The sequence below is a fragment of the Amycolatopsis cynarae genome (genome assembly GCF_026802195.1).
Taxonomy (GTDB): domain Bacteria; phylum Actinomycetota; class Actinomycetes; order Mycobacteriales; family Pseudonocardiaceae; genus Amycolatopsis_E; species Amycolatopsis_E rhizosphaerae.
The window spans coordinates 57,672-112,657 of record NZ_CP113836.1; the positions used below are offsets into that span (position 1 = coordinate 57,672).

57 protein-coding genes and 1 pseudogene (2 of these 58 cut by a window edge) are annotated in these 54,986 nt (G+C 70.1%); 28 read left to right on the forward strand and 30 right to left on the reverse strand.

What is annotated here, in order from left to right; all coding sequences use genetic code 11:
- Positions 1–529, reverse strand: partial view of a glutaminyl-peptide cyclotransferase gene (locus tag ORV05_RS00300; protein WP_268756433.1) — the 5' portion only. The gene continues 251 nt to the left of window position 1, outside the view; only the first 529 of its 780 coding nucleotides appear in the window; it begins with the start codon at positions 527–529; its stop codon lies beyond the left edge, outside the window.
- A gap of 114 nt (positions 530–643) precedes the next feature.
- Between ORV05_RS00300 and ORV05_RS00305 the strand changes: the two genes are divergently transcribed.
- Both ORV05_RS00305 and ORV05_RS00310 read left to right on the forward strand, forming a co-directional pair.
- Entirely contained in the window at positions 644–1,561 is a 918-nt protein-coding gene (locus ORV05_RS00305) for a DUF3027 domain-containing protein (protein ID WP_268756434.1), read from the forward strand.
- The gene (locus ORV05_RS00310) at positions 1,558–4,305 is read left to right on the forward strand and encodes a sacsin N-terminal ATP-binding-like domain-containing protein (RefSeq protein ID WP_268756435.1); all 2,748 of its coding nucleotides are present in this window, start codon (positions 1,558–1,560) and stop codon (positions 4,303–4,305) included. The genes ORV05_RS00305 and ORV05_RS00310 overlap by 4 nt, the downstream gene beginning before the upstream one ends.
- Positions 4,306–4,368: 63 nt before the next feature.
- On the opposite strand, the gene ORV05_RS00315 is transcribed toward ORV05_RS00310, so the two are convergent.
- Positions 4,369–4,656, reverse strand: coding sequence for a DUF2530 domain-containing protein (locus ORV05_RS00315; protein ID WP_246127589.1), 288 nt, complete (start codon positions 4,654–4,656; stop codon positions 4,369–4,371).
- Between the two features lie 50 nt (positions 4,657–4,706).
- Between ORV05_RS00315 and ORV05_RS00320 the strand changes: the two genes are divergently transcribed.
- The 3 genes from ORV05_RS00320 to ORV05_RS00330 all read left to right on the forward strand — a co-directional run bounded on the left by ORV05_RS00320 (position 4,707) and on the right by ORV05_RS00330 (position 8,152).
- Positions 4,707–6,164, forward strand: coding sequence for an NCS2 family permease (locus ORV05_RS00320; RefSeq protein ID WP_268756436.1), 1,458 nt, complete (start codon positions 4,707–4,709; stop codon positions 6,162–6,164).
- 114 nt (positions 6,165–6,278) lie between these two features.
- Positions 6,279–6,701 (forward strand): MarR family winged helix-turn-helix transcriptional regulator, encoded by a 423-nt coding sequence (locus ORV05_RS00325; RefSeq protein WP_268760061.1) that lies wholly within the window; start codon positions 6,279–6,281, stop codon positions 6,699–6,701.
- A gap of 101 nt (positions 6,702–6,802) precedes the next feature.
- The gene (locus ORV05_RS00330; RefSeq protein ID WP_268756437.1) at positions 6,803–8,152 is read left to right on the forward strand and encodes an MFS transporter; all 1,350 of its coding nucleotides are present in this window, start codon (positions 6,803–6,805) and stop codon (positions 8,150–8,152) included.
- Here the strand turns inward: ORV05_RS00330 and ORV05_RS00335 are convergent.
- From ORV05_RS00335 to ORV05_RS00350, 4 genes are all read right to left on the reverse strand, one after another.
- Positions 8,106–9,110 (reverse strand): hypothetical protein, encoded by a 1,005-nt coding sequence (locus ORV05_RS00335; RefSeq protein WP_268756438.1) that lies wholly within the window; start codon positions 9,108–9,110, stop codon positions 8,106–8,108. The genes ORV05_RS00330 and ORV05_RS00335 overlap by 47 nt on opposite strands.
- Positions 9,111–9,218: 108 nt before the next feature.
- Positions 9,219–10,046 (reverse strand): arylamine N-acetyltransferase family protein, encoded by an 828-nt coding sequence (locus ORV05_RS00340; RefSeq protein WP_268756439.1) that lies wholly within the window; start codon positions 10,044–10,046, stop codon positions 9,219–9,221.
- A gap of 101 nt (positions 10,047–10,147) precedes the next feature.
- The gene (locus ORV05_RS00345) at positions 10,148–10,768 is read right to left on the reverse strand and encodes a superoxide dismutase (protein ID WP_144586561.1); all 621 of its coding nucleotides are present in this window, start codon (positions 10,766–10,768) and stop codon (positions 10,148–10,150) included.
- Between the two features lie 209 nt (positions 10,769–10,977).
- Positions 10,978–12,477 carry a glutamate--cysteine ligase family protein gene (locus tag ORV05_RS00350; protein WP_268756440.1) on the reverse strand — a complete coding sequence of 500 codons (1,500 nt, stop codon included), beginning with the start codon at positions 12,475–12,477 and terminating at the stop codon, positions 10,978–10,980.
- A 209-nt stretch (positions 12,478–12,686) separates the two neighbouring features.
- Here ORV05_RS00350 and ORV05_RS00355 point away from each other — a divergent pair, with 209 nt between their 5' ends.
- The gene (locus ORV05_RS00355) at positions 12,687–13,484 is read left to right on the forward strand and encodes a TrmH family RNA methyltransferase (protein WP_268756441.1); all 798 of its coding nucleotides are present in this window, start codon (positions 12,687–12,689) and stop codon (positions 13,482–13,484) included.
- 38 nt (positions 13,485–13,522) lie between these two features.
- Positions 13,523–14,146 carry a DUF2537 domain-containing protein gene (locus ORV05_RS00360; protein WP_268756442.1) on the forward strand — a complete coding sequence of 208 codons (624 nt, stop codon included), beginning with the start codon at positions 13,523–13,525 and terminating at the stop codon, positions 14,144–14,146.
- Between the two features lie 28 nt (positions 14,147–14,174).
- Here the strand turns inward: ORV05_RS00360 and sepH are convergent, their stop codons facing one another.
- From sepH to ORV05_RS00380, 4 genes are all read right to left on the reverse strand, one after another.
- Positions 14,175–15,002 carry a septation protein SepH gene (sepH, locus tag ORV05_RS00365; RefSeq protein WP_268756443.1) on the reverse strand — a complete coding sequence of 276 codons (828 nt, stop codon included), beginning with the start codon at positions 15,000–15,002 and terminating at the stop codon, positions 14,175–14,177.
- 171 nt (positions 15,003–15,173) lie between these two features.
- Positions 15,174–16,298, reverse strand: a complete 1,125-nt coding sequence (gene serC, locus ORV05_RS00370; RefSeq protein ID WP_268756444.1) for a phosphoserine transaminase — start codon at positions 16,296–16,298, stop codon at positions 15,174–15,176.
- Positions 16,299–16,310: 12 nt separating this feature from the next.
- A complete protein-coding gene (locus ORV05_RS00375; protein ID WP_268756445.1) occupies positions 16,311–17,660 on the reverse strand; it encodes a serine hydrolase domain-containing protein in 1,350 nt (449 codons plus the stop codon).
- A gap of 123 nt (positions 17,661–17,783) precedes the next feature.
- Positions 17,784–18,932 carry a citrate synthase 2 gene (locus ORV05_RS00380; protein ID WP_268756446.1) on the reverse strand — a complete coding sequence of 383 codons (1,149 nt, stop codon included), beginning with the start codon at positions 18,930–18,932 and terminating at the stop codon, positions 17,784–17,786.
- Positions 18,933–19,181: 249 nt separating this feature from the next.
- Between ORV05_RS00380 and ORV05_RS00385 the strand changes: the two genes are divergently transcribed.
- From ORV05_RS00385 to ORV05_RS00430, 10 genes are all read left to right on the forward strand, one after another.
- Positions 19,182–19,484 (forward strand): urease subunit gamma, encoded by a 303-nt coding sequence (locus tag ORV05_RS00385; RefSeq protein WP_268756447.1) that lies wholly within the window; start codon positions 19,182–19,184, stop codon positions 19,482–19,484.
- A 33-nt stretch (positions 19,485–19,517) separates the two neighbouring features.
- The gene (locus tag ORV05_RS00390) at positions 19,518–19,817 is read left to right on the forward strand and encodes an urease subunit beta (RefSeq protein ID WP_268756448.1); all 300 of its coding nucleotides are present in this window, start codon (positions 19,518–19,520) and stop codon (positions 19,815–19,817) included.
- Positions 19,814–21,532: an urease subunit alpha gene (locus tag ORV05_RS00395; RefSeq protein WP_268756449.1), complete on the forward strand. Its 1,719-nt coding sequence runs from the start codon at positions 19,814–19,816 to the stop codon at positions 21,530–21,532. The genes ORV05_RS00390 and ORV05_RS00395 overlap by 4 nt, the downstream gene beginning before the upstream one ends.
- A 12-nt stretch (positions 21,533–21,544) precedes the next feature.
- Entirely contained in the window at positions 21,545–22,225 is a 681-nt protein-coding gene (locus tag ORV05_RS00400; protein ID WP_268756450.1) for an urease accessory protein UreF, read from the forward strand.
- Complete coding sequence (gene ureG / locus ORV05_RS00405) at positions 22,215–22,949, forward strand: urease accessory protein UreG (RefSeq protein WP_268756451.1); 735 nt, start codon at positions 22,215–22,217, stop codon at positions 22,947–22,949. Before ORV05_RS00400 ends, ureG begins: the two co-directional genes overlap by 11 nt.
- The gene (locus tag ORV05_RS00410; protein WP_268756452.1) at positions 22,946–23,686 is read left to right on the forward strand and encodes an urease accessory protein UreD; all 741 of its coding nucleotides are present in this window, start codon (positions 22,946–22,948) and stop codon (positions 23,684–23,686) included. The genes ureG and ORV05_RS00410 overlap by 4 nt, the downstream gene beginning before the upstream one ends.
- 154 nt (positions 23,687–23,840) lie before the next feature.
- Positions 23,841–24,512, forward strand: coding sequence for a pyridoxamine 5'-phosphate oxidase (gene pdxH, locus ORV05_RS00415; protein WP_268756453.1), 672 nt, complete (start codon positions 23,841–23,843; stop codon positions 24,510–24,512).
- A 128-nt stretch (positions 24,513–24,640) separates the two neighbouring features.
- Entirely contained in the window at positions 24,641–25,912 is a 1,272-nt protein-coding gene (locus ORV05_RS00420) for an MFS transporter (RefSeq protein WP_268756454.1), read from the forward strand.
- A 46-nt stretch (positions 25,913–25,958) separates the two neighbouring features.
- Complete coding sequence (locus ORV05_RS00425) at positions 25,959–26,279, forward strand: hypothetical protein (RefSeq protein WP_268756455.1); 321 nt, start codon at positions 25,959–25,961, stop codon at positions 26,277–26,279.
- Positions 26,280–26,289: 10 nt separating this feature from the next.
- Complete coding sequence (locus ORV05_RS00430; protein ID WP_268756456.1) at positions 26,290–27,366, forward strand: C40 family peptidase; 1,077 nt, start codon at positions 26,290–26,292, stop codon at positions 27,364–27,366.
- A gap of 189 nt (positions 27,367–27,555) precedes the next feature.
- On the opposite strand, the gene ORV05_RS00435 is transcribed toward ORV05_RS00430, so the two are convergent.
- The 3 genes and pseudogenes from ORV05_RS00435 to ORV05_RS00445 form a co-directional block, all read right to left on the reverse strand.
- The gene (locus ORV05_RS00435; protein ID WP_268756457.1) at positions 27,556–28,053 is read right to left on the reverse strand and encodes an HAD domain-containing protein; all 498 of its coding nucleotides are present in this window, start codon (positions 28,051–28,053) and stop codon (positions 27,556–27,558) included.
- Positions 28,050–28,316, reverse strand: a pseudogene (locus ORV05_RS00440) (IS256 family transposase); the annotation flags it as partial. The pseudogene ORV05_RS00440 and the gene ORV05_RS00435, both read right to left, overlap by 4 nt.
- A 146-nt stretch (positions 28,317–28,462) precedes the next feature.
- Positions 28,463–29,440 (reverse strand): MerR family transcriptional regulator, encoded by a 978-nt coding sequence (locus ORV05_RS00445; RefSeq protein ID WP_268756458.1) that lies wholly within the window; start codon positions 29,438–29,440, stop codon positions 28,463–28,465.
- A 180-nt stretch (positions 29,441–29,620) separates the two neighbouring features.
- Here ORV05_RS00445 and ORV05_RS00450 point away from each other — a divergent pair, with 180 nt between their 5' ends.
- Positions 29,621–29,776, forward strand: coding sequence for a hypothetical protein (locus ORV05_RS00450; RefSeq protein WP_268756459.1), 156 nt, complete (start codon positions 29,621–29,623; stop codon positions 29,774–29,776).
- A gap of 94 nt (positions 29,777–29,870) precedes the next feature.
- Here the strand turns inward: ORV05_RS00450 and ORV05_RS00455 are convergent, their stop codons facing one another.
- From ORV05_RS00455 to ORV05_RS00465, 3 genes are read right to left on the reverse strand one after another with little or no spacing between them, the layout of a single operon-like run.
- The gene (locus tag ORV05_RS00455; protein WP_268756460.1) at positions 29,871–31,031 is read right to left on the reverse strand and encodes an SGNH/GDSL hydrolase family protein; all 1,161 of its coding nucleotides are present in this window, start codon (positions 31,029–31,031) and stop codon (positions 29,871–29,873) included.
- Complete coding sequence (locus tag ORV05_RS00460; RefSeq protein WP_268756461.1) at positions 31,028–31,360, reverse strand: nuclear transport factor 2 family protein; 333 nt, start codon at positions 31,358–31,360, stop codon at positions 31,028–31,030. The genes ORV05_RS00455 and ORV05_RS00460 overlap by 4 nt, the downstream gene beginning before the upstream one ends.
- Positions 31,357–32,742 carry an MFS transporter gene (locus ORV05_RS00465; RefSeq protein ID WP_268756462.1) on the reverse strand — a complete coding sequence of 462 codons (1,386 nt, stop codon included), beginning with the start codon at positions 32,740–32,742 and terminating at the stop codon, positions 31,357–31,359. Before ORV05_RS00465 ends, ORV05_RS00460 begins: the two co-directional genes overlap by 4 nt.
- 89 nt (positions 32,743–32,831) lie before the next feature.
- On the opposite strand from ORV05_RS00465, the gene ORV05_RS00470 reads away from it, so the two are divergent.
- The 3 genes from ORV05_RS00470 to ORV05_RS00480 are packed head-to-tail and all read left to right on the forward strand — an operon-like array spanning position 32,832 to position 34,337.
- Positions 32,832–33,569, forward strand: coding sequence for a TetR/AcrR family transcriptional regulator (locus ORV05_RS00470; RefSeq protein ID WP_268756463.1), 738 nt, complete (start codon positions 32,832–32,834; stop codon positions 33,567–33,569).
- A 10-nt stretch (positions 33,570–33,579) separates the two neighbouring features.
- Positions 33,580–33,915 (forward strand): YbaB/EbfC family nucleoid-associated protein, encoded by a 336-nt coding sequence (locus ORV05_RS00475; RefSeq protein ID WP_268756464.1) that lies wholly within the window; start codon positions 33,580–33,582, stop codon positions 33,913–33,915.
- Positions 33,912–34,337: a YbaB/EbfC family nucleoid-associated protein gene (locus tag ORV05_RS00480; protein WP_268756465.1), complete on the forward strand. Its 426-nt coding sequence runs from the start codon at positions 33,912–33,914 to the stop codon at positions 34,335–34,337. The genes ORV05_RS00475 and ORV05_RS00480 overlap by 4 nt, the downstream gene beginning before the upstream one ends.
- Here ORV05_RS00480 and ORV05_RS00485 read toward each other — a convergent pair.
- Positions 34,318–35,145, reverse strand: coding sequence for an MBL fold metallo-hydrolase (locus ORV05_RS00485; protein ID WP_268756466.1), 828 nt, complete (start codon positions 35,143–35,145; stop codon positions 34,318–34,320). The two genes, ORV05_RS00480 and ORV05_RS00485, sit on opposite strands and share 20 nt — an antisense overlap.
- Positions 35,142–35,723: a TetR/AcrR family transcriptional regulator gene (locus tag ORV05_RS00490; RefSeq protein ID WP_268756467.1), complete on the reverse strand. Its 582-nt coding sequence runs from the start codon at positions 35,721–35,723 to the stop codon at positions 35,142–35,144. Before ORV05_RS00490 ends, ORV05_RS00485 begins: the two co-directional genes overlap by 4 nt.
- A gap of 86 nt (positions 35,724–35,809) precedes the next feature.
- Here ORV05_RS00490 and ORV05_RS00495 point away from each other — a divergent pair, with 86 nt between their 5' ends.
- The 3 genes from ORV05_RS00495 to ORV05_RS00505 are packed head-to-tail and all read left to right on the forward strand — an operon-like array spanning position 35,810 to position 38,422.
- Positions 35,810–36,718 (forward strand): aldose 1-epimerase family protein, encoded by a 909-nt coding sequence (locus ORV05_RS00495; RefSeq protein ID WP_268756468.1) that lies wholly within the window; start codon positions 35,810–35,812, stop codon positions 36,716–36,718.
- Positions 36,711–37,187, forward strand: coding sequence for a GNAT family N-acetyltransferase (locus tag ORV05_RS00500; protein ID WP_268756469.1), 477 nt, complete (start codon positions 36,711–36,713; stop codon positions 37,185–37,187). The genes ORV05_RS00495 and ORV05_RS00500 overlap by 8 nt, the downstream gene beginning before the upstream one ends.
- A 20-nt stretch (positions 37,188–37,207) precedes the next feature.
- On the forward strand, positions 37,208–38,422 hold the full coding sequence (locus ORV05_RS00505; protein ID WP_268756470.1) for an amidohydrolase: 1,215 nt from the start codon (positions 37,208–37,210) through the stop codon (positions 38,420–38,422).
- Positions 38,423–38,707: 285 nt separating this feature from the next.
- Here ORV05_RS00505 and ORV05_RS00510 read toward each other — a convergent pair whose 3' ends face one another.
- A complete protein-coding gene (locus ORV05_RS00510) occupies positions 38,708–39,853 on the reverse strand; it encodes an acyl-CoA dehydrogenase family protein (RefSeq protein ID WP_268756471.1) in 1,146 nt (381 codons plus the stop codon).
- Between the two features lie 70 nt (positions 39,854–39,923).
- Between ORV05_RS00510 and ORV05_RS00515 the strand changes: the two genes are divergently transcribed.
- The 3 genes from ORV05_RS00515 to ORV05_RS00525 all read left to right on the forward strand — a co-directional run bounded on the left by ORV05_RS00515 (position 39,924) and on the right by ORV05_RS00525 (position 42,968).
- Positions 39,924–40,547: a TetR/AcrR family transcriptional regulator gene (locus tag ORV05_RS00515; RefSeq protein ID WP_268756473.1), complete on the forward strand. Its 624-nt coding sequence runs from the start codon at positions 39,924–39,926 to the stop codon at positions 40,545–40,547.
- Positions 40,544–41,464 carry a carbohydrate kinase family protein gene (locus ORV05_RS00520; protein ID WP_268756474.1) on the forward strand — a complete coding sequence of 307 codons (921 nt, stop codon included), beginning with the start codon at positions 40,544–40,546 and terminating at the stop codon, positions 41,462–41,464. The genes ORV05_RS00515 and ORV05_RS00520 overlap by 4 nt, the downstream gene beginning before the upstream one ends.
- 193 nt (positions 41,465–41,657) lie before the next feature.
- The gene (locus ORV05_RS00525; RefSeq protein WP_268756475.1) at positions 41,658–42,968 is read left to right on the forward strand and encodes a citrate synthase; all 1,311 of its coding nucleotides are present in this window, start codon (positions 41,658–41,660) and stop codon (positions 42,966–42,968) included.
- 115 nt (positions 42,969–43,083) lie between these two features.
- Here the strand turns inward: ORV05_RS00525 and ORV05_RS00530 are convergent, their stop codons facing one another.
- Positions 43,084–43,983, reverse strand: a complete 900-nt coding sequence (locus tag ORV05_RS00530) for a S1 family peptidase (protein WP_268756476.1) — start codon at positions 43,981–43,983, stop codon at positions 43,084–43,086.
- A gap of 68 nt (positions 43,984–44,051) precedes the next feature.
- Between ORV05_RS00530 and ORV05_RS00535 the strand changes: the two genes are divergently transcribed.
- Complete coding sequence (locus tag ORV05_RS00535; RefSeq protein WP_268756477.1) at positions 44,052–45,434, forward strand: cryptochrome/photolyase family protein; 1,383 nt, start codon at positions 44,052–44,054, stop codon at positions 45,432–45,434.
- On the opposite strand, the gene ORV05_RS00540 is transcribed toward ORV05_RS00535, so the two are convergent.
- From ORV05_RS00540 to ORV05_RS00585, 10 genes are all read right to left on the reverse strand, one after another.
- Positions 45,412–46,611: an ABC transporter permease gene (locus ORV05_RS00540; RefSeq protein WP_268756478.1), complete on the reverse strand. Its 1,200-nt coding sequence runs from the start codon at positions 46,609–46,611 to the stop codon at positions 45,412–45,414. The genes ORV05_RS00535 and ORV05_RS00540 overlap by 23 nt on opposite strands.
- Positions 46,608–47,510: an ABC transporter ATP-binding protein gene (locus ORV05_RS00545; RefSeq protein ID WP_407652659.1), complete on the reverse strand. Its 903-nt coding sequence runs from the start codon at positions 47,508–47,510 to the stop codon at positions 46,608–46,610. Before ORV05_RS00545 ends, ORV05_RS00540 begins: the two co-directional genes overlap by 4 nt.
- Entirely contained in the window at positions 47,503–48,027 is a 525-nt protein-coding gene (locus ORV05_RS00550; protein ID WP_268756479.1) for a hypothetical protein, read from the reverse strand. Before ORV05_RS00550 ends, ORV05_RS00545 begins: the two co-directional genes overlap by 8 nt.
- A complete protein-coding gene (locus tag ORV05_RS00555) occupies positions 48,024–48,293 on the reverse strand; it encodes a helix-turn-helix transcriptional regulator (protein ID WP_144586430.1) in 270 nt (89 codons plus the stop codon). Before ORV05_RS00555 ends, ORV05_RS00550 begins: the two co-directional genes overlap by 4 nt.
- A 67-nt stretch (positions 48,294–48,360) precedes the next feature.
- Positions 48,361–49,053 carry a TetR/AcrR family transcriptional regulator gene (locus ORV05_RS00560; RefSeq protein WP_407652660.1) on the reverse strand — a complete coding sequence of 231 codons (693 nt, stop codon included), beginning with the start codon at positions 49,051–49,053 and terminating at the stop codon, positions 48,361–48,363.
- Positions 49,054–49,218: 165 nt separating this feature from the next.
- Complete coding sequence (locus ORV05_RS00565) at positions 49,219–50,319, reverse strand: S-(hydroxymethyl)mycothiol dehydrogenase (protein WP_268756480.1); 1,101 nt, start codon at positions 50,317–50,319, stop codon at positions 49,219–49,221.
- Between the two features lie 96 nt (positions 50,320–50,415).
- Positions 50,416–51,690: a C39 family peptidase gene (locus ORV05_RS00570; RefSeq protein WP_268756481.1), complete on the reverse strand. Its 1,275-nt coding sequence runs from the start codon at positions 51,688–51,690 to the stop codon at positions 50,416–50,418.
- 68 nt (positions 51,691–51,758) lie between these two features.
- Entirely contained in the window at positions 51,759–52,166 is a 408-nt protein-coding gene (locus ORV05_RS00575) for a PaaI family thioesterase (RefSeq protein WP_268756482.1), read from the reverse strand.
- Positions 52,167–52,171: 5 nt separating this feature from the next.
- On the reverse strand, positions 52,172–53,875 hold the full coding sequence (locus ORV05_RS00580) for a TIGR03767 family metallophosphoesterase (RefSeq protein ID WP_268756483.1): 1,704 nt from the start codon (positions 53,873–53,875) through the stop codon (positions 52,172–52,174).
- Between the two features lie 199 nt (positions 53,876–54,074).
- A protein-coding gene (locus ORV05_RS00585) for a long-chain fatty acid--CoA ligase (RefSeq protein WP_268756484.1) crosses the window boundary here: on the reverse strand, positions 54,075–54,986 show its 3' portion. 717 nt of this gene lie beyond the right edge of the window; the window shows 912 of its 1,629 coding nt (coding positions 718–1,629); its start codon lies off the right edge, out of view — the gene reads right to left on this strand; its stop codon occupies positions 54,075–54,077.

A 54,986-nucleotide genomic window follows, 5' to 3' on the forward strand; every position in this document is an offset into this window, starting at 1 on the left:
GCTGGTCGTACGTCTCGGCGCCCGCGTGCACGGTGACCTCTCCGAGCGGGGCGAAGGTGACCGGGTCGCGGAAGGTCAGCCGGTCGGAGCCGTTGCTCATCACCAGGCGGCCGCTGTCCTGGTGGCACAGGCCCCAGCCCTCGCCCTGGTAGGTGACGCGCCGCAGTTCGGCGAGCGTGCGCGGGTCACGGGCGATGGCGATGCCGTCGCGCCAGGTCAGTTGCCACAGCACCCCGCCGGTGACGGTGATGCCCTCGCCGAACAGGGGGGCCGGTATCGCCGCTCGCACCGACGGCGGCTGCCCCGCCCAAGCCACCCTGACCTCGGAGTGGCCCTCCAGGCCGGTGCTCTCGTAGAGAAGGTCCCCGGAGAATTCGAGCCCTTCGGTGAACGCGGAGGTGTCGTGCGGGAGGGTTTCCAGCACGTCGACCTTCAACTGCGGGACGCGGGAGGAGGCCTGCGAGGCCCCCGCCGCGCAGCCGGTCAGCGCCAGCCCCAGAGCGAGTGAAATCGTGGCGAGTGTGCGCATCGGCTCACCCTGACACGGACCCGCACCTCCCGCCCAGCGGTCCACTCGGCCGGGTGGCACCCGGCGACCAGCCCCGACTCACCTTTCTTTCGCTCGTCGCGTCACAATGAACTCATGACCCTGCTGCTCACCCTCGATGACGGTTCCGTCCAGCGGGCCCTCGCCGACGCCGTCGAGCTCGCCCGCGCGGCCGCGGTCGACGAGGCCGGGGCTGAGCAGGTCGGCGCCCACGCGGGCGTCCACCGTGAGGACGCGGTATCCGCCAGTCACCTGTTCGAAGCGGCCGTTCCCGGTTACCGGGGCTGGCACTGGTCGGTCACGGTGGCCGCGGCCGGTCCGGACGCCCCGGTCACGGTGAGCGAGGTCGTACTGATGCCGGGGCCGGACGCGCTGACCGCGCCGAAGTGGGTGCCGTGGGAGCATCGGGTGCGCCCCGGCGACCTCGGGGTGGGCGACATCTTCCCCACCGACGCCGAGGATCCGCGGCTGGTGCCCGCGTACCTGCGGTCCGACGATCCGGCGGTCGAGGAGGTCGCCCACGAGGCCGGGCTGGGCCGCGTGCACGTGTTGTCCCGGCTCGGGCGGACCGAGGCGGCGACCCGGTGGCGCAACGGCGAGTTCGGCCCGCGCTCCGACATGGCGCGCAGCGCGCCGGAGGCGTGCGGGACCTGTGGCTTCTACCTGCCGCTGGCGGGATCGCTGCGCGCGGCCTTCGGGGTGTGCGGCAACGAGATCTCCCCGGCCGACGGCCGGGTGGTGAACGTGGAGTACGGCTGCGGGGCGCATTCCGAGATCGAGGTCGAGCTGACCTCCTCGGTGCCGGTGGCCGAGCTGGTCTACGACGATTCCCTGCTCGACACCGAGCCACTGGACACCGAGCCGCCCGCCCCGGAGACGCCCGACAGGGAGACGCCGGACGGAGAGGTGGCCGACGACGGGGAAGTGGCCGACGGGGAAGTGGCCGAGACGAGCGAGACGGTGGAGGCCACCGCGCAGGACGAGGCGGCCGACGGAGACGGCTCCGCCGAGTGAGCACGCCCGAGCGGGATCCGTTCGGCACGGAGGCCCTGCGCGCCTCGGTACTGCGCGCGTGGGCCGATTCGCCGACCCGGTTCACCGAAGACACCAACGCCGAACGCGATCTGCGGGTCGGTGCCTACCGGGATCGCCTGCTGGTGGAGTTGGCGCAGAACGCGGCGGATGCCGCGCTGACCGCTGGTGTGCCGGGCAGGCTTCGCGTGGAGCTCGCCGGAGGCGAGCTGAGGGTCGCCAACACCGGGGCACCGCTGGACGCCGCGGGGGTCGCCTCCCTGGCTTCACTGCGCGCTTCGGCCAAGAGGCACACCCAGGACACCGTGGGGCAGTTCGGGGTGGGCTTCGCCGCCGTCCTCGCCGTCACCAGCGAACCGCGCGTGGTGTCGCGCACCGGTGGGGTCGCCTTCTCGGAAGCGCGGACCCGGGAGGCGGTGGGACACGAGCCGGGACGGGACGGCGAGGTGCCGGTGCTGCGCCTGCCGTGGCCGGTCGAGGAGGCGGTGCCGGAGGGGTTCGACACCGAGGTCCGCCTGCCGTTGCGGGAGGACGTCGATCCCGCCGCACTGTTCGCGAGGCTCACCACCGAGGTCGAGGACCTGCTGCTCGCCCTGCCCTGGCTGGCCCGCGTCGAGGTGGGCGACTCGGTCTGGGAACGGTCGGCCGAGGACGAACAGGTGGTGATCTCCGCGCCGGACGGCACGGTCCGCCGCTGGCTGGTGCAGGACGCGCCCGGCGGGTTGTGGGCGGTGCCCGTGGACTCCGGGCCGGTCCCGCTGGAGAGCGACGTGCTGCACGCGCCGACCCCGACCGACGAACGGTTGTCGCTGCCCGCGCGCCTGATCGCCTCGGTGGCGCTGGAGCCCTCGCGCCGACGCGTCCTGCCCGGTGCCGATTTCACCGCACCCGCCCGCGCCTATCCCGACCTCGTCCGCCGGTTCGAGCCCGGACAGCGGCTCCTTCTGGTGCCCAGGGCCGGTTTCCCATTGTCCGAAGTGGACGCGAAACTGCGGGAAGCGGTGCTCGCCGAGCTCGCGGCCCAGCCGTGGCTGACCGCGAAGACAGGTGAGATCGCGCCCCGGCGGGCGCGCGTGCTCGACGTCGAGTCGCCCGAACTGGTCACCATGCTCGGCGAGGTGGTGCCGAGGCTGGTTTCGGTGTCCGGGCCGGAGGCGGTCCGGGTGCTCGCCGCGGTCGGCGCGGAGCGGCTGGAGATCCCGGAACTCGTCGAACTGCTCACCGGGGCCGAGCACCCTCCGGACTGGTGGCGCTCGCTCTACGACGTGCTGCTGCCGCTGGTCGAAGCCCATTGGGTGAGCGATGAGGACCTGGGCGCACTGCCGGTCCCGCTCGCGGACGGCCGCACCCTGCCCGGGCCGCGTGGCACGCTCCTGTTCGGCGCCTCCGCGGAACTGCTGGACCTGTTGGCCGGCGCCGACGTGGTCGGGCTTCGGCTGGTGCACCCCGAAGCCGCTCATCCCTTGCTGGAGCGGCTGGGTGCGCGGGAGGCCGGGCCCGCGGAGCTGCTCGAAACGCCCGCGCTGCGGGACGCGGTCGAGCGCAGTACCGAGGACGCACTGTCCGGTTTGGACATACGGCCGCTGGTGGAAGCGGTGCTGCGACTGGTTTCCGAGACCGGCGGGGAAGACCTCGGGGCGTTGGCCCTGCCCTCGGAGGAGGGCTGGCGCCGGGCCGACGAACTGGTGCTGCCGACCTCGCCGCTGTTGAGGGTGTTCGATCCCGAAGCGCTGGGCGAAGAGAGCCCGCTTTCGGTGCTGGACGAGGAGTTCGCGCAGCGCTGGCCGTCCAGGGTGCTCACCGCCGTCGGCGTCCAGGACTCCTTCACCGTGACCGCCGAGGGCGTCCGCGATCTCGACCTCGTCGCCGATGACGCGTGGCCGGAGGCGCTGCGGCTGCTGGCCGCGGAGCGGGATACCTGGCAGGAACTCACCACGGGGCCGACCGGGAACTGGCTCGCGCGCAACGCGCTACTCGCCGGGCACGCACCGGACTGGTGGCGGCTTCCGGAGGCGGACGGGCTCGCCGGGCTGTACGACCCGGTGCCGGACGTCGGGGTCCGGGCGGACGTGCTGGCCGCGGCCGGGGTGCGCGCGGAACTCGTCGTCGACGACCTGGAGGACGCCGCCGATCTCCTGGACCGGCTGGGCGATCCGGCGCGGGTGGTGGCCCCGGGCCTGGTCGCGCGCGCCCACACCGAGCTCGCCGGTGCGGATCTGGACTGGGCGGAGCTCGACGCGCCGGAGCGCGTGCGGGCGCTCGATGGCACGGTGGTCGACGCCGAGCATGCGGCCGTGCTCGACCGGCCCTGGCTCGCCGCGGTATGGCCGACGGGACGGCTCGTCGCGGTCCCGGAGGGGGCGGAGCGCCTCGCGGAACTGCTGGATGTGCCGCTGCTCAGCGAGCTCGTCTCGGCGCGGCTGCCGGAGGGCGAGTACGTGCCGTGGGCCGAGCTGACCGCGATCTGCCTGGCCGCGGAACTGCTGGACATCCCGTTGCCCGAGGGCGGGGTCGTGGTGCACGAGGAGTTGATCGTCGAGATCGACGGTGTCAAGCACGACGCGCCGTGGTGGGTCGAAAGTGGCTCGTTTCACGGGGAACATCACGCGGAGGACACCCCGGCCGCGCTGGCGCGGGCCTTCGCCTGGGCGTCCGGTCACTGGGCGGACCGCCACCTCATCGAGACGCTGCTCGACGACCCGGACCCGCTGACCCTCTACACCTGACCGCCTGCGCCTGCAGCACAACGTGACCGTTGAACTACCAAGCGGTAATGGGACCTGACCTCGCTAGATGCCGGTCTGCGCGGAGCGGGAGCCGCGCCGGGCCGCCGCTCGCTGCCAGGTCATAATGCCCATGCCGATGAGGCTGAGCACGACGCCGGCGACGCAGGTCCACAGCCACACACTCGGCGAGTGACCGAATCCGAGGTCGTGGATCGCGAACGCGACGACCCCGGCCAGCCACGCGAAACACCCGACCACGACGATCGGGAACAGCGCGGTCAGGCGGGCGGGCAACTCCGGTACGGGACGCAAGGAGACCTTGCCGTCCCCGCCCTTGCTCGGATCGGTCACGTCAGGAAGGCTACCGGCGGGTCACCATCGAGCACCACGAAGGCGGAGGCATGGTCGCGCAGGACACGCGGTCGGGATTCGACCGTTTATTCAAGATCAGCGAAAGGGGGTCGACCACTGGCCGCGAAATCCGCGGCGGACTGGTCACCTTCGTCACGATGGCCTACATCATCGTGCTCAACCCGCTGATCATCGGCAGCTTCTCCGCAAGCGACGCCTCGGCCCACAAGGACGTCCTCGGCGGCATCCTGCCCGCGAACCAGGTGGCGGCGGTCACCGCGCTGGTCGCCGGGGTGCTGACCATCATGATGGGCCTGATCGCCCAGTACCCGTTCGCCATCGCGACCGGGCTGGGCATCAACAGCCTGCTCGCGGTCACCATCGCCCCCCAGGTCACCTGGCCCGAGGCGATGGGCCTGGTGGTGATCGAGGGTCTGATCATCGTGCTGCTGGTGCTCACCGGCTTCCGCACCGCCGTGTTCAACGCGGTGCCCGCGGCGCTCAAGTCCGCGATCGCCGTCGGCATCGGCCTGTTCATCTCCTTCATCGGCCTGGTCGACGCCGGGTTCGTGCGGCGGCTGCCCGACGCGGCGAACACCACGGTGCCGGTGGGGCTGGGCATCAGCGGCTCCATCGCCTCGTGGCCGACCGCGGTGTTCGTGGTGGGTCTGCTGCTGACCGGGATCCTGGTGGCGAAGCGGGTGCGCGGCGGCATTCTGCTGGGCGTGCTCGGCACCACCGTGGTGGCGATCGTCGTCGAGTCGATCGTGCACGCGGGCCCGTCCATGGGCACGAACCCGAAGGGCTGGAACCTGGGCTACCCGGCCCTGCCGTCCAAGGTGGTCGGCCTGCCGGATCTGTCGCTGGTCGGCGACGTGTCGTTCGGGGCGTGGACGCGGCTGCCGGTCATCACCGTGCTCCTGCTGGTGTTCACCCTGGTACTGGCCGACTTCTTCGACGCCATGGGCACGATGACCGGCCTGGCCCAGGAGGCGGGCCAGCTCGGCAAGGACGGCCAGTTGCCGCGGGTCGGCCGCGCGCTGTTCGTGGAGGGCCTGGCCGGTGCCGCTGGTGGTTTCGGCTCGGCCAGTTCCAACACCGTGTTCATCGAATCCGCGTCCGGTATCGCGGAGGGCGCGCGGACCGGTCTGGCGAACATCGTCACGGGTGTGTTGTTCATCGCCGCGATGTTTTTCACACCGCTGTACGCGTCGGTGCCGGTGGAAGCGGCCGCGCCGGCGCTCGTGGTGGTCGGCGCGCTGATGATCCGGCAGGTCAAGGAGATCGACTTCACCGACTTCTCGGTGGCGCTGCCCGCCTTCCTGACCATCGTGGTGATGCCGTTCACCTACTCGATCGCCAACGGCATCGGGGCCGGTTTCATCAGCTACGTCGTCATCCAGGCCGTCACCGGCAGGGCCCGCAAGGTCCACCCGCTGATGTGGATCATCGCCCTCGCGTTCGTCGCCTACTTCGCCGTCGGCCCGATCCAGGCCGCCCTGCGGTAGTTCGCGTGGCAAACAGGGCCGTGAGGAACCCCCTCACGGCCCTGTTTGCTGTGAGGGGTCCCCTCACGGCAAAGCTCTTCCGGGATCGTGAGGTATGCTAAGTATGTGTCCGAAATGCGGGAGCGCGCCCTGGCGGGTCGGCTGAGGCTGGCCGTGGTGCGGCTCAACCGCAGACTCCGGGCACAGCGGACCGACCAGAACGTCTCGCTCACGCAGATCGCGGCACTGTCCACGCTGCACAAGTGCGGGCCGCTCACACCGGGCAAGCTTGCCGCCAAGGAAGGCGTGCAGCCGCCGTCGATGACCAGGGTGATCGCCGCGCTGGAGGAGATGGGTTACGTGCGCCGTGGCCCTCACCCCACCGACGGCAGGCAGTCGATCGTCACGCTCACCGAGAGCGGGCTGAAGTTCATCGACGAGACCGTCTCCGCACGAGAGGCCTGGTTGGACCGCAAATTGGCGGAACTGAGCGGTGATGAGCGAGAAATCCTCGCTCGCGCCGCCGAGATCATCGACAGGATGGCGGGGAACGAATAACGGTGCGGCCGAGAACGGGTAGCGAAGTCCAGAAGATCACCACTACGACGACAGCTACCCGGGGGCAGGCCCCACCCGGCCGGATCCCACGCAAGTCCGGCATGTTCGCCTCGCTGCGGATCCGCAACTACCGGCTGTTCTTCTCCGGCCAGGTGATCTCCAACATCGGCACCTGGATGCAGCGCATCGCGCAGGACTGGCTGGTTTTCGAGCTGTCCGGCAACAACCCCGTCGCGCTCGGCATCGCGGTGGCCCTGCAGTTCGCCCCGACCGTACTGCTGTCCCTGTGGGCGGGCGTGCTGGCCGACCGGGTCGACAAGCGGCGGCTGAGCCTGTTCATCCAGAGCGGGATCGCGGTGCAGGCGCTGGTGCTCGGGCTGCTGGACACCGCCGGGGTGGTCACCCTATGGCAGGTCTACCTGCTGTGTGTCGTGCTCGGTGTGTTCAGTGCGCTGGATGTGCCGGTGCGCCAGTCGTTCGTCGCGGAAATGGTGGGACGCGACCAGATTCCCAACGCGGTCGCGCTCAACTCCGCGGTGTTCAACATGGCCAGGATCGTCGGGCCCGCGATCGCCGGGTTCGGCATCACCGCGGCCGGTACCGGCTGGATGTTCCTGGTCAACGCGATCAGCACGCTGGCCGTCATCGCCGGTCTGCTGCTGATGAAGCCGGACCGGCTGGTGCGCGGCCGCACGGTGCCGCGCGCGAAGGGGCAGTTGCGGGAGGGTCTTGCCTACGTGCGGGGCCGCTCGGACCTGGTCGCGGTGATGGTGCTGGTGTTCTTCGTCAGCACCTTCGGGATCACCTTCTTCACGTCGCTGGCGATCGTGGCGCGCAACGTCTTCGGCACCGCGGCCGACGGGTACGGCCTACTGTCCACTTTGCTCGCGGTGGGGACGTTCACCGGTTCGCTGATGGCCGCCCGGCGTGGGGCGAAGCGCAAGCCGAACGTCCGGCTGCTGCTGATCGCGGCGGGCAGCCTCGGCGTGCTGGAGACGCTGGCCGCTTTCATGCCCACCTACCTGGTCTTCGGGATCGCGCTGATCCCGCTGGGCTTCGCCACGATCACGTTCCTCAACACGGCCAACGCACTGGTCCAGACCGCGGTGAGCGCCGAGATGCGGGGCCGCGTGATGGGGCTGTACGTGCTGGTCCTCATCGGGGGCAGCCCGATCGCCGGGCCCATGGTGGGCTGGATGGCGACCACCTTCGGCGGCCGCTCGCCCTTTTCGATCGGCGGCGTGATCTCGGTGATCGTCGCGGTGGCCTGCGCCGCCGTGCTCGCCCGCCGCGGCGGGGTGACCTTCCCGGGGCGTCGTCGTCTGGCCGGTCTGCGCGTGTTGTTTTCCCGGTCCGAGCCCGTCGTCGAGCTCCCCGTCGAACGCCGCGCGGCACCCCGCCGGGTCAGTGCGCGAGCAAGGACGGCAGTACCGACTCGGCGAGCGCTCTGAGCGCCTTGCCGTCGCTGCCGTCGCTGCCGCCGCTGAAGCTGACCTCCTGGGCGGAGTCGTCGGTGAGCTTGACCGCGACGAGCTTGTCGGTGATCATCGCCGGCCTGCCCGCCAGCGTGTCCGGATAGACGCGGGGCGAGACGTCGTCGGTGTAGACGGCCTCGACCCCGCGCACGGTGCACCGCCCGTCGAACCGGGGCTTGGCCGTTCCGCCGAGTTTCCCGAGCAGGGCGGTGCACAACTGCCAGGAGATCACCGGCCACGGCGAGTCGGCGATGCCGTGCTCCGGCACCGGGGCCTGGTTGCGGAAGGCGATCGTCTGTGCCGCGTTCTGGGTGGGCAGGCTGAGCCCCGGGGCCATGGTGGCGCGCACGATCTCGGTGGCGAGGGAGCCGGCGAGTTCGTCCGGTGCCTGCGTGGCCGCCGGTGCGGCGGGGCTCGTCCGGCCGACCTCGACCAGGAGGTAGGGGTTGATCTGCGGCGTGGGGGCCGCCGAGGTCAGCCGCACGTCGAGCCGGGCGTTGACCTCCGGCGCCAGGTACTCGGCCTCGCCGGTGAGACCGGCGACATCGACGGTGTGCGGATCCTCCAGTGCGGCGGGCGCGGCGGCGAGCCTCAGGGTCACCTCGTGGGTGGCGGTGATCGCGTGACAGGCGCCGTCGCGGACCTCGCGCAGCGTTCTGGACCCCAGCAGCGCATCCCAGCGCTGCTGGCTGAGGGCCTGGCAGAGCACGTGCGGCCCGGTGTCCGGTGGCAGTGCCGTGAGCATTTCCCCGCTGGGAATCGGCACCGCGCGCAGGGCCTGACCGCCCTTGGACGGCCAGATCGCGGGCAGCGTGGGCGCGGCGGCGGGCCGGTCGTGGACGTCGTGTGACCACAGGTAGCCCGCCGCGGTCGCCACCGAGGCGAAGGAAAGCAGCACTCCCACCACGATGACGAGCACGGTCGACGTCTTCACGGACTGCAACCTATCGGGTGGCGGACCGGACGGGACGACGATCCCCTTGCCACGGCGATTCAGGTTAGGCTAACCTTATTGATATCCGCTTCGTGGTGGGAGCGGCAGTCAGTTCGGGAACGAACGCGGCCCCGTCGCCGGGAAGGATCCCGGAGACGGGGCCGCGTGCAGTTCGATCCCGAACAGGGTGCGATAGGCCGCCACGATCTCCGCACCGTCCAGCGTCCGCTCGATCCGCTCGCCGTCCACCGTCTCGATCAGCCGTTCCCCGGCGAGGGTGACGCGACCCTGCTCGGTCGCTCGCGAGCAGGTCAGTCCCCGCGTGAAATGCGAGTCCGGTGAGGTCGCCTGCCACCAGCAGGTCGGGGCGAAATCCGCGAGTTCACGCGGGCGGCTCTCCAGCCGGTACGCGGGCTTCCCGTCGTGGCGCACCTCGATGTCGCCGTCCGGGGCGTCCAGCAGCAGGAACTCACCATCCGGATCGGACTGGGACTCGCAGGCGTTCCAGCGCAGCGGGTGGCGGCTGAACCGGCCGAAACCCACGTCCACCAGCCACGGCTCGTCCAGGTCCACCCGCAGGGCCAGATGGTCGAACGGCGCGCCGAGCCTGCCGCCCTCGCCGTACACCCTGCCCGAGAGCAGCGAGACCTCGAATCCCAGTGCCCGCAGCAAAGCGGCGAAGGCCCCGTTCAGCTCGTAGCAGAACCCTCCGCGGTGCCTGCGCACGATCTTGTCGAACAGTGCGTCCTCGTCCAGATCGATTCGCTCGGGCAGGTGCACGCTGAGGTTTTCGAACGGCACCGACAGCAGGTGGCGCTCGTGCAACTCGCGCAGTGCGGCGGCGGAAGGGGCGGCGGGACGTGCGGCTCCGATGCGCGCGAGGTAGGCGTCCACATCGAACGGAGTGCCGGGACGGGGGTGGGAACGGCTGGCCATGGGCCTACCGTCGCATCTCGACCACGGTGGAGGTCAAGCCGATAAAAAACGGGGCCCTTCCGCTACGGGAAGGACCCCGGGGGGTCAGGCTCGAACCGGTTTCAGACCAGCAGGCCGTTGCCGCCGGAAACGGCGTTGTCGAACCGCTTGCTGATCTCGCCCCAGTTGTAGATGTTCCACAGCGCCTTGACGTAGTCCGCCTTGACGTTCTTGTAGTCGAGGTAGAAGGCGTGCTCCCACACGTCGACCAGCAGGACCGGCACGGTCGGCAGGATCAGGTTGTTGTGGTGGTCGCGCAGCTGCTGGGTGATCAGCGTCTTGCCGATCGGGTCCCAGGACAGCGCCGCCCAGCCGTTGCCCTGGATGGTGGTGGCGACCGCGGTGAACTGGGCCTGGAACTTGTCGAACGAACCGAACGCCTCGTCGATCGCGGCGGCCAGCTCGCCGGTCGGCTTGTCGCCGCCTTCCGGCGACAGGATCTTCCACCACACGACGTGGTTCGCGTGACCGGCCAGGTTGAACGCCAGCGTGGTCTCCAGGCCGACGATCGAACCGAAGTCGCCCTTCTCGCGCGCCTCCGCGAGCTTGTCCAGGGTGTCGTTCGCACCCTTCACGTAGGCCGCGTGGTGCTTGCTGTGGTGCAGCTCGTTGATCTCACCCGAGATGTGCGGAGCCAGCGCACCGTAGTCGTAGTCAAGGTCGGGAAGCTCGTACCGGGCCATCAGCCCTCCTTCTTGTTCTGCCGCAAAATCCCTGCGCTACCAAACTAGTAGCTACCGTATCCAGTGGCTAACCGGGGAGCGGGCCGTCCGCGATCCGGGATGCCGTCCACGGACAGCCTGCAAGCTCCAGCATGCTGGAGGTCAAGTGTAAGGGTGATCACGAAATAAGCCTGTCGGGAAGTTTGCGTGGTGGTGCGTCCGCGGCGTGATCAGGCCTCCAGCGGCCAAGTGTGCACGGGTTCCTCGGTCCGGGCCAGTTCGAGATAGCGGGAGAGCATCGCCGACAGCGCGGCCTCACGGTCCGCGCCGCCCCGCTGCGCGCGCGCCACCGTCTCCCGCTGCCACCATGCGCCGTTGCGGCGGGTGAGACACCGCTGCTCGATCACGCCGAGGAACCGGTTGATCGCCGCCTCTGAAACGCGTGCCCGCCGCAGGCCGTCGTAGGCGAGCGGGAGCAGCACACGCAGCATCAGCTCGTCCGGGTGCAGCCAGCCGAGACCGGGCCAGTACAACTGCGCGTCGAAACCGTTGCGGGCGCCCGCATAGAGGTTCTCCTCCGCGGACTGGAAGGACATCCGTGTCCATACTGGACGCTCCGCCTCGGCGAGCGCGCGCTGTGCGCCGAAGAAGAACGCGGCGTTGGCCATCATGTCCACCACGGTCGGTCCGGCGGGCAGCACCCTGTTTTCCACCCGAAGGTGCGGTCTGCCGTCCACCACGTCGTACACCGGGCGGTTCCAGCGCCACACGGTGCCGTTGTGCAGCCGCAGTTCGGTGAGCTTCGGCGCCCGCCCCGCCGCCAATGCCTCCAGCGGGTCCTCGCCGTCGGTCTCCGGGAGCAGGCCGGGGAAGTAGCGGACGTTTTCCTCGAACAGGTCGAAGATCGAGGTGATCCACCGCTCGCCGAACCACACCCTCGGGCGCACGCCCTGGTTCTTCAGTTCCTCCGGGCGGGTGTCGGTCGCCTGCAGGAACAGTGGAATGCGCGTTTCGTGCCAAAGGGCCTTGCCGAGCAGGAACGGCGAATTCGCCCCCACCGCCACCTGCACCCCGGCCAGGCACTGCGCCGCGTTCCAGTGCGCGGCGAACTCCTCGGGCGCGACCTGCAGGTGCAGCTGCACCGAGGTGCACGCCGCCTCCGGCAGGATCGACTCCGCCGAGGTGCGCAGCCGTTCCGGCGGATGGCCGGTCAGCGCGGCGCCGTCCATGGACAGCGTCATCTCCTCGCCGCGCGCCGCGAAGATCTGGTCGTTGAGCATGGTGTAGCGGGTGTTGTTGGTGATCCACTTCTGGTCGAAGTGGTCCGGGGTCAGGGTCGGCAGGATGCCGATCATGGCGGGCCGGGCGCCGGATGCGCCCGCCTTCTCTTCCGCCTTCTCGATGTACTCCCGCAGATCGTGTTCGAGCGCGAGCATCGAGTCACCGGCCAGCGGCCGCGGCGGCACGTTGATTTCGATGTTGTGCTGGGACAGTTCGTTGGTGAAGGACGGGTTGTCCAGCGCCTCCAGCACCTCGGCGTTGGTCATCGACGGGCGCATCGCGGCGTCGACCAGGTTCAGCTCCACTTCCAGCCCGATATGCCTCCGGGGAAAGGAGAAGACGCCCTCCGACAGCATCATTCCCAGCGTGTCGAGGCACCGTTGGACCTTGCGTCGGTACCGCGCCCGGTCGCGGGGATTGAAGCCGTCCGCCGAGAGATCCTGGCCCATCTGCTCCCTGCTTCTCCTGGTATCGCGGGCATCGCGGGCTCATCGACCACTATGCCTGGCGGACCACCGTGACACAGCATTTCCGCCGTCGGTATCGGCCAAATTGGTACAGTCGGCGATCCTCGCGGGCACCGGTGCGAAGCTGCGCCGTTCGCCCTAGCGGGACCCGGCTCGTTCGGAGCAGCGGCCCCGAGGCCACACTCATCCCTGTGGCGCAACTGATCTCCACCGAAGACGTGGCCGACCCCCGGCTCGACGACTTCCGCGAGCTGTCCACCGCCGACCGCCGCCCCGACCGTCCCGGCGGCCGCGGACTGGTGATCGCCGAGGGCACGGTCGTCGTCCGCCGCTTACTCGCCTCGGATTACCCGGTCCGGGCGGTTTTAGGCGTGGCCCGCCGGGTCGAGGAGCTCGCCGGGGACCTCACGGGTGTCGACGTGCCCGCCTACGTCACCTCCGCCGACGTGATGGCGAAGGTCGTCGGCTTCCACCTCAACCGCGGGGTGCTGGCCGTCGCCGACCGCGCCCCGCAGCCCGACGCGGCGGGGATACTGGCCCGTTCCCGGGTCGTCGCGGTCCTGGAAGGCGTCGGTGACCACGAAAACCTCGGTGCGCTGTTCCGCAACGCCGCTGCGCTCGGCGTCGACGGCGTGCTGCTCGGGCCCGGCTGCGCCGATCCGTTGTACCGGCGCAGCGTGCGGGTCTCCATGGGCAACGTCCTGCGCGTCCCGTTCGCCGCGCTGCCGGACTGGCCGGAAGGCCTGCAACTGGTGCGGCGGCACGGTTTCCGGATCGCGGCACTGACTCCGCGGGCCGATTCGATCACCCTCCGTGAAATAGGGCCGGGGAAAGTCGCGCTGCTGCTCGGTTCCGAGGGACCGGGGCTGACCCAGGAGGCCATCGCGGCCGCGGACGTCGCGGTGCGCATCCCGATGACCGAAGGCGTCGATTCGCTCAATGTGGCGACAGCCGCCGCAATAGCCTTCTACGAGGTGTCGGGCCGGTAGATTACGGACGTTCGCGAGCGCTGGAGGTGGAGGAAGCGTTGGAGCTGCGGATTCGCGGAGAGCGGGCGGTGCTCAAAGGGCACGGCGATGCCTACACGCGCGAGATCGATCCGCACAGCCTCGCCCTGGGGCCGGAACTTTCCGATGCCCTGCACGAGTGGGCCCGGGTCGGTGCCGCGGTGCGGCGGGCCGCCGAGAACGGCGACCCCGGCGAGGCGGCCGGAGTCGTGACGCGGCGCGGCCAGCAGCTCGCCGCGAGGGTGGCCACCGTGATGGGCACCCCGGTGCACTACGTCGACCCGGTGACCGACGAGGTCAGCGTCATCTCGCCGCAGCCGCCGGCGCAGCGCGCCGCCCCGTCGCTGATGCGGCAGTTGTTCGGCGCCACCCACGTCGGGACCGAACCCACGCCGTGGGCCACCGGGCTGGTGGTCTCCGCGTTCATCGCCGTGGTGGCGGTCATCGCGATGCTCTCGCTCGCCGTCGCGCTGGCCGCGGAGACCGCGGGCTGGGTGGTGCTGCTGGCCTCGGCGGTGGTCACCGCCGGGCTCACGCCCTCGCTGTGGCTCGCCCGGCGGGTGCCGATCGTCCGGTGGATCGCCCTCGGGGCGGCCGCCGGCTGCGTGCTCGCCTGGTTCGGCATCGTCCCCGTCGCCCTGTGAGCTGTCCGGGGTGCGCACCCCGGACAGCTCAGCCGCGGTGGGAGCGGACGCCGAGAAGGACATCCTCCCAGGCCGGGACGGCCGGGTGCGGTTTCTTCGCCCTCGGCCTCGCCGGTGTGGGCACGCCGGAGGTGGGCGGCACGGCCTGGTCCGGGATGGACGGTGACACCTGCCCCAGCGCCGCCTCGGCCTGAACGTCTTCGTCCGGCTCGGTGGTGCCGCCGTCCGCCGCGGTGTCCTCGCCCGCCTCGGTCACGGCACGCAGTGTCCGAGGCGCGCGGTTCGGGTCCAGCAGGTCCTCGGCCTGCTCGTCGAGGGCGGTCACCGTGCCCCCGTGGGCGCCCGGCGCGAAGGACCAGTGCGCGCTCATGTCGGAGCGGCCTGCCTGCCAGCGCAGCGCGACGACCCATCGGCCGTCCTCGCCCTTCCACGAATCCCACTCGGCCTTGCCGTAGTCCTGCCCGCGCACGCCGAAGGCGTAGGCGACGACCTCGCCGAGCGTGCGCACGTCCGGGCCGTCGTCGCGAACCGGGTGCGCCTGCTGCGCCAGCTCCGCGGTGCGGGAACGTTCGAGCAGGACCGGGTAGGCGAACCGCTCGACCCGCTGTTCGGGCACGCCCGCGCTCGCCGCCACCTGCTGGACGGACTCCCCGGCGCGGATCCGGGCCTGGATCTCTCGTGGTCGCATCGTCTTCTCCGCCTCGATCTCGATCTGGCCGAGCCGCGTCAAATCGCCCCTCGCGGCCGCTCGCAGTCTCTCATCGGCGGGGAGGAGGAACCGCTCGCCGCGCTCAGGGTCTTCGCACACGATGGACTTACCGTCCTCGTGTATCCCGACAACCCTCAGCGCTCGCATCAGCGGCCTCCTCCAGACATCATCTTCGTCGGTTCTCACGGTAAGGCGGCGCGTCGCCTTGACGGGAGAGGCGCGCCGATACCAGCGGACCCAATTGTGTGAGGTTTTCCGGACGCGCGAAGGCCACCGTCGCGGCCGTGGCGCGACGGTGGCCTTCGGGTGCGCCGGATGTCAGTCGGCCAGGTGCTCGACGACGTACTCGATGCAGCTGGTCAGGGCGGTGACGTCGCTCGGCTCGATGGCGGGGAACATGCCGACGCGCAACTGGTTGCGGCCCAGCTTCCGGTACGGCTCCACGTCCACGATCCCGTTCGCGCGCAGGACCTTGGCCACCGCCGAGGCGTCCACCTCGTCCACGAAGTCGATCGTGCCCACGACCTGCGAGCGCAACGCCGGGTCCTTGACGAACGGCACCGTGTAGCTGGTCTCCTCGGCCCACTCGTAGAGCCGGTCCGAAGAGTCCTTCGTGCGGGCGACCGTCCACTCGAGCCCGCCGTTGCCCAGCATCCACTCGATCTGGTTGGCCAGCAGGAACAGGGTCGCCACCGCGGGGGTGTTGTACGTCTGGTCCTTGCGGGAGTTGTCCAGCGCGGTGGTCAGCGACAGGAACTCCGGGATCCAGCGGTCGCCGGAGCCGATCTCGGTGACCCGCTCCACGGCGGCGGGCGACATCAGGGCGAGCCACAGGCCGCCGTCGGAGGCGAAGCACTTCTGCGGCGCGAAGTAGTACACGTCGAAGTCCTCGGCCTTGACCGGCAGGCCACCGGCGCCGGAGGTGGCGTCGATCGCGACGAGGGCGCCCTCGCTGCCCGCGGGACGCCGCACCGGCACCGCGACCCCGGTCGAGGTCTCGTTGTGGGCCCAGCCGACGAGGTCGGCACCCGCTTCGTAGGCGATCTCGGGGGCGCTGCCCGGCTCCGAGGAGACCACGATCGGGTCGGCGAGGAACGGCGCGCCCTTGGTCACCGAAGCGAACTTCGAGGAGAACTCACCGTAGGTGAAATGCTGCGACCGTTCCCGCACCAGGCCGAACGCCGCCGCGTCCCAGAACGCGGTGGTGCCGCCGTTGCCCAGCACGACCTCGTAGCCCTCGGGCAGCGAGAACAGTTCGGTCAGGCCCGCGCGCACCCTGCCGACCAGGGACTTCACCGGCTTCTGGCGGTGCGAGGTGCCCAGGTACCGGGCGCCTTCGGAGGACAGGCTGGCGAGCTGCTCCGCGCGGACCTTCGAAGGCCCGCAGCCGAAGCGGCCGTCAGAAGGCTTGAGTTCAGCGGGAATGGTCAGCTCAGCGGTCATGGGTCCAGTCTGTCACGCCCGCCAGCCCGCCTTGTCGACCCCGCCGGGGATCGGGGCGGCCGGGTCGTACGGGATGCGGGTGAAGATGAAGGTCGCGAGGTCCAGGTGGGACGGGACGCCCTCGGCGTCACGCCCGACGCGCAGCGTCTCGCCCGCGTAGTAGCCGTCGAGGCCGAGCCACTCGTCGCGGTCCACCGGGCGGAACCGGGAGGCGCGGCCCGCCCCGCCGACCGGGGCCAGCTCGAACATCCCGCCGGGGATGAGCCTGAGCAGGTACGGGGTCGGTCCCCAGTGCCACAGTCCGGTCAGCGCCAGCAGGCCCGGATCGGCCTCCACCGGCTTCCATTCCGCCGGAAGGTTCGGCTCGTGCTCGTCGGCGATGGTGATCAGGTCGATGACCAGGGTCAGGATCGCCGGACCGGAGGTGGTGTTGGCCATGGCGAGGGCGCCGGTGCCGCTGCCGGTGTCGACGATGGTGCAGGCGAGGAAGCCGGGCATCGAACCGGTGTGGCCCGCCAGCCTGCGACCCTGGTGCCGGACCAGCTGGAAGCCGAGGCCGTACCCGGCGGTCCAGGTGTTGGCGTCGTCGACGGTGGCGACGGCCCGCATCTCCGCCACGGTGTCCGGGTGGAGGACGTCGCCGGTGCGGCCGCCGACGAAGGCGGTCCAGCGCGCCAGGTCGTCGACCGTGGACCACAACTGGCCCGCGGGCGCCATCGCCCCGGCGTCGTGGCTCGGTTCGGGGAGCAGCACGTCGGCGAAGGGATGCACCGCCCAGCCGCGCGCGTGCCTGCCCTGGGGCTGGTCGGTGGTGCGGGACATGCCCAGCGGTTCGAGGACTTCGGTGCGCAGCGCGGACAGCCAGTCGGTGCCGCGGTAGCGGGCGACGAGCTCACCGAGCACGCCGTAACCGACGTTGGAGTAGTGGAAACGGCTGCCGGGCCGGTTCTTCACCGCGTTCGTCGCGAGGCTCGCCTGCAGCGCCTGCCAGTCGCCGCCGGGACTGCGCTCCCACCAGGAACCGGGGGATTCGGAGGTGAGACCGCCGGTGTGGGACAGCAGTTGCGCGATCGTGGACGAGCCGAAACCGGTGCCGGGCAGATGCTTGTCGAGCGGGTCGTTGAGGTCGAGCCTGCCCTCGTCGCGCAGCCGCATGACCAGTGCCGCCACCATCGACTTCGTGATCGAGCCGAGCCGGTACTGGGTGTCGTTGCCGGGTGTTTCACCGTCGACCAGCCCCCGCGCACCGGACCAGGCCAGCTCACCGTCGCGGACGACGGCGGCGACGATCGAGGGGACGCGGGCGGCCGCCTGCTCGGTGGCGAGACGGCGGAGCAGGGCGAACTCGGTGCTGGGCAGCATGCCGGTCATTCTGCCCGCCACCGCCCATCCGGGCAGACCCGCCCGAGGGGCATGCCGCGCGGGGTCCCCTCATGGTCGAAACGGCCGTGAGGGGACCCCTCACGGCCGTGTGCGATGCCGGGATCAGGCGATGACGTCCCAGCCCTCGACCTCTTCGGGCCGGCGCGGGCCGGGGCCGACGTAGGTCGCGGACGGCCGGACGAGACGGCCGGTGCGCTTCTGCTCCAGGATGTGCGCGGCCCAGCCCGCGGTACGGGCCGAGGTGAACATCGCGGGCATCATGTGCGGCGGTACCTGGGCGAAGTCCAGGATCACCGCGGCCCAGAATTCGACGTTCGTCTCGATCGGACGGTCCGGGCGGCGCTCGCGGAGCTCGGCCAGCGCGGCCTGCTCCAGTTCGGCGGCCACCTCGTAGCGGGCGGCGCCCAGTTCCTGGCAGGTGCGGCGCAGCACGCGGGCCCGCGGGTCCTCCGCGCGGTACACGCGGTGGCCGAAGCCCATCAGCCGCTCCTTGCGGTCGAGGATGTCCTTGACCACCTTGCGCGCGTCGCCGGTGCGCTCGACGGCCTCGATCATCGGCAGCACGCGGGCGGGCGCCCCGCCGTGCAGCGGGCCGGACATGGCGCCGATCGCCCCGGACAGCGCCGCCGCCACGTCGGCCCCGGTGGAGGCGATGACGCGGGCGGTGAAGGTGGAGGCGTTGAGGCCGTGTTCGGCGGCCGACACCCAGTACGCGTCCACGGCCTTGACGTGGGCCGGGTCCGGCTCGCCGCGCCAGCGGACCATGAACCGCTCGGTGATCGTCTTCGCCTCGTCCACCCGGGACTGGGGGACGGCGGGCCTGCCGATGCCCCGCGCCGACTGCGCCACGTACGACAGGGCCATCACCGAGGCGCGGGCGAGGTTTTCGCGCGCTTCGGCGTCGCTGATGTCCAGCAGAGGCTGGTAGCCCCAGATCGGCGCGACCATCGCGAGCGCGGCCTGGACGTCCACCCGCACGTCACCGGTGTGCACGGGCAGCGGGAAGGGTTCGGCGGGCGGCAGTCCGTGGCCGAACCGGCCGTCGACCAGCAGGCCCCACACGTCGCCGAAGCTGACCTTGCCCGCCAGGTCCTCGATGTCGACGCCGCGGTACCGCAGCGCACCGCCGTCGCGATCGGGCTCGGCGATCTCGGTGCGGAAGGCCACCACGCCTTCCAGACCCGGTTTGAAGCCGTCGTCCGGTTCGGAGGCGGCCGGCTTGGTGTCTGCAACAGGCGCTGAGGTAGTCACGGTGAGACCTTTCGATGCGCGTTCCCCGACGGGTGCCCTCTGGTTCGTCCCGGGTGCGAGGGACACGCGCGAGCGCGCCTCGTCGCACGGACGAACCACACGATGCCCCTCGAACGAGCGAGGAGCAATCGAAAGAAGTGGTGGTTTCGGTCACGATTACGAGAACGATTCAGTGAACAGCCGCCTCATCGTGTAAATCCTGTGTTTCTCGCCTGGGTGTCGGTGCCGCGCCGGTGATAGACCTGCCCCATGCACCTGAGCCCCCAGGAACGGGACAAACTCCTGATCCACGTCGCCGCGGACGTGGCCCGCCGACGGCTCGAGCGAGGCGTGAAGCTGAACTACCCGGAGGCGGTGGCCCTGATCACCGACTACGTGCTGGAGGGCGCCCGCGACGGCCTCGCCGTCACCGATCTCGTCGCGGGCGGGCGCAGCGTGCTGTCCCGCGACCAGGTGCTCGAGGGGGTGCCGGAGATGGTCGATTCGGTGCAGGTCGAGGCGACCTTCCCGGACGGCACCAAGCTCGTCACCGTCCACACCCCGATCGTCTAGCGCAGGGGAAACGCACCCAACGGGAGGCCTGCCATGGTGCCTGGAGAGATCATTCCGGCGGCGGAGCCGGTCGAGCTGAACCCGGGGCGGCCGCGCATCCGGGTCCGGGTGAGCAACACCGGCGACCGTCCCGTGCAGGTCGGCTCCCACTACCACTTCGCGCAGACGAACCCCGCGCTGAAGTTCGACCGGGAGGCCGCGCGCGGGCGGCGGCTCGACATCCCGGCGGGCACCTCCGTGCGCTTCGAACCCGGTGTGGAGCGTGAGGTCGAACTGGTGCCGCTGGCGGGTAACCAGGTGGTTCCGGGACTGCGCCAGGAAGGTGACGCGTGAGCAGCATCGATCGTGAGCGTTACGTCGAGCTCTTCGGCCCGACGACCGGGGACCGCATCCGGCTCGCCGACACGGACCTGGTCATCGAGGTCACCGAGGACCGCAGCCGCGGCCCGGCCGCCGGGGACGAGGTGATCTTCGGTGGGGGCAAGGTGATCCGCGAGTCGATGGGCCAGGGCATGGCCACCCGCGCCGAGGGCGCCCCCGACCTGGTCATCACCGGTGCGGTGATCCTGGACCACTGGGGGGTGGTCAAGGCCGACGTCGGGATCCGCGACGGCCGGATCGTCGGGATCGGCAAGGCGGGGAACCCGGACACGATGGACGGGGTGGATCCGGCGCTGGTGATCGGCCCGTCCACGGAGGTGCTGGCGGGCAACGGGAAGATCCTCACCGCCGGCGGCATCGACTGCCACGTGCACTTCATCTGCCCGCAGCTGGTGGACACCGCGCTCGCGGCCGGGCTGACCACGCTGGTGGGCGGCGGGACCGGGCCGGTGGAGGGCAGCAAGGCCACCACGGTCACGCCCGGTGCGTGGAACCTGGGCCGGATGCTGCGCGCGATGGACGCGATGCCGGTCAACGTCCTGTTGCTGGGCAAGGGGAACACCGTCCGGCGCGAGGCCATCCGGGAACAGCTGGAAGCCGGCGCGGGCGGGCTGAAACTGCACGAGGACTGGGGTTCGACGCCGGCCGCGATCGACGCGGCGCTGACCGTCGCGGGTGAGTACGGCGCGCAGGTGGCGATCCACACCGACACGCTCAACGAGGCCGGTTTCGTGGAGTCCACAGTGGACGCCATCGCCGGGCGCTCGATCAACGCCTACCACACCGAAGGGGCGGGCGGCGGGCACGCGCCGGACATCATCAAGGTCGTCGGGCTGCCGAACGTGCTGCCCTCCTCGACCAACCCGACGCGGCCGCACACGGTGAACACCCTCGAAGAGCATCTGGACATGCTCGTGGTGTGCCACCACCTCAACCCGTCGGTGCCGGAGGACCTGGCGTTCGCGGAAAGCCGTATCCGGCCCACCACGATCGCCGCGGAGGACGTGCTGCACGACCTCGGCGCGATCTCCATGATCAGCTCCGACTCGCAGGCGATGGGCCGGATCGGCGAGGTGGTGATCCGGACCTGGCAGACCGCGCACGTGATGAAGCGGCGACGCGGCGCACTGCCCGGGGACGGGGCCGCCGACAACCTGCGTGCCCGGCGCTACGTGGCCAAGTACACGATCAACCCCGCGATCGCCCACGGCATGGCCGGGGAGATCGGTTCGGTCGAAGTGGGCAAGCTCGCCGATCTGGTGCTGTGGGACCCGAAGTTCTTCGGGGTGCGTCCGCACGTGGTGCTCAAGGGCGGTTTCCCGGCGTGGGCGGCGATGGGCGATGCCAACGCCTCGATCCCGACCCCGCAGCCGGTGCTCGCCCGGCCCATGTACGGCGCGCAGCCGTCGGTGGCGGCCGCGAGCAGCCTGCACTTCGTGACCGGCGCGGCGGTGCGGGCCGGGGTGGCGGACCGGTTCGGCCTGCAGCGGCGGTTGGTGGAGATCGCCGACACCCGTTCCGTCGGCAAGGCGGACATGGTGCTCAACGACGCGCTGCCCGACGTGCGGGTGGACCCGGACAGCTTCGCCGTGCACGTGGACGGCGAGCTGATCGAACCGCGGCCCGTGGGTGAGCTTCCCATGGCGCAGCGGTACTTCCTCTTCTAAAAGGACCGACCGATGGACGCTGTTTCGCTGCTGCTGGCCGACTCCCGGTTCCCGGGCGGCGGGCACGTGCACTCCGGCGGGCTGGAGGAGGTGGTGGCGCGCAAGCTGATCACCGCGGAGCGGGACCTGCCCGGCTTCCTGTACGGGCGGCTGGCCACCGCGGGGGCGCTGGCCGCGGCCTTCGCCGCGGCCGCCGCGCACGCCGCGCGGCGCGGCGTCCACAGTGGATACTGGCGGCGGCTGGACGCGGAACTCGACGCCCGCACCCCGTCACTGGCGCAGCGGGAGGCATCCCGGGCACAGGGGCGCGGCACGGCCAGGGCGGGGCGGATCGCCTGGCCCGCGGTGAACGAGCTGCTCGCGGTGACCCCGCGGCCACACCATCCGATCATCGCCGGGGCGCTGGCCGGGGCCGGAGGTGCCCTGCCGCGGGCCGCGGCACTGGCCGTGGCCTACCTGTCGGTCAGCGGACCGGCCGGCGCGGCCGTGCGCCTGCTGGGGTTCGACCCGCTCACCGTCAACGCGATGGTGGCCGGACTGGCCCCCGAACTCGAAGCGGTGGCCGACGAGGCCGCCGCGACCGCCGGTGCCGATCCGGCCGGACTGCCCGCGCCCGGTGCGCCGGCGCTCGACCTGTTCGCCGAAGCGCACCGGCGGCATCACAAGGAAGAGGTGCGTCTCTTTGCCAGCTGAAACCGGTCACGGCCACGGGCACGATCACGGTCATGGTCACGGCCACGGTCATGGTCACGTCCACCCGGTCAACTTCGACCCCACCGTCGCGGAGCCGGATCACCACGACGCCGCGCCCACGCACGGCCGCGCCTACCGCATCGGTATCGGCGGGCCGGTGGGCAGCGGGAAGACCGCACTGGTCGCCGCGTTGTGCCGGGCATTGGGCGACGAGCTGAACCTGGCCGTGGTGACGAACGACATCTACACCACCGAGGACGCCGACTTCCTGCGCAAGGCCGGGGTGCTGGCGGTCGACCGGATCGAGGCGGTGCAGACCGGGGCCTGCCCGCACACCGCCATCCGCGACGACATCACGGCGAACCTCGACGCGGTGGAACGGCTGGAAGAGCGTTTTCCCGGACTGGAACTGGTGATCATCGAGAGCGGGGGCGACAACCTGACCGCGGTGTTCAGCCGGGGCCTGGCGGACAGCCAGGTGTTCGTGGTCGACGTCGCGGGCGGCGACAAGGTGCCGCGCAAGGGCGGGCCGGGGGTGACCACGGCCGACCTCCTGGTGATCAACAAGGTGGACATCGCACAGCTGGTCGGGGCGGACCTGACCGTGATGGTCTCCGACGCGCACCGGATGCGCGGCGACCTCCCGGTCATTTCGCAGTCCCTTGTGGACACTCCCGACGCGCCGGCGGTGGCCGCCTGGGTGCGGGCGCAGCTGGCGAAGTGAAGGCCGACGCGCGGCTGGTGGCCGAGTTCCGGGACGGGCGGACCGTGCTGCGGGAGCTGAGGTCGCAGTCGCCGCTGACGCTGTTCCCCCAGCGCGGCCGGCCCGGTGCCGGGGCCGTGGTGCACCTGGTCAACTCGGCCAGTGCCCCGCTGGGCGGCGACGAGCTGACGCTGAGCGTGTCGGTCGGCGCCGGGGCGCGGCTGCGGCTTTCGGGGGTGGCGGCGACCCTGGCACTGCCGGGACCTCACGGGGGAGGCAGCCGCTCGGGTGTCCGGGTGGAGATCGAAGGCGGCGGTGTTTTCGAATACCTGCCGGAGGCCACCGTGATCACCGCGCGGGCGGAGCACACCGCCGAACTGGACGTCGTGATGGCGGGGGACGCGCGCCTGCGCACTCGTGAGGTGCTCGTGCTCGGGCGCGCGGGAGAACGGCCTGGACGGTTGCGCACCAGCCAGCGGGTGGTGCGGGACGGGGTGCCGTTGCTGCACCAGACCCTCGACATCGGGAAGCTGGACGCGAGCACGGCGTACCTGGCCGGTCGACGGGTGCTCGCCACCGAGGTGCTGGTGTGGGGCGAAGACCCGGCGGAACCGGCAGGCGGCGACTGGTGGTCGATCACCCCGCTGGCCGCGGGCGGCTCCCTGCTGACCGCGCTCGCCCACGACGCGGTGACCGCGGCCGGGGATCTCGAACTGGCCAGGAGATTTCATCCCGGTCTCGATCTGCCCGCCCGCTGATCCCGCCGAATCCTTCGGAATCGAACCGACCTGCGGTGGGGCGGCGGGGGTGGCAGGAGTCACCGCGCGGCGGGTTTCGCCGGGGGCGCGCAGGCCCTAACGTCAGTTGTCATCCAGTGTTACTCGTGCGTTCACAAGCGCGGAGGTCGGGCATATGCCGGAAGTCGACAACATCGACGACGCAGCGGTACGTCTGCCGGGCATGCGGGTCGCCTATGACGGGAAGGCGCTGGACGAGTCCGAACTCGCGCCGACCTGGACCGAACAGCTGCAGCGGTGGCTGAACGAGGCGATCGCATCCGGGCTGGCCGAACCGAACGCGATGGTGCTCGCCACCGCGGACGCGGAGGGCCGTCCGTCCTCCCGCACGGTGCTGTGCAAGGGCCTCGACGAGCGGGGCGTGGTGTTCTACACGAACTACACCTCCGCGAAGAGCCACGATCTGACGGTCACCCGGTACGCGTCGGTGACCTTCCCCTGGTATCCGCTGCACCGGCAGGTCACGGTGCGCGGCGAAGTGGAAAAGGTCGACATTTCCGAGACGGCCGCCTATTGGGCCTCGCGGCCCCGCGGGTCGCAACTGGGCGCGTGGGCTTCGCCGCAGTCGAAGGTGGTCGACGGCCGCCGCGCACTGGACAACGCGTTGAGCGCGATCGAGCGCCGGTTCGCCGACGTCGAGCAGGTCCCGTTCCCGCCGCACTGGGGCGGCTGGCGTATCCGGCCGGAGGTCGTCGAGTTCTGGCAGGGTCAGCAGAACCGGCTGCACGACCGGTTGCGCTACGTCCTGGGACACGACGGCTGGCGCATCGAGCGCGTCGCCCCCTGACCTCATCCCGCGTTTTGCCGTGAGGGACCCCCCACGGTCGAGAGGGCTGTGAGGGGACCCCTCACAGCCTTCCGCTTGGGGGAAAATCACAGGCGACCAGGTAGTTAGCTCGGCTAAGCTGCTGGGTTGTGAGTGTCGAAGCGGGGAAGCGCAGCCGGTTCGGCAAGATCGTCATCGACATCCAGCCCCTTCGGCTGCCCCCGTTCCGCCGGCTCTGGGTCGGCTCCGCGGTCACCGCGATCGGGAGCCAGCTCACCACGGTCGCCGTGCCGAAGCAGGTCTTCGACCTCACCGGCTCCTCCGGCTACGTGGGCCTGACCGGTGCCGTGGCGCTGGTGCCGCTGCTGGTGTTCGGGCTGTGGGGCGGGGCGATCGCCGACACCGTCGACCGGCGCAAGCTGTTGATCATCGGAAACGCCGGGATCGCCGTGGTGTCCGCGCTGCTGTGGCTGCAGGCCTGGCTCGGGATCGGCTCGGTCTGGCTGGTGCTCGCGCTACTGGCGTTCAACCAGGCCTTCTTCGCCATCAACATGCCCACGCGCAGTGCGATCGTGGCCCGGCTGGTGCCCGCCGCACTGCTGCCCGCGGCGACCGCGCTCAGCAGCACGATGAACATGTTCGGCACCGTGTTCGGCCCGATGGCGGCCGGTGCGCTGATGCCCGTGCTCGGCCTGCCGACCCTGTACCTGCTCGACACCGTCGCCCTGCTGCTGACCCTCTACACCGTCTGGCGGCTGCCCGCGCTCCCGCCGCTGTCCGGGCAGGTCCGCCGGGCCGGGCTGCGCGACGTGCTCGACGGGTTCCGCTACATGGGCGCACAGAAGGTGCTGCTGGCCAGTTTCGTGGTGGACGTCATCGCGATGGTCGCGGGCATGCCGCGGGCGCTGTTTCCCGAGATGGCCGAGCGCACCTTCGGTGATCCGCACGGCGGCGGGCTCGCCCTGGGCTGGTTGTTCGCGGCGATCCCGATCGGCTCGGTGCTGATCGGGCTGACCTCGGGCTGGCTGGGCCACGTGCGCAGGCAGGGCAGGGCGGTGGTGCTCGCGATCTGCGTCTGGGGTGCGGCGATCATCGGTTTCGGGCTGGCGGGTTCGCGGTGGCTCGCGGTGCTGTTCCTGGCGATCGGCGGCGCGGCGGACATGGTCAGCGCGGTCTTCCGGCAGTCCATCCTGCAGGCCGCCGCGACCGACGAGATGCGGGGCCGCATGCAGGGCGCGTTCACCGTGGTGGTCGCGGGCGGGCCGCGGATCGCGGATCTGGCGCACGGCTGGACCGCGGCCGGGATCGGTACGGCCGCGGCGGCTTCCGGGGGCGGGGTGCTGGTCATCGTGCTGATCGCGGTGGCCGTCGTGCTGCTGCCCGCGTTCTGGCGTTACCGCGCCGGCGCCGTGGTCGAGTAGCCGCGTTTCGCGGACGCGGGGCCGCCGGATGGGGCACGATGTCGCCATGGCAGATGGGATCTCCGTCGACACCGCGGACCTGGCGCGTTACCACTCGCGGGCCGGAGCGCTTTCGGACGAGATCGTCGGCGCCGCGAAGAGCCACCTCGCCGGAAACCTCACGTTGCCCGGCAACGTCTTCGGCGACCTGGGGCACGAGAGCGGCTTGCAGGCCCACCTGGGCGACCACCTCGACCGGATGCACTCGCACGTGCACTCCGTGGCGGGTGGTCTGCACGACCTGGGCCAGTCGGTGCACACCGCCAAGGGGGACTACGAGGCCGACGAACAGCTGTTCGGCGACCAGTTCCGCCGGATTCTGGGCTGAAGGGGAGCGGGTGGCGATCGACCTGGCGCCGTACGAGGCGCCGATCAAGGAGGCCGCGGACAAGCTCGAGGGGGACACCGCCGCCGCCGGAAAGGCGCAGACGGACCTGGACTCGCTGTCGCAGAAGCTGGCCGAGTACGGCACGCGGCACCAGACGGAGGCGGCGAGCCTGCAGGGCAACTGGGTGGGCGACCGTGGTGACCTGTTCGGGGTCAAGGCCAAGGAGCACACCCAGTCGCTCGACGACGCGGCGATTTGGGCATCGAAAACGGCCCAGACCATCGGGGACGCGACGAGCCTGGTGAAGAACGCGCAGCAGCAGGTGCAGGCGCTGCTCACCGAGTTCGACGCGGACGCGCGCACGCTGGTGAGCGCGGCGGCGAGCAGCAGTGACCCGGGTGCGGAGATGCAGGCCCGCGCGGTGCTCGCGGGCATGTCGGCCCGCTACGCCAAGGAAGCGGCCGCCATCGTCGACGCGGCCAAGGGCCGTCTGCGGGATCTGATGTCCGGAATGGACTCCACCGTGCCTTCTTCGGCCCCCCCGGCCGGTCCGCTGGGAACCCGTGCCGGCGGCGGGTACAGCGGCGGCGGTGGTGGTGGCGGCGGCGGGTACGGCGGTGGGGGCGGCACCGTCGCTTCGAGCGGGCCACCGATGACCTTCCCGCCGTCGGACCAGTATGGCAGCGGCACGCAGGTCAAGCTGCCCGGTGGCCAGACGGTGAACGCGCCGAACGAGCGTGCCGCGATCGCGGTGCGCGCCGCGCTGTCCCGGCTCGGGCTGCCGTACGTGTGGGGCGGCACGGACCCCAACCGCGGCATGGATTGCAGCGGGTTGACGCAGTGGGCGTACAGCCAGGCCGGGATCAAACTGCCGCGGACCGCGGCGACGCAGACCGTCGGGCAGAAGGTGGACATCAACGACATCCAGCCCGGCGACCTGATCATCTGGAGCGGTCACGTCGCGATGTACATCGGCAACGGGCAGATGGTCGAGGAACCGCACACCGGGTCGGTCTGCCACGTGGTTCCCTTGCGCACCAGCAACGCGGGCGAGCCGTTGCTCGGCGTCTTCCGGCCCGCGGCCTGAGGCGATGTGCTGGACAACCTGCGCGGCGAACCATGGCAGACCGTAGTGCTGGGCGAAGCTCTCCCACACTCGCGGCCGGTTCTCTGAAGCGGGGGCCGTGGGCGAGGTGCCAGGAACAAAATCCCGGACCCTGCCTTACCGTCGTTGAGGTGCGGGTGGTCGCAATTGTCAAATCCTGATCGTGGGTGTTCAGAGTGTCCGTAGCCACTGGCCGAGGACGGCGAAGTCGTCGACCGTGAGACCGCGGGACGGCGCGACGTGGTGGAGAAGGGCTGGGCCGTGATGGTGCGTGGGCACCCAATCCCGATCGGCATCGGTGATCTCATCGTCGACCCAGATGAATGGTCGTCCGTCCGCCCACTCCACCAGGGTCCGGGTCTTCCAGTGCAGACCGAACCATTGGTCTTCGTGTTCGTGCTCGGTGGAGGGCTCCGGCCAGTTCACGACCGACAAGGCAGGTAGCCCTAACCGGGGTGCTATCTCCGTGTTCGCGTCCTGTTCCCAGGTGGTGGCCCAGATCAGTTCACACCCCAACGCGGCCAGCCGAGGCCCCAGTTGGGGGTTGAGTCGCTCCAGGTGCGAATCCGCCACGACACCGGGTAGTTCGCGCTGCGTGTCGTCGCCGAACGGCAGCAGCGTTCCGTCAACATCGAGGAACAGCAGCGGGCGTTGCTCGTGCGGGGTCACGCTGCGGTGACCTCGTCGCGCTCGATCAGGACACCACGCTCGAAGCGGGCTCCGGCGCGCACGAACGCGACCAGGTGGGGGGCGTTGACCGCGCGCCGGCGGATTTGGGCTGACTCGATGAGCTTGAATGCCATGGCCAGCCCAGCCGCCCGGGAACCAGGTCCCTTGGTGACCTTCGTCCGATGGCGCACCGTCGCGAACGTGGACTCGATCGGATTCGTGGTGCGCAAGTGAATCCAGTTCTCCATCGGGTAGTCGTAGAACGCCGGCAGTTCGTTGACCAGCGAGCGGAGCTCCGCCCGCTGGTGACCCACGTTCGGGAACCCGCTCCCGACGGCGTAACGCGCGATGAGCCGAAAACGGTGACGGCAAACGTGCGAACACCGTGCCTCCGGAGACCCCTCCGGTGCTAGCGCAGAGCGGCGGCCATCCATTCGCGGATTGCCGTCGCCTGGTCCGGGTCCGGCTTGGGCATACCGTTGATCGTCGCCAGCAGGGACTGGTACCTGGCCAGCAGCTTCAGGCCGGTCGACTTGGCCCGCCACTGCGCCGCCTTACCGTTCTGGTCGAACTCGACGATGCTGCGGCGGGCCCGGTCGGGGTCGTGCTCCCCGGTCAGGGCGGCGGTGAACTCTGCGGCGTCGGCAGCCACACGCTCGGCGATGTCCCTGGCCTGCCGCGAATCCGCGGGCACGCCGGCCTGCTGCGCCGCCCGCGCCTCCAGGAGGAGCTTCCGATGCCTCTCCGCGCGGGCCATCATCTCCGGCGTGGCCATCAGCTTGCCCTTTTCGGTACCGAAGGCGTGCCGGAAGAAGGCCCGCACCGCTGTGCGGAACTCCTCGTCCTGCACGATCTCGCCGAGTTCGATCCAGGCCTCGAGCTGCTCGGTGGACGGCTCCTCGGGCAGGCGCGGCCGCCGGCTGTGCAGCCGGTCGGGATCGCTGGGGTGGACGTCCAGGCCCTCGGTCACGAAGTCCCAGAACTGGTTGATGAGCCGGTCACGGTCGTCGTCGGACATCGACACGAGCTTGTGTATCAGGCTCACCTGTTCTGTTGTGGTGCGTTGCCGCACGATGGTCCGCAGCACTGCCCGGCGCGCCCGGAACTGCCGCAGCTGGTCCTCGACCAGCCGCAGATGCGTGGCGGCCAGGTCGTGCAGGGTGGTCTCCGCGGCCAGCACCTGGCGGATGTCGTCCAGGCCGGCACCCAGGTCCCGCAGGGTGCGCACGAGTTCGAGCCGGGCGATCGCGTGCACGTCGTACTGCCGGAAGCCGCCCTCGGTGAGGCCGGTGGGCGTGACGACGCCCTCGTCGGCGTAGAACCTGATCGCGCTCACGCTCAGGCCGGTGCGGCGAGCGACGTCCCCGATGGAGTAGAGCTCATTCATACCCGCCACTATGCGATCTCAAGTGACTTGAGAGTCAAGGAATGAACCGCCCTGGGCTCGGTTCTGCGTTCTCGGCTTGGAAACCAAGTGGATGGTCCTGACCACCGGTCTCGGGTTCCCCGCCCTGGATCCGGCACAGGCCCGGGGAGTGGGGTGTGGACGGCGGGTGAAGTGTGGACCATGGTGGAAGTGGTGGGCCGGATCGAGTGTGTCGCCCATGTCCTGGCCAGATCGATGATCGCGTCGTACTCTCCCGAGCCGCGGATCCAGGTGTTCACGGCAGTGCGCTTCAGGCCGGGCGAGCCGCTGCTCGGCGTCGTCCGGCCCGCGGCCTGAGGCGATGGTTTCTGCCGAGGGACTGAGCTGGACGGTGGTGCGGGGGCCGTGGGCGAGGTGCCAGGGGCAAATCCCGGCACCCCGCCTCACCGCGCTACAGGACGGTCAGGTCGACGGCGTCGGCCATCGCCTGATAACCGGCGTCGTTGAGGTGCAGGTGGTCGCCGGAGTCGTGGGCCGGATCGAGTGCGCCGCCCATGGCCCGGGCCAGATCGATGATCGCGTCGTACTCTCCCGAGCCGCGGATCCAGGTGTTCACGGCAGTGCGCTTCGCCTCGCTGCGTGGCGTGGAGAACCCTGAGCCCCGTATCGGCAGCAGCGTCGCTCCGACGACCCGCAGGCCGGCCGCGTGGGCTCGCCGGATCATGTCCCGGTGCCCGTCGATCACCTTCTCGGCCGGGACCTCGGTGTACGGCGCGAGGACCGGGAACGGCGAGTCCGTCGCCATCTCGCTGATCCCGATGTCGTTGATTCCGGCGAGGATCAGGACAGTCCGCACCCCCGGCTGAGCCAGCACATCGCGGTCGAACCGGGCGGTGGCCCGCTCGCCCAGCCAGGCCGAGTCGACCGTGACGCGGTTTCCCCCGATCCCCAGGTTCAGCACCGCGCGCGGCCTGCCCGAGGCCACCAGCCGTCGCGCGAGCAGGTCGGGGAAGCGGTGGTCGCTGTCCGGGGTGCTGCCGGTTCCGTCGATGAGCGAGTCACCGAGCACCACGATGCCGTTGCTGCCTGCTCCGGTCACCTCGACGCCGCTGAGGAAGTACCAGGACTGCGAGGTCTCGGTGAAGGCCGTGCCGTCCGCGTCCGCGCGGTGGTCGCCCACCGCGCGGTAGGTCGTCGCCAGTGCCTGGGAGTGGTAGGTCGCGGGCCCGGACGGCTCGGCCAGGTGTGTCGTGATGGTCAGCGGGTCGAGCGCGCCGAGGGGAAACGGGACCTCGTCGGTGGTCAGGTCGGTGCCCACCGGGACGGTGAAGGCCGGTTTCCCGTCCACGGTCAGCTCGCGCAGGGTTTCCGGCTTGATCGCGGCCGCGCCCGCCGTGCCGGCGACGGTGAGGCCCGCGATCCGCAGCGGAGTGTCACCGTAGCGATTGGACAGCCGCACTCTCAGTGCCGCGCCGCCGACGCTGAGGCGGACGTTCTGGCGGAGGGTCTGGTCGGCGAATCCCGCTTCGGACCAGTTCGGCGCGAAGCCCGTGCCCGGTCGTTGCGGCGAGGCGGTCCACGCGGCGGTCCAGTCGTGTTTCTGCCTGCTCATGCGAAGAACCCGACCACCTTGCGGATGCGGTCCCCGGAGAATTCCACCGCGTCGTAACCGGTGGCGACGGTACCGAGATTCCAGGTGAACAGCGCATGGTCGTGGTGGGTGCCGAGCACGGTGTCCAGAGTGAACCGCAGGTCCCCGAATTTCTGGTGGGCGCGGCCGATCGCCGCGGACAGTTCGGCGTGTCCGCGCAGGCCCGCGTAGTCCGGGTCGGCGTAGACCGAGTCCTCGGTGAGGACGGAGGACATCAGTTCCTCCCTGGCGCCGGGGTCCCGTTCGTTCCAGATGTCGAGGTAGGCGAGGATCAGTTCGTTGGTGTTCACTTCGCGACTCCTTCCATTGTGGACGTTTGTGATGCTTGCCCGGTCGTTTTGAGGACAAGAGCGATCAGGCCGCCGGCGACGGTGAGGGCCGCGGCGGTCCAGCCGGCGACGTGCAGGCCACCGAGCAGGCGGGGTGAGCCCGTGGTGAGCGCGACGAAGACCGCGAGGCCGATCGCGCCACCGATTTCCTTGGCGCTGCTGGCGATTCCGGAGGCGACACCCTGTTCTTCCGGTGCGATGCCGGAACCCGCGGAGGCGAACAGCGCGACGAACGCGATGCCGCCGCCCAGGCCCCAGACGATGCTGCCGGGCAGCAGGGTCCAGAAGCCACCGCCGGGTGTGGTGCCCGCGACCATGACGGCGATGCCCGCACCGGTCGCGGTCATCGCGACGGCGAGTGTGGTGCGGATCCCCCAGCGGCCCAGCAGCGCGGGGGTGAGCTTGACCGCGGCGAACATGCAGACGAGCGTGAGCGGCAGGAACGTCAGGCCGGCCTCCAGCGAGCTGTACCCAAGGACAGGCTGCAGGTAGGAGGTGAGGACGTAGTAGCCGCCGCCGAGCGTGCCCTGGAAGATCGCGATCACGATCATGGTGGTGGCCAGGTTCCGGCTCTTCGCGAGCCGCAGCGGGATCAGTGGATCACGGGTGCGGGCCTCTACCACCAGCAGCAGCGCGAGCAGCACGATCCCGGCGGCCAGCGCCCCGATGCTGCCCGCGGACAGCCATCCGGCGTCCGGGCCGACCGCCAGGCCGAGCACGAGCAGCGCCGAGCCAGCGGTCGCCAGCACGGCACCGGGCAGGTCGAAACTGCCGGAGCTGCGGTCCGGGTCGGCGGGCAGCAGCGCGGGCGCGGCCAAGGCGCAACCCAGCGCCAGCGGCACGTTGACGAAGAACACCCACTCCCAGCCCAGGTAGTTCGTCAGCACACCACCCAGCAGTGATCCCGCGGCCAGCCCGGCGCTGCCCGCCATGCCCCATGCGCCCAGCGCCCGGTTGCGGGCCGGGCCCTCGGCGAATCCCCGGTAGATGAGCGTGAGCGTGGCCGGGGTCAGCAGCGCCCCGCCCGCGCCCTGTACCGCACGGGCCGCGATCAGCAGCCCGGAGCCTGGTGCCAGGCCGCCCGCCAGCGAGGCGACCCCGTACAGCGCCAGCCCGGTGACGAACATCCGGCGTGGTCCCAGCCGGTCCACGGCTCGCCCGCCGAACAGCAGCAGGCCGCCGAGCCCGACGGAGTAGGCGCTCACCACCCACTGCGCGGACTGCGGGCTGAAGCCCAGCGCCTTCCCGATGTCGGGTAGCGCCACGTAAACGATGTTGTAGTCGAGAGCCACGATGAGCTGGGTCAATGCCAGCAGGCCGAGGCGAAGTCTTTCCGTTGTCACAAGCCCCCGCTTCTGCGTGCCGTCCAATTACTGCACGGCGTTCAGAGTTAGCACGGGTTAGACTAGACCAACGCTGTAGAGTGTCAAGGGTGAGTGGGCAGACCATCAGCCGTCGCGACCGGTTACGGGCGCAGACCAGCGCCGAGATCAAGGCGATCGCCCTGAAGTTGATGGCGGACGGCGGCCCCGACGCCATCTCGCTGCGGGCCATCGCCCGTGAGATGGGCATGACGGCCGGCGCGATCTACAGCTACTTCGCGACCCGCGACGACCTGGTCACCACGCTCATCGGCGACGTCTACAGCTCGGCTGTGACCGCGGCCGAGTCCGCGCGTGACGCGGTACCGGACAGTGACCCCGGCGGCCGGATCCTGGCTTGGGCACAGGCCATGCGCGAATGGGCCGTCGCCAATCCCGAAGGCTTCCGGCTGATCTACGGCGACCCGGTGCCGGGGTACCGTCCGCCGGAGGACGGCCCGGGCAAGCAGGCCGAACTTCGCGCCTGCTCCGGTCTCATCGCTCTCGTGGCCGACGCCTGGCCGGCGGCCCGCGCGCTGCACGGCGACCGCGAGTACCGCTGGGCCGACTTCGACGCGGACCTGGTCGCCCACGTCCGGGCGGACTTCCCGGACCTCCCGCCTGCCGCGGTGGCACTGACCTTGCGGGTGTGGGGCCGTATGCACGGCCTCACCGCGTTGGAGATCTACGGTCACCTGCGTGCGCTCACGCACGATCCCGGGTCCGTCTACCTCGACGAGATGCGCGACCTCATCGCCTCGCTCGGTCTTGGCCCGAAATCGGGAAGGCAGCCCGCGGTGAAGGGCTAAGGTTTCCGTCGTGGAGCGTGGGGTGGACGAGGTGTTCTCGGCGGCGGGCCCGATCGTCGGGAGTGCGAGTGCGGACGGTGTCACGGTCGAGGTGGGGGTCGGTGGGCGGCTGCGTTCGGTGAAGCTCACCCCGCAGGCCTTGCGGTACGGCGCCCCGTATCTGGCGGAGACCGTGGTGGCGACGGCGGCGAAGGCGACCGCGAAGGCGAACCAGCGGGCACAACAGCTCTACGCGCAGGCGCTCGGCCGCCGCGGGGAACGGGTCGCGGAGGGCCTCGGGCTGACCTACGACCCGAAGCTGCTGGAGGCGGACGACGACTTCGACCGGGACTGGACCCGCGGATGAGCGAGCGCCGCACCACCGAGCGGCTGCTGGCCGACGCCGACGAGCGGTTGCGTGCGACCGAACGGCTGCCGGAGCGGCTGGGGGAGATCCGCGGCTGGGCCCACAACGGCGACGAGAACGTGCGGGTCACGGTCGATGTGCACGGCGGGCTGAAGGAGCTGCGCCTGGACGAATCCGCGCTCGCGCTGGGGGTGGACGAGCTGGGCGCGCAGATCGTCGAACTGGCGCACCGGGCGCAGCGTGCCGCGCTGGCCGAAGGCGTGAACGTGCTCGGTGACGTCCTGGGTGACGCGGCCGCGCTGGACATGATGCGCTCGGCGGGCCTGGCCGACGAGATCGGCCCCGACCCCGAGGTGATCCCCTACACGCCGGGCGTCGACCCGAACGCCCACCGCTGGCGCGTCATTCCGCCCGGGGAGTGAACCGGCGGAGCTCGACCGGGTCGTGGGCGGAGAAGATGCCGACCTCACCGGTGCGCGCGAGTTCCCGAAGACGCTGCTGGTTTTCCACCCGGGGCTGGGCGACGGTCTGGACGCGGGCCTCGAACCGCGCCAGCAGGGGCGGGCAGTGCGGGCGGAACGGGTCGACCTCGCCGTGGAAGAAGTACGCGTCTCCGGCGTGCAGCAGCCATCCGTCGCCGGTGTCGACGGCCACTCCCGCGTGACCGCGGGTGTGCCCGCTCAGCGGGACCAGCAGGATCTCCGGCGGCAGGTCCGCCAACTCGCGCACCGCCTCGAAACCGAACCACGGCTCGCCGTGTTCGGAGTAGGCGCTCCAGCGTGGCCCGTGTTCGAACTGGACCTGCCGGTACCGCGCGCGTTCGGCTTCGTCGCGCGGCGAGCGCAGCGCCCGAAGTTCCTCCGCGTACACGTGGACGGTCGCGTGCGGGAAGTCGGCGAGCCCGCCCGCGTGGTCGAGATCGAGGTGGGTGAGCACGACGTGCCGCACGTCCTCGACGGCGAAGCCGAGCCGTTCGACTTGTTCCTTCGCGGTCTCGCCGGACCGGGGCCGCGGCGCCACGCGCTTGACGAACCGGTCGCCGAGCCAGTCTCGGGGGCTGCGGAGGCTGGGGGTGCCGAAGCCGGTTTCGACGAGTACGAGCTCTTCGCCCGCTTCGATCAGCAGGCAGTGGCAGACCAGTTCGGCGCGGTGGAGGAATCCGCCGCGCCCGTCGATCAGCCGCCCGCCGGGCGGCCGCATCGTTCCCGCGTTGAAGTGGTGCACTTTCATGACGGCTCCGATTCGGTGAAGGTGCGGCGCAGGTGGACGCCGACGGTGTGGAGCGGGGCGAGATCCCGGTTCAGCCGGGCCAGCAGGAGCGCTCCTTCGATCGCGCTGAGCGCGATCACGCTCAACGCTTCCGCTTGCACCGCTTCGGTTCCCCGGTTCTCCAGGTACTCGGCGATGGTCCGCTGCCAGGAGCCGTAGCCGCCGCAGCTGGCGCCGCGGATCGGTTCGCTGGTGGTTCCGGCGTCCATCGCGACCAGTGCGATCGGGCAGCCCCGCTGGAAGCCGGAGGCGGCCAGGCCCTCGGCGAGCGCGGTGACCACGCGTTCGATGGCCGTGCCGGGGTCCGGTGCCTCGGCGAGCAGCGTCTTCAGCCGTTCGTTCAGGCGTTCGGCGGCCACCGTGACCGCTTCGGCGGCCAGCTGCTCCTTTCCGCCGGGGAAGTGGAAGTACAGCGATCCCTTGGGGGCGCCGCCCGCGCTGACCAGCTGGTTCAGACCAGTGGCGTGGTAGCCCTGCTGGTGGAACAGGTCGGCGGCCGTTTCGAGCATGCGCTGCCGGGTGTCGGTCCTGCGAGCCATGGACACAGCCTAACGTAAACTATGACGACCGGTCTAGTTAGTGTTGTGCGAAAGGGACGCGGCAAGCGCCGTATAGATTCGCGGACATGGCTAATCCCACCGGAGAGCAGTTCGAGATCACCCGCGGTGCGGCCCGCGCGGTGGTCACCGAGATCGGCGCGGGGCTGCGGACCTTCGAGATTTCGGGCGTCCCCTACGTCGAGACCTTCGACGCCGAGGCGAAACCCCCGAAGGGCGCGGGACAGGTGCTGCTGCCCTGGCCCAACCGCACCAAGGGGGCGGAGTGGACCTACCAGGGCGAAAAGCAGGTCCTCGAGGTCACCGAAGAGGCGCGCGGCAACGCCATCCACGGCCTGACGCGGCACCGCGAATGGACGCTTGTCGAGCACGCGGAATCGTCGATCACCTTCGAAATCGAGGTCGAGGCGCAGCCGGGCTGGCCGGTGCCGCTGCACGCGCGCATCACCTATGACCTCGCGCCCCGCGCGCTCACCGTCACCCACGAGATGCGCAACGAGGGCGAAACCCCGATCGGGGTCGGGGTGGGCACTCACCCGTACTTCCGCATCGGCGACGTCCCGACCGACGAGCTCACGCTGACCCTGCCCGCGACCCGAGTGCGCCCGTACCTCGCCGAGGCCCAGCTGCCCTACGGCGAGGAGCAGGACGTCGAGGGCACCGAGTACGACTTCCGAACCGGTCGCCCGGTGGGCGAGGTCGACCTCGACACCGCCTTCGGGGGGCTGACCGCGGAACAGGACGGGCGGCACCACCACTACCTTTCCCACGAGGACAGGACCCTGGAGGTCTGGACCGATGCCGACTTCCGGTGGGTCCAGGTGTTCACCCCGGCCGAACTGGTGGGCCGCGGCCGGGCGATCGCGCTGGAACCGATGACCTGTCCCGCCGACGCGCTCAACTCCGGCACGGACCTCATCGAGCTCGACCCGGGTACCTCGTGGACGGGAAGCTGGGGCATCCGGATCCATGGTTGAACCACTTCGCCTGGGTGAGCCGGACGCGGGTGAACTGCTCACCCTGCAACGGGCTTCCTACGTGACCGAAGCGCAGGCGCACGGCGACCTGTTCCTGCCGCCGCTCACCGAAACCCTCGACGAGCTGCGGTCGATGCTGCTGGACTCGGCCGTTTTCGCCTGGGGGATCAGGGAATCCGGCCGCTTGGTGGCCGGGGTGCGGATTCTCGTGCGGGGGGAGACTGGCGAGGTGGGCAGGCTGGTCGTCGCGCCCGACCGGCAACGGCACGGGCTCGGCCGGACGCTGCTGCTCGCCGCGGAGGACCGGTTGCCGCCCGCGGTGACCACCCTGCGGTTGTTCACCGGCGAGCACAGCACCGGCCCGCTGCGGCTCTACCCGCGTCTCGGCTACCGGGAAACCGGGCGAACGCAGGAGAACGGTTACCAACTGGTGCACTTCACGAAGGTTCGTAGCGCATCGCGGCCCTGAGTTCGTTAGCGTGTCGAACCATGGTGAGTGCGATTGTGGGTGGTTACGTCGTGCCGGTCGACGGGGAACCGATCGACGGCGGCACGGTTCTCATCGAGAACGGCAAGATCGTCGCGGTCGGCACGGACGCCGACGTCGACTTCCCGGAGGATGCCGAACTGATCGACGCCGCGGGAGCCTGGGTGCTCCCCGGCTTCCTCGACGCGCACGTCCACCTCGGCGTGCACGAGGAGGGCGAGGGCTGGTCCGGCAACGACACCAACGAGATGACCGACCCCAACGGGGCGCGTTTCCGCGCGATCGACGGGATCGACCCGTTCGAGGTCGGGTTCGACGACGCACTGGCGGGCGGGGTCACCAGCGTGGTGGTCAAGCCGGGCTCGGGCAACCCGATCGGGGGTCGGACGGTCGCGGTGAAAACCTGGGGCCGCACCGCGCTCGACCTCGTGTTCGCCGACGAGGTGAGCGTGAAGAGCGCACTCGGGGAGAACCCGAAACGGGTCTACGGCGACAAGAACCAGACCCCGTCCACCCGGCTGGGGACCGCGGCGATCATCCGCGAGGCCTTCACCAAGGCGCGCAACTACGTGGCGCAGCGCGACCACGCCCGGGCCGAGGGCAAGCCGTTCGACGTGGACCTGACGCTCGAAACGCTCGCGATGGTGCTCGACGGGAAGCTCTACTGGGACCAGCACACCCACCGGGCCGACGACATCGTCACCGCGATCCGGCTGGCCCAGGAGTTCGGCTACCGGCTGGTCGTCAACCACGGGACCGAGGGGCACCTGATCGCGGACGTGCTCGCCGAGCACGACGTGCCGGTGATCCTCGGCCCGCTGTTCACCACGCGCTCGAAGGTCGAGCTGCGCAACCGCACGCTGCGCTCCGCGGGCATCCTGGCCAGGGCGGGGGTGAAGCTGGCGATCACCACCGACCATCCGGTGGTGCCGATCAACTTCCTCGTCTACCAGGCCGCGCTGGCGGTCAAGGATGGGTTGGAGCCCGAGGCGGCGCTGCGGGCGCTGACGGTGAACCCGGCCAGCATGCTCGGCCTGCAGGACCGTGTCGGATCGCTCAGGCCGGGGCTCGACGCCGACGTGGTGATCTGGTCCGGTGATCCGCTGGACGTGATGAACCGCGCGCTGCGGGTGTTCATCCGCGGCCGGGAGGTGTACCACTTCGACGAGGCACGCGGCGAGGGCGTCGTCGAGGACCGCCGCTACCGCGAAGCCTGAGGCGTTTGCCGTGCCGTGAAGGGTCCCTTCACAGTCGGCAGGGCCAGGGCCCTGTTCGTGTCAGGGGCGTGCCCTCAAGGCGACCTTGAGGGCGTTTATGACCCTGAAGGCGACCTTCAGGGCACAGGAAAGAGCGCCAGGCTCCCGGGCAAGAGCCCGGCGCTCTGAGGGAACCTCAACGCAGACCGAATGTGGGACACAAGCGCCGGAACGTGGGACTCGGGCTGGAAGGTGCCGACGCTGCTGTGAAGGGACCCTTCACGGCCAACGCCGCAAGCCGCGGGGTCAGGACTTCTTCAGGGCGCGGGCGATGACCATGCGCTGGATCTGGTTCGTGCCTTCGAAGATCTGCGGCACCTTCGCCTCGCGCATGTACCGCTCCACCGGGAAGTCGCGGGTGTAGCCGGCGCCGCCGAGGACCTGCACGGCGTCGGTGGTGACCTTCATGGCCGCGTCGGTGGCGATCAGCTTGGCCACCGAGGCCTGGCGGCCGAAGGGCAGGCCGCGGTCCCGGCGGCGGGCCGCGTCGAGGTAGGTGGCGCGGGCCGAGTCGACCGCGGCGGCCATGTCGGCGAGCAGGAACTCCAGGCCCTGGAACTCGATGATGGGCCTGCCGAACTGGGTGCGCCCCTTGGCGTAGGCCACCGCCTCGTCGAGCGCCGCCTGGGCCAGACCGACCGCGCAGGCGGCGATCCCGAGCCGTCCGGAGTCCAAAGAGGACAGCGCGATGCGCAGTCCCGCGCCCTCGCCGCCGATCAGCCGGCCTGCGGGCACCGCCGCGTCGGAGAAGATCATCTGAGCGGTGGTCGACCCGGTGAGGCCCATTTTCCGCTCGGGCGGTGCGGCGGCCATGCCGGGTGTCGCCCCGTCGATCAGCAGGCACGAGATCGCGCCCGTGGGACCGTCGCCGGTGCGCACCATGGTGGTGTAGAAGTCGGCCTGCCCGCCGTGCGTGATCCACGCCTTGGTGCCGTTGACGACGTAGTGATCGCCGTCCAGCCGGGCCCGGGTGGACAGCGCCGCGGCGTCGGAGCCGGCGTGCGGTTCCGAGAGCGCGTAGGCGCCGAGAAGCTGCCCCTCGAGCATCCCCGGCAGCCAGCGGTCGCGCTGCTCGTCGGTGCCGTGGTGGGCGAGTGCGAAGCACGACATCGTGTGGACCGACAGCCCGACGCCGACCGACATCCACGCCGCGGCGATCTCCTCCAGGACCTGCAGGTACACCTCGTAGGGCACCTCGCCGCCGCCCCAGCGCTCCGCGTACGGCAGCCCGAGCAGGCCCGACTTGCCCAGCAGCCGGAACTGCTCACGGGGGAAGCGCTCTGCCTCCTCGTACTCGGCGGCCAACGGCTTGAGTTCGTCGCGGGCGAGTTCGGCTGTCAGCTTCAGCAGCTCCTCGGCCTCACGGTTCGGCAGTAGGCGTTCGACCGGCATGACAGCCTCCGCATCTGTACTCGACACAGTACTATGTAATCGTCCAGAGTACAGCACATACGGTGTTCCGATGGCAGATCGCATCCCTCTTCGCACCCAGGGAAGCCGGCAATTGACCGCCCGTCAGCGTGCGCTGCTCGCCGAGCTGGAGGAGCTGTTCCTCGCCGAGGGGTTCATCCACTTCACCCTCGACGACCTGGCCGCGAAGATGCACTGCTCGAAGTCGACGCTGTACGCGCTGGCGCCCAGCAAGGAGCAGCTCGCCGTCCGCGTGGTGGCGCACTTCTTCAAGGGGGCGGCCGAGCTGCTCGACGAGCGGATAGCGGGGATCTCCGACGCCCGCGAGACCATCGGCACCTACCTCGCGGGGATCGCCGAGTACCTGCACCGCGCCTCTCCGGAGTTCATGCGCGACATCAACGACTTCGCTCCCGCGCGCGACGCCTACGAGCTGAACAGCCGGGCCGCCGCGGCGCGGATCCGCTCGTTCATCGCCCGCGGTGTCGACGACGGTGTGTTCCGCGAAGTGCACGCTCAGCTCATCGCGGAGATGGCCGCGGTGCTCGTCGAAAGCATCCAGAGCGGGGTGGTGGGCGCGCGGGCCGGCGTGTCGGACGCGGAGGCGTTCACGGCGCTGTCGGAGCTGCTGCTCGATGGCCTGGCCTCACGCGATCGGGCTAGCATCACCTCGTGATCGTGGTGGGTGGTGAGGCGCTGGTCGATCTGGTGCCAGGGGAATCCATAGTGGACAGCGGACTGACCTCGCTGCTGCCGAGGCTCGGGGGCGGTCCGTACAACGTGGCACTGGCGGCCGGGCGGCTCGGAGAGCCCACCGCCTTCCTGTCCCGGCTCTCGGAGGACCGCTTCGGGCAGGCGCTGCGAAAGCGACTGACGGCGTCGAATGTCGACATATCGCTGCTGCAGAGCGGGCCGGAACCCACCACGTTGGCGGTGGTGGCGCTCGACGAGCGGGGCGCCGCGAGCTACACCTTCTACACCGAGGGCACCGCCGACCGGTTCGTCGCCGACCCCGGACCGCTGCCCGAAGGGGTGTCCGTGCTCTGCCTGGGCACGCTCGGCCTCGTGCTCGAGCCCGGCGCGAGCGCCTACGAAGCCGTCCTTCGCCGCGAGTCGGCCCGCGGGGTGCTCACCGCGCTCGACCCGAACATCCGCGCGGACCTCATCGCCGACCCCGGCGCCTACCGGGAGCGGTTCCTGTCCTGGCTGCCGGACGTGCGCCTGCTGAAACTGTCCGACGAGGACGCCTCGTGGCTCGCCGGGGGAATCGACCCGGACGAGGCGGCCAAGCGCTGGCTCGCGGCCGGGGTGGACGCCGTCGTGCTCACGAAGGGCGCCCAGGGAATCGCGGTGCGTACTCGCGAACTCGAAGTCGGCGTGCCGTCGGCCCCCGTGAAGGTGAAGGACACCATCGGGGCGGGTGACACCGTGCAGGGCGCATTGCTCGCCTGGCTGCACAACCGGAATGTGGGCGCCATCACCGATCTCGGGGTGGCGGAATGGCGTTCCGCGCTCGCCTATGCGGCGAAAGCGGCGTCCGTCACAGTCTCCCGCAGCGGGGCCGAGCCGCCGACCGCCGCGGAAATGGTGTGAAACTGATCCCAACGGTTTGCTGTGGGTAACACAATGGCTGCGCGAAGGCCACTCGTTCGACTAGCGTGAGGGGAGAATTCATACCCCAGCGGGGCGGTGTGCGGCGAGGCCAATTCCCGGTCGCGCGCGAACAAATGGCTGTCTGCGTAACCTGCAGGCGCCGCCGACCCGTGTGACCGTGAGAGGGACTTGCATGTCCGACGCGACTGCGGCGTCCGGCGGCAGCACGGTATCGCTGCGCCTGCCGAACGGCGAGTACGAGCTTAAGGTGGTCAACGCCGTCGAGGGTGCTCCCGGTATCGAACTGGGGAAGCTGCTGGCGTCGACGGGGTACATCACTTACGACCCGGGTTTCGTCAACACGGGCTCCACGTCGTCGGCTATTACCTACATCGACGGTGACGCCGGCATTCTCCGTTACCGTGGTTATCCCATCGAGCAGCTGGCCGAGCACTCCAGCTTTATCGAGGTCTCCTACCTGCTGATCTACGGCGAGCTGCCGACGGCCACGCAGCTGGAGGAGTTCACCCAGAAGATCAACAGGCACACCCTGTTGCACGAGGACCTGAAGCGGTTCTTCGACGGCTTCCCGCGTGACGCGCACCCGATGCCGGTGCTGTCCAGCGCGGTGTCCGCCCTGTCCACCTTCTACCAGGACTCGCTCAACCCGTTCGACGAACCGAACGTCGAGCTGTCCACCGTTCGCCTGCTGGCGAAGGTCCCCACCCTGGCCGCCTACGCCTACAAGAAGTCGATCGGCCAGCCGTTCCTCTACCCGGACAACTCGCTCGGCCTGGTGGAGAACTTCCTGCGGATGACCTTCGGGCTGCCCGCGGAGCCGTACGAGATCGACCCCGAGGTCGCCAAGGCCCTCGACCTGCTGTTCATCCTGCACGCCGACCACGAGCAGAACTGCTCGACGTCGACGGTGCGCCTGGTCGGCTCGTCGGAGGCGAACCTGTTCGCCAGCATCTCCGCGGGCATCATGGCCCTGTTCGGCCCCCTGCACGGCGGCGCGAACAGCGCGGTGCTGGAGATGCTGGACGGCATCAAGGCCTCCGGCGGGAACGTCTCCGAGTTCGTCAACCGGGTGAAGAACAAGGAGAAGGGTGTCCGCCTGATGGGCTTCGGGCACCGGGTCTACAAGAACTACGACCCGCGCGCCAAGATCATCAAGGCCACCGCGGACCGGATCCTCAACAAGCTCGGCGTCAACGACGAGTTGCTCGACATCGCCAAGACGCTCGAGGAAACCGCGCTCTCCGACGACTACTTCGTGGAGCGCAAGCTGTACCCGAACGTCGACTTCTACACCGGTCTGATCTACCGGGCGCTCGGCTTCCCGACCAAGTACTTCACGGTGCTGTTCGCCCTGGGCCGTCTCCCCGGCTGGATCGCGCACTGGCGCGAGATGATCAACGACCCGGCCACCAAGATCGGCCGTCCTCGGCAGATCTACACCGGCGAGAAGCAGCGCGACTACTCGCCGATCTCCGAGCGCTGATCGTTTTCGGCGTTCTTCGCACGAGTGCCCTCTCTCGAACCGGGAGAGGGCACTTTCGCGTGTAGGGGGTGACGGGCGCGTGCCTCAAGGCGACCTTGAGGGCGTTTATGACCGGCTAGTTCCCGAGTTGCTGGTGGATCCAGTCGGCGACCACGTCGATCCTGGCGAGGGTCTCGTTGCCCGGCTGGGGGCAGTCCGGGCCCGCGTCCTCGATCGCCACCAGCACGCCGTGTACTTGGTCGCTGGAGACGAAATACGGCGAACCGGAATCGTCGGGGCACGGGCTGTTTTCCACGGTCCGCGCCGCAAGCGGCTGCGCTTCGTAGGTGCTCGAGTGGATCGCCGAGATGGCGAAGCGGCCCCGTTTGAGGTGGTCGGTCTGCTGGATGACGGTGGCCGAGAGCGAGCCCCAACCCGCGAACTCCAGTTGCTTGCCGACCGCCGCCTTCTGGTCGTCGAGCGTCAGCGGGATGATGTCGGTGATCGGGGTGTCGAGCTTGGCCACGGCGAGGTCGTTGAGCGGAGACTGGCGGACGTCCACGACCTGCCTGGTGGCGCCCCCGGAGTCGCTGTCCTTGTTCTTGCCGACCACGACGGTCATGTGATACTTCGGCCTGCCTCCGACCCGGTTGTCCCGCAGATCGTGGAAACAGTGTCCGGCCGTGATGACCCAGCCGCTGTCGATCAGCGCGCCGCTGCAGCCGCCGGTTCGCACGCCGCCGCCCTCGACGGGGATGTCGTGAGAGGTGAGCTTCGCGTTGAAGGGCAAAACGGCGTTCGGGATCGGCGGGGAGGTCAGCGTGGCAGGCGAGGACGCGGGTTCTCCGACGCCGGCGGGCTCACCCTGATCCTTCCCCTGCCCTTGCGCGCCGACCGCCTGCGCGGGCAGGTCGGCGGCGTGCACCTGGTTCCGGCTGGAGGCGGTGTAGAGCCCAGCGCCCGCCGCGCCCACCGTGACGGCAACCGCCAGGGCGAACTGCCTGCCGAACCCGCGGGTTTTCGAACTTCGTTTCACCTTGTTTACGACGGCTGAGACCCCTCGTTCGGTTCTGGCACTATGACTCTGGACACTAGAGTGAAACGATGGTTTCCGGAATCGGCGCGGCGATTCTGTGGTTTCGCCGGGATTTGCGACTGGGAGACCATCCTGCGTTGCTGAGCGCACTGGCACGGACACGACGGGTACTCGCCCTGTTCGTGCTCGACGACGTGCTGCTCGCCCGGGCGGGAGCGGCCCGCGCCTCCTTCCTCGCCGAATGCCTGCGCGCGCTCGACGGGCAGTTGGGTGGCCGCCTGCTGGTGGTCCGGGGCGATCCCGTGCACGAGGTGCCGAAGATCGCCGAGGAGTTCGGTGCCGTCAGTGTGCACGTGAGCGCCGACTTCGGGCCGTACGGTACGCGCCGCGACCGAGCGGTCGAAAAGGAGCTCGGCCGCCGGGGGATCGGCTGGGTGGCCGAGGGTTCGCCGTATGCGATCCCGCCGGGCACGATCACCAAGCCCGACGGCGAGCCCTACCGGGTGTTCTCCGCCTACTACCGGTCCTGGCTGCGGCATGGCGTCCCGCCGCCGTACGGTGGATCCCCGTCCGGAAGATCCACAGTGGACTGGCTCGACCCCGGGCGCGAATCGGTCTTGCCCGCCGCACCCGGACGTGACGGGCCGGTGCTGCCGCCCGCGGGTGAAGCGGCGGCGAACCGGATTTGGCGGCGATTCCTGCGTGCGGGCCTGGACGGGTACCACACCGCCCGCGACCGCCCGGACCTGCCGGGCACCACCCGGCTCTCACCCCATCTGCACTTCGGATGCCTCCACCCGCGGTCGCTGCTCGCCGATCTGGCGGAGCGTTCCGGCCCCGGCGCCCAGGCGCTGACGTCCGAGCTGGCCTGGCGGGAGTTCTTCGCGGACGTCCTGTGGCACCGGCCCGACGCGGCGCGGCACAACTACGACCGCCGTTTCGACGGAATGGACTACGACCACGACCCCGAGGCCTTCGAGCGGTGGTGCGAGGGCCGCACCGGATTCCCGATCGTCGACGCCGGGATGCGCCAGTTGCTTGCCGAGGGCTGGATGCACAACCGCGTGCGCATGATCGCGGCCAGTTTCCTGGTCAAGGACCTCCACCTGCCCTGGTGGTGGGGAGCGCGGCACTTCCTGCGCCACCTCCTCGACGGCGACCTGGCCGCCAACCAGCTGAACTGGCAGTGGGTCGCGGGCTCCGGCACCGATGCCGCGCCCTATTTCCGGATCTTCAACCCCACCGCGCAGGGGGAGCGATTCGACCCGCACGGCGACTACGTCCGCCGGTACGTGCCGGAACTGCGTGCCGTGCCCGGAAAGGCCGTGCACCGGCCCTGGCGGCTGCCGGAACCGCCCACGGGCTACCCGGCGCCCATGGTGGACCACGCCCACGAACGCCAGGTCGCCCTCGAACGGTTCGGCCGGATCAGCCGAGCAGCGCGGACTTGAGGCCGAGCCTGCTGCCGGTGTGCAGCACCGCGTTGCGGTAGACGCGGGAGCCCAGCCAGGTCACCACGGCCGTGGTGAGCAGCGTCAGCACCAGGGTCAGCGCGATCTCCCAGCCCGCGGCCGCACCGGTGGCGATCCGGCCCGGCATCAGGATCGGGGAGAACAACGGGATCAGCGACAGGGTGCGGACCGTGCCGCCGGTGGGGTTCTGCAGCAGTACGTTGAAGCCCACCACGAACCCGATCATCAGCACCATGCTGACCGGGGTGATCACCGAGGCCGCGTCCTCCTGGCGCGAGACCAGGGAACCGGCCGCCGCGTACACCGTGGCGTAGAGGAAGAAACCGAGGACGTACCAGAGGATTCCCCAGGCGACGGTGCCTGCCGCGACCCCGGCGAGGGTCAGCACCCCGGTGGCCTGGGCCATGCCGAGTCCCGCGGCGGCGAGGATGAGGATCTGGACCAGGCCGACCAGGCCGAGCCCGAGCACCTTGCCGAGCATCAGCTGCCATGGCCGCACCGTGGACAGCAGGATCTCCACCACGCGGCTCGCCTTCTCCTCCACCACGCCCTGCGCCACGAAGGCTCCGTAGGTCTGGATGCCGAAGAACAGCAGGAAAACCGTGATCAGGCCGATCGCGAGGCGCTGGCCGCGCCCCGGGTCCGGCGGTTCGACGGTGGTGACCCCGACCTGGGTGGCGTCGACCTCGCGCATCACCAGCGCCGGATCCTGGCCCGCTTCCAGCAGCTTCGCGTCGAGCACCTGCTGCCGCGAGACGCCGTTCAGCGCCGCCCGCAGCTGATTGTCCAAATCGGACTTCACCAGCACCTGGAGATCGGCGGCACTGCCGGACACGAGCAGATCGAGATCCCCGTCGGCCACTCGCGCGCGCCCGTCGGCCGGGTTGAGCACCACGGTGGTTTCCACGTCCTTGCCCGCCGCGGCCCCCGCGGCCTTCAACTGGGCCGCGATGCCGATGGCCTGCCCGGTGAGCCCGATCTTCGCCTTGTTGGCGTGGCCGAACAGGCTGGCCTGCAACAACAGGTAGCCGGCGAGGATCACCAGTATGACGGCGGTGCCGACGACGAAGGACCGCGTGCGCAGCCGGGTGTTCAGTTCCCGGCGGGCGATCAGGCCGATCGCCCTGAGCGGGGTGACGGGATGCGGTGTGGTCATTTCGGTTCCCCTGCGACGACGTTGCGGAACAGCTCGGCGAGGCTCGGCCGCAGCCTCCGGAACTCGCGCACCGGGCCGGTGGCGGTGGCGGCGGCGAGCACCAGCTGGTCGTCCACCTCCGGGGCGAGCTCCAGCACCGTGTGCGCCGGCTCCTCGCTGACCACCTGCACCCCCGGCAGTTCCTTGGCCCAGCCGGGACGGGCCTGTGGCGCCGAGACGATCAGCTGGGCGCTCGCCCCGGCGGTCAGCTGATCGACCGAACCGCAGGCCACCAACCGTCCACTGCGGATGATGCCGATCCGGTCGCACAGCCGCTCGACCAGGTCGAGCTGGTGGCTGGAGAACAGCACCGGCACCCCGGTCGCGGCCTTCTCCCGGAGCACGCCGCTCATCACGTCCACCGCGATCGGGTCGAGTCCCGAGAACGGCTCGTCGAGCACGAGCACCGCCGGATCGTGGACGAGTGCGGCCGCGAGCTGGACGCGCTGCTGGTTGCCGAGGCTCAGTTTCTGCACCTCGTCCAGCCGCCGCGGCGCGAGCCCGAGGCGGGAAATCCAGGTCTCGGCGCTCTTGTGCGCGGCGTTGGTGCTCAACCCGTGCAGCTCGGCGAGGTACACCAGTTGGTCGAGCACCTTCATCTTCGGGTACAGACCGCGCTCCTCCGGCATGTACCCGAAGCGGGTGCGGGTCTCGTGCGTGATCGGCGAGCCGCCGAACCGCACCTCCCCGGAATCGGCGGCGAGCACGCCGAGCGCGATGCGCATCGTGGTGGTCTTGCCCGCACCGTTGCTGCCGACGAAGCCGAACAGTTCCCCGGCGCGGACTTCGAACGAGACGCCGTCCAGTGCGACCTTGTCACCGTAGCGTTTGGACACTTGGCGGATTTCCAGTTCAGGCAACGCGATCCTCCGGGTCGTCGTCGGGCAGCGTCCAGCCGAGGATAATCGCCGGAACCGATCCGCCCAGCATGAGCAGTGCGGCGAGCATCATCGCGCCGCGCAACGCCGCGTTCTCCAGGTGGCTGATCGCGAGCAGGTAGCCAAGGCCCAGCACCATCAGCGTGGCGAGGGCCTGGTAGCCGAAATAGCTCACGCGGTGGCGCAACTCGCGTTCGCGCTCGTCGAGCAGTGCGGAGAACGAGCTGCACATCTTGCCGGTCAGGACACGCAACAGGACGAAGGACGCGAGCCACGCCAGGTAGCTCGCGAACCAGAAGGTGAAGAACCACGGGTTCGGAGCCGGGCCCATCAGGGCCGCGTCGGCGATCATCACCAGGCTCGCGGCGATCAGCACCGTGGTGAGCGTGCGGCGGTGCCGCCGGGTGCGCCAGCCGGGGAGCATCCGGGAACGCCGGATTTCCCGGCGCTCCAGATGATCCAGGAAGCGTTCCCACACGCGCTGGCTGGTGACGTTCATCGTTCCCCCTTGCCGTAAACCTGGGTGGACAGTGGTGCGAACGGCTCGCGGTTGAACACCGCCTCGACCGGGAGGCCGAACACGGCGCAGATGCGCAGGGCGAGATCGAGGCTCGGGTAGTGGTCGCCCCGCTCCAGTGCGCCGATGGTCTGCGGGTTGACCTCGACCGCCTCGGCCAGCTCCGCCCGGCTCAGACCCCGCTCCGCCCGGAGCACCGGCAGGCGGTTGTAGATCGGCAGCTCTTTGCCACGTCTCACCGGACTCATACAACGTATCGTTGCAAAAACCCAATGCTACTGCAAGGGGCCACGCGCTATCAGGGCACGTCCGAGTTCAGGGGTGGAGCGCGGAATCCAGTTGGCGGGCCAGCTCGGCCAGGAGTGCCTCTTCGGGCACGTCGGCGGTGGCGGGGCGGAAGGACAGCACGAAGGACTGGACCACCAGCAGCACGGCGCGGGCCTGCGTGGCGAGTTCGCCAGCGCGAACCGAACCGTCCCGGTGGCCTGCCGCCAGCAGCGCGGTGATGAACCGCTCGCCCACCTGCTGCGTGCCGCCGAACCTCTCGACGAGATAAGGCAGCAGCAGTTCGGCATCCACGTCGATCACCGTGCGCATCAGCTCGTCCTCGTTGAGCAGCCGGATCGCGGCGACGGCACTGCGGACCAGCCGCTGCCGCGCGTTGCCCGCTTCGGCGCCTTCGGCCATCGCCTGCTGCAACAGCGCCCCGAACTCCCTGGTCATCAGGGCGGAGAGGACGCTGTGCACGTCGGGGAAACGCCGGTACAAGGTCATCCTGCTGACCCTTGCGGTCCTCGCGATCTCGGCGAGGGTGGCGCGCCGCAGACCCACCGCGAGGACGCATTGCCGCGCGGCGTCGAGCAAAAGGTCGTCGGCGACGCGGGCGGTGCTCTGCCGGGCCCGGGTATGGGCGAGGTTGGATGCGCGTGCAGATGAACGTGCAGCAGACTCCGGCGGGGACGAGGGGGACCGGTCTTGTCCGACCGCGGTGTGACCGTCATCGTCCATGTGTCGTTGTCACCGTGCCCTCTTCGGTTCCAGGCGGGCGATATTAGACCATTGGACGGCAGGCCTCGGCGCCGCGGCGGAATTGCCGTCGCGTCCAGGGTCTTTTGTCACCTTCCGGCGAGGTTTTGTTCGCCTGCCCGTCGGATCCGGCGTGGCGAGGCCGGATCAGGAGAACTCCACCACGCTCCGGAGCACCTCACCCTTGTGCATGCGCTCGAAGGCGCGTTCGACGCCATCGAGGGGGATCCGCTCGGTCACGAACTTTTCCAGTGGCAGCCGGCCCTGCAGGTAGAGGTCGACCAGCATCGGGAAGTCGCGGGAAGGCAGGCAGTCGCCGTACCACGAGGACTTGAGCGAGCCGCCCCGCGAGAAGAAGTCGATCAACGGCATGTCGTCGAGTCGCATTTCCGGCGTGGGCACGCCGACCAGCACCAGCGTCCCGGCGAGGTCCCGCGCGTAGAACGCCTGTTTCCAGGTCTCCGGACGGCCCACCGCGTCGATCACCACGTCCGCGCCGAAGGAATCGGTGAGCTCCTGAATGGCCTGGACCACGTCGTTCTGGCCGAGGCCCCGCGAATTGATCGTGTGGGTGGCGCCGAACCCCTTGGCCCACTCCAGTTTCCGGTCGTCGGTGTCCACCGCGATGATCGTGCGCGCGCCCGCGAGGTGCGACCCCGCGATCGCGGCGTCCCCGACCCCGCCGCAGCCGATCACCGCCACCGTGTCGCCGCGGCCGACCGCGCCGGTGTTCAGCGCCGCCCCGAGCCCGGCCATCACCCCGCAGCCGAGCAGGCCCGCCACCGCGGGTTCGGCCTCGGGGCTGACCTTCGTGCACTGCCCGGCGTGCACCAGCGTCTTCTCCAGGAACGCGCCGATGCCCAGTGCCGGGGTGAGCCTGGTGCCGTCGGCCAGCGTCATCGACTGGCTCGCGTTGTGGCTGTTGAAGCAGTACCAGGGTCGGCCGCGGCGGCAAGCCCGGCAGGTGCCGCAGACCGCGCGCCAGTTGAGGATGACGAAGTCGCCCGGCGCCAGGTCGGTGACGCCCGGGCCGACCTGCTCGACGTAACCCGCCGCCTCGTGCCCGAGGAGGAACGGGAACTCGTCGTTGATCCCGCCCTCGCGGTAGTGCAGGTCGGTGTGGCAGACCCCGCACGCCTTGACCGAGACCACCGCCTCGCCCGGCCCGGGATCGGGCACGATCACCGTCTCGAGCGAGACCGGCTCGCCCTTCGCGCGGGAAACGACTCCCTGCACCTCGTATGGCATCTGCGCTCACCCCTCCGGATGACTCGGCCGATCCTCTCTTCGCAGCTTGCCACGAAACGGGTGCCGCCCGCGACAGCGGCCGGGAAGGGTGTCAGGTCAGTTCGAGGAGGCCTGGTCGCGGCCGGGGGTGATGATGTAGGCGACCCCGCCGCTGCCGCCTGCCACGGCGCCACTGGCCGTGTAGCGCTTGGTCCGCAGCCAGACGGTTTCGAACTGGGCTCGCTTGTACACGGTGCGCACGTTGGCGTCGCTGTTGGACGCCGGGTCGTTCGTGATCACATCGCCGTCCGCGGTGAAGCCTACGACCACCATCAGGTGTCCCGCAGTGCCGTAGCCCGCGCCGTCGAGTTCGTCGGCCCGGAACGACTGCGAAGTGATCACCGGGATGCCGTGCGCGATGTAGTCCTCGAGTTCGTTCAGCGAGTGCAGCCGCGTGACGTGGCCGTGGAGGCCGAACTCGGCCGCGTAGGCGGTGTTGAACGGCCAGTTTCCGGTGCCCTCGTAGGAGTAGTCGTAGGTGTAGCGCGCGGCGTAGTCGACGGTGCGGTCCACGTAACCGGACGGGATCCAGGACATGTCTTCTTCCCGGGGGCGGCGGCCCCAGTATTCGACGACCATTTCGGTGGACGTGGGGCTGCACCAGTTCTCGCCGCCGCCACCGTACTCCGGGAAGTGTCCTTTGTGGAGGTTCTGGGCGTAGGCCGGGACGGGCAGTTCGATCCCGCGCGCCTTGCCGGGACGGGAGGCGGGCACCTCGAAGCGGTCGGGGATCGCCGAGGTCATCGCGCCCACCGTGGCGAGCATCGGGCTCGCCCCGCTGCCCACCTCGCGGTAGAGGCTCACGCGCAGGCGGTACGAACGCAGCGTCACGCCGGGCTTCATGACCAGGGTGTCCACGCTGACCTCGGCGTCGGCGTCGTCCTGGCCGTCCACGCTGGTGCGCCGGATGCCGGTGTCCCCGCTGGCCCAGCGGCCCATCACGTACCAGGCGGTCTCCGCGCCGGTTTCCGTCTCGCCCTGCGCCTCGACCTGCAGCCAGGTCTTGTCGGGGGTCCGCGCGTTCCACGACGCGATCAGTTCGGTGGCCCCGAATCCGTGCCGGTAGACCGGCGAGGTCCACTGCCCGTATTCGTAGTCCTTGCCCTCGTAGGCCAGGGTGCCCGCGGGCCTGCCGAGGCCCAGCCCGCCGGGCACGGCCACCACCCCCGAGAACGCGCCCGCATGGAAGGCCGGGCCGGACCATTCGTGGTAGTTCACCGGTGCGGTGGCCGGACGGCCCGGACGAGCCTCGGCGGTCGGGAGGGCGGTCACCGTCGCCATCATCGCGACGGTGACCAAGCTGAACAGGCGGCCTGCGCGCATCCGGGTCATGGCGTGATTCTCGCCCCCGCCAGCAGTGGTGTAAACCATTTGCCTACTAACGGCGCATCCCGCGCGCCCTACAGAACGGCCTGGCTCTGCGTCACCTTGGCCACGAGCCTGCCCTCGTCGTCGTGGATCTCGGTTTCGACCACGATCACGCGCCGCCCGGCCTGCAGCGGCTTCGAGGTCGCGGTGGCGTACCCCTCGCGGAGGCCGCGCAGGAAGTTCGTCTTCGATTCGATGGTCGTCGTGCCCTGCGCCCCCTCCGGCAGGTTGAGGAAGGCGCACACCGCCGCGGTGGCATCCGCCAGCGACATCAGCACCCCGCCGTGGAGCATGCCGCCCAGCGTGCACAGCGAGTCCTCCCACGCCAGTCGCGAGACGACGGCGTCCTTCCCGTGCCGGAGCACCTCCACGCCCAGCCGCTTGGTGAACGGCATGGTCTGGTGGAACAGTGCGGTGCCCGCTTCGTCGAGTTCACTCATGCGGCTCAGCGTAGGGGGTGCACGACCAGCAGTTCGGTGTTCCGGTCGGCCGCCGCGCCGAGGCGGTCGAGTTTGGCGTGGATGTCGTTGTAGGACAGTTCCCGGTACAGCGAGGCCAGTGCGGGCAGTGACCGGTTTCCGTAGTCCACCGAGTAGGGCGCATCGGCCTCGATGAGCGTGGTGAACAGCGACAGCGTGCCGTCCCCGTTGTCGGCCACCTCGATCGCACGCGCATGCTGGGGGAAGTCGATGTGCGAGGCGGTGTTGATCTCCCAGAAGCCCTGCGCCGGGGTCTTGCCGGGATGTGCGGTGATCTTGTTGAGGTGGGTGTGCCCGTTGACCCAGGCCAGCACGTTCGGGAACCGGTGCAGCAGGGCGACGAACGTGTCGCCGTTCAGGCGCGGTTCGAGCGGGTGCCGGGCGTCGGGCAGCAGGTTGCCCATGGTGGTGGAGGTGTGGTGGCTGAACAGGACGAACAGTTCGTCGGTCACCTGGTGGTGGACCTTGTTGCCCCAGAAGTCGTAGTAGGTGGAACTGCCGCGGGTAAGCGTCTTCTCCACCCACAGGTACTGCTGCAGCCCGATCGAGCCGTCCGCGAAACCGCCGAGCGTGGTGGTGTCCAGGCTGATCCCGGTGATGCCGGGGGCGATCCGGAACGTGTAGTAGACGTTCACCCCGTCGGCGTTGTTGCCGGTGAAGCCGTGGCCCTCCGGGCCGGGACCGGTGTTGGCCGCGTCGAGGTGGGCCTGCACGAACTCGGCGGTGGTGAACGGCCTGCGCCGGCCGTCGGGCGTGATCTCGCGGACCACGCCGCCGCCGAACAGTTCCGAGACGGGGACGGTGGCGCCGGGCGTCTTGATCGCGGCGGCCAGTTTCGCGGTGGTGCTCTCGTCCTTGCCGATGACCTTGTAGCGGCCGGTGTACCACTCGGCGAGGCCGGGGATGCCGTCCGGCAGGGTCCCGACGACGCTGTCGTCGTGGTTGCCGAAGGTGCAGTACCACGGGACCTTCAGCCCGGCCGAGGTGAAACTCGCGCCCGCGGCGGTGAGCAGGCCGGGGATCTGCGGGAAGCCCTTGGCCGTGTAGGCGTCGCCGCCCAGCGGTTCGTCCGGATTCCAGAACAGCGGGGAGCCGGAGGCCTGGACGCCCTCGTAGCGGGTGGGGTCGCCCGAACTCGGGGTGATCGTGCCGCCGTTGAGCAGCTTGAGGAACCAGTCGAGTTCGAGGTGCTCGTGGTTGTCGGTGTTGTCGCCCGTGGTCATCACGAAGTCGAACGGCCTGCCGGTGAACGGACCGAGGCGGAGGTTGTTGACCCGGCCGACGAGCGCGGCGGTGGCCGCGGTGCCCAGCGTCTCCTGCGGGCGGTGCGCGGAGCCGATCAGGTCGTGCAGGTATTCGAAGCGCGCCGGGCTTTCGGTGTCGGTGATGTGCAGGTCGGTGAACTGCACGAACGAGGCCAGCCCGGTCCGCCGGTCGTCGCGGCCGGTCCGGCCCGCGACCAGGTCCTCACGGACGACGAGCGGCCAGCCGGGGCCGGCGGTGAGGCGGGTGTAAGCGCTTCCCGGAGTGGCGGGGGTGGCCGCGGAAGCCAGTGTCGTCCCGGTCGTGCGCACCGCGCGCTTCGCGCTCGCCGCCGGGGCGGCCAGCATCAGCCCGAGCCCCGCAAGCCCCGATGCCGCCACGAATCCGCGCCTGGAAATCATGCCCATCCCACGCCACCTCTCCTGGTCGGCGGAAAGCCTGCCGGGAGAGGCTAACGAGGAGATGACCTTCAGAAGAGCAAAACGCGAAAACTAGTCGCATTTCCACTCGTTCGGAGGGCCGTGAAGGGTCCCTGCACAGTCGAATCGACTGTGCAGGGACCCTTCACGGCTCGCCTGGGGCGAGGTCCGGCCCGGGAAAGCGCGTTCAGAAGTGGGTGATGTCGAGCTTGCCTTCGAGGTTGAGGGCGCGCAGGCGCTTCTTGTCGAACTTGCCGACGGAGGTCTTCGGGACCTCGTCGATGAAGGTCCAGTGCTCCGGCAACTGCCACTTGGCGACCTTGTCGCTGAGGTACTCGCGCAACTCGGACGCGGTGATCTGCTGGCCATGGCGCACCACGACCGCCACCAGCGGCCGCTCGTCCCACTTCTCGTCCGGCACGCCGATCACCGCCGCCTCCGCGACCGCCGGGTGGCTCATCACGGTGTTCTCCAGGTCCACCGACGAGATCCACTCACCGCCGGACTTGATCACGTCCTTCGCGCGGTCGGTCAGGGTGAGGAAGCCGTCCGAGCTGATCTTGCCGACGTCCCCGGTGCGCAGCCAGCCCTCGTGGAACTTCTCCGGGTCGATGTCCGAGCCGCCGTAGTAGGACGCGGCGATCCACGGGCCCTGTACCTCCAGTTCGCCCACGGATTCGCTGTCCCACGGCAGTTCCTTGCCCGAATCCCCGATCAGCCGCGCCGACACGGAGGCCGGGAACCGGCCCTGCGTGTAGCGGTACTGCCACCGCCGTTCGCCCGTCGCGTCCGCGGGCGGGCGCGCCACGCTGCCCAGCGGCGAGGTCTCGGTCATGCCCCACGCGTGCAGGATCGGCACGCCGTAGCGCTCCTCGAAGGCGTGCATCATCGACGGCGGCGCCGCCGACCCGCCCACCACGACCTCCCGGAGATGGGAGATGTCCTGCGGGTTCGCGTCGAGGTGCTGCAGCAGGCCCTGCCAGATGGTGGGCACCGCGGCCGCGAAGGTCGGCTTCTCCGCGGCGAGGATCTCCGCGATCGGCCCCGGCTGCAGGAACCGGTCGGGCATCACCAGCGACGCGCCGATCATCAGCGCGGC

What these genes read in the sequence shown, in the direction of transcription:
- ORV05_RS00305 (WP_268756434.1), top strand. Translation starts at nt 644, where the DNA reads ATGACCCTGCTGCTCACCCTCGATGACGGTTCCGTCCAGCGGGCCCTC.
- ORV05_RS00320 (WP_268756436.1), top strand. Translation starts at nt 4,707, where the DNA reads ATGGTCGCGCAGGACACGCGGTCGGGATTCGACCGTTTATTCAAGATC.
- ORV05_RS00325 (WP_268760061.1), top strand. Translation starts at nt 6,279, where the DNA reads ATGCGGGAGCGCGCCCTGGCGGGTCGGCTGAGGCTGGCCGTGGTGCGG.
- ORV05_RS00330 (WP_268756437.1), top strand. Translation starts at nt 6,803, where the DNA reads ATGTTCGCCTCGCTGCGGATCCGCAACTACCGGCTGTTCTTCTCCGGC.
- ORV05_RS00340 (WP_268756439.1), bottom strand. Translation starts at nt 10,046, where the DNA reads ATGGCCAGCCGTTCCCACCCCCGTCCCGGCACTCCGTTCGATGTGGAC.
- ORV05_RS00345 (WP_144586561.1), bottom strand. Translation starts at nt 10,768, where the DNA reads ATGGCCCGGTACGAGCTTCCCGACCTTGACTACGACTACGGTGCGCTG.
- ORV05_RS00350 (WP_268756440.1), bottom strand. Translation starts at nt 12,477, where the DNA reads ATGGGCCAGGATCTCTCGGCGGACGGCTTCAATCCCCGCGACCGGGCG.
- sepH (WP_268756443.1), bottom strand. Translation starts at nt 15,002, where the DNA reads ATGCGAGCGCTGAGGGTTGTCGGGATACACGAGGACGGTAAGTCCATC.
- serC (WP_268756444.1), bottom strand. Translation starts at nt 16,298, where the DNA reads ATGACCGCTGAGCTGACCATTCCCGCTGAACTCAAGCCTTCTGACGGC.
- ORV05_RS00375 (WP_268756445.1), bottom strand. Translation starts at nt 17,660, where the DNA reads ATGCTGCCCAGCACCGAGTTCGCCCTGCTCCGCCGTCTCGCCACCGAG.
- ORV05_RS00385 (WP_268756447.1), top strand. Translation starts at nt 19,182, where the DNA reads ATGCACCTGAGCCCCCAGGAACGGGACAAACTCCTGATCCACGTCGCC.
- ORV05_RS00390 (WP_268756448.1), top strand. Translation starts at nt 19,518, where the DNA reads ATGGTGCCTGGAGAGATCATTCCGGCGGCGGAGCCGGTCGAGCTGAAC.
- ORV05_RS00400 (WP_268756450.1), top strand. Translation starts at nt 21,545, where the DNA reads ATGGACGCTGTTTCGCTGCTGCTGGCCGACTCCCGGTTCCCGGGCGGC.
- pdxH (WP_268756453.1), top strand. Translation starts at nt 23,841, where the DNA reads ATGCCGGAAGTCGACAACATCGACGACGCAGCGGTACGTCTGCCGGGC.
- ORV05_RS00425 (WP_268756455.1), top strand. Translation starts at nt 25,959, where the DNA reads ATGGCAGATGGGATCTCCGTCGACACCGCGGACCTGGCGCGTTACCAC.
- ORV05_RS00445 (WP_268756458.1), bottom strand. Translation starts at nt 29,440, where the DNA reads ATGAATGAGCTCTACTCCATCGGGGACGTCGCTCGCCGCACCGGCCTG.
- ORV05_RS00450 (WP_268756459.1), top strand. Translation starts at nt 29,621, where the DNA reads ATGGTGGAAGTGGTGGGCCGGATCGAGTGTGTCGCCCATGTCCTGGCC.
- ORV05_RS00455 (WP_268756460.1), bottom strand. Translation starts at nt 31,031, where the DNA reads ATGAGCAGGCAGAAACACGACTGGACCGCCGCGTGGACCGCCTCGCCG.
- ORV05_RS00480 (WP_268756465.1), top strand. Translation starts at nt 33,912, where the DNA reads ATGAGCGAGCGCCGCACCACCGAGCGGCTGCTGGCCGACGCCGACGAG.
- ORV05_RS00485 (WP_268756466.1), bottom strand. Translation starts at nt 35,145, where the DNA reads ATGAAAGTGCACCACTTCAACGCGGGAACGATGCGGCCGCCCGGCGGG.
- ORV05_RS00490 (WP_268756467.1), bottom strand. Translation starts at nt 35,723, where the DNA reads ATGGCTCGCAGGACCGACACCCGGCAGCGCATGCTCGAAACGGCCGCC.
- ORV05_RS00495 (WP_268756468.1), top strand. Translation starts at nt 35,810, where the DNA reads ATGGCTAATCCCACCGGAGAGCAGTTCGAGATCACCCGCGGTGCGGCC.
- ORV05_RS00500 (WP_268756469.1), top strand. Translation starts at nt 36,711, where the DNA reads ATGGTTGAACCACTTCGCCTGGGTGAGCCGGACGCGGGTGAACTGCTC.
- ORV05_RS00505 (WP_268756470.1), top strand. Translation starts at nt 37,208, where the DNA reads ATGGTGAGTGCGATTGTGGGTGGTTACGTCGTGCCGGTCGACGGGGAA.
- ORV05_RS00510 (WP_268756471.1), bottom strand. Translation starts at nt 39,853, where the DNA reads ATGCCGGTCGAACGCCTACTGCCGAACCGTGAGGCCGAGGAGCTGCTG.
- ORV05_RS00515 (WP_268756473.1), top strand. Translation starts at nt 39,924, where the DNA reads ATGGCAGATCGCATCCCTCTTCGCACCCAGGGAAGCCGGCAATTGACC.
- ORV05_RS00525 (WP_268756475.1), top strand. Translation starts at nt 41,658, where the DNA reads ATGTCCGACGCGACTGCGGCGTCCGGCGGCAGCACGGTATCGCTGCGC.
- ORV05_RS00535 (WP_268756477.1), top strand. Translation starts at nt 44,052, where the DNA reads ATGGTTTCCGGAATCGGCGCGGCGATTCTGTGGTTTCGCCGGGATTTG.
- ORV05_RS00540 (WP_268756478.1), bottom strand. Translation starts at nt 46,611, where the DNA reads ATGACCACACCGCATCCCGTCACCCCGCTCAGGGCGATCGGCCTGATC.
- ORV05_RS00550 (WP_268756479.1), bottom strand. Translation starts at nt 48,027, where the DNA reads ATGAACGTCACCAGCCAGCGCGTGTGGGAACGCTTCCTGGATCATCTG.
- ORV05_RS00555 (WP_144586430.1), bottom strand. Translation starts at nt 48,293, where the DNA reads ATGAGTCCGGTGAGACGTGGCAAAGAGCTGCCGATCTACAACCGCCTG.
- ORV05_RS00560 (WP_407652660.1), bottom strand. Translation starts at nt 49,053, where the DNA reads ATGGACGATGACGGTCACACCGCGGTCGGACAAGACCGGTCCCCCTCG.
- ORV05_RS00565 (WP_268756480.1), bottom strand. Translation starts at nt 50,319, where the DNA reads ATGCCATACGAGGTGCAGGGAGTCGTTTCCCGCGCGAAGGGCGAGCCG.
- ORV05_RS00570 (WP_268756481.1), bottom strand. Translation starts at nt 51,690, where the DNA reads ATGACCCGGATGCGCGCAGGCCGCCTGTTCAGCTTGGTCACCGTCGCG.
- ORV05_RS00575 (WP_268756482.1), bottom strand. Translation starts at nt 52,166, where the DNA reads ATGAGTGAACTCGACGAAGCGGGCACCGCACTGTTCCACCAGACCATG.
- ORV05_RS00580 (WP_268756483.1), bottom strand. Translation starts at nt 53,875, where the DNA reads ATGGGCATGATTTCCAGGCGCGGATTCGTGGCGGCATCGGGGCTTGCG.